General features: G+C 32.3%; 54 protein-coding genes, 6 tRNA genes, 3 riboswitches and 2 other annotated features (2 of these 65 only partly in view). Of the genes, 15 read left to right on the top strand and 45 right to left on the bottom strand.

Annotated elements, in window-relative coordinates; genetic code table 11:
- A protein-coding gene (locus CLMAG_RS22065) for a competence/damage-inducible protein A (RefSeq protein ID WP_066627624.1) crosses the window boundary here: on the top strand, positions 1 to 750 show its 3' portion. 486 nt of this gene lie to the left of the window's left edge; 750 of the gene's 1,236 nt are visible here — the last part of the coding sequence; the start codon falls outside the window, past its left edge; its stop codon occupies positions 748 to 750.
- A 436-nt stretch (positions 751 to 1,186) separates the two neighbouring features.
- Here the strand turns inward: CLMAG_RS22065 and nth are convergent, their stop codons facing one another.
- From nth to CLMAG_RS22010, 11 genes are all read right to left on the bottom strand, one after another.
- A complete protein-coding gene (gene nth / locus CLMAG_RS22060) occupies positions 1,187 to 1,828 on the bottom strand; it encodes an endonuclease III (RefSeq protein WP_066627622.1) in 642 nt (213 codons plus the stop codon).
- 113 nt (positions 1,829 to 1,941) lie between these two features.
- A complete protein-coding gene (gene queG / locus CLMAG_RS22055; protein ID WP_066627620.1) occupies positions 1,942 to 2,922 on the bottom strand; it encodes a tRNA epoxyqueuosine(34) reductase QueG in 981 nt (326 codons plus the stop codon).
- 64 nt (positions 2,923 to 2,986) lie between these two features.
- Entirely contained in the window at positions 2,987 to 3,586 is a 600-nt protein-coding gene (gene epsC / locus CLMAG_RS22050; protein ID WP_066627617.1) for a serine O-acetyltransferase EpsC, read from the bottom strand.
- 272 nt (positions 3,587 to 3,858) lie between these two features.
- Positions 3,859 to 4,770, bottom strand: a complete 912-nt coding sequence (gene cysK, locus CLMAG_RS22045; protein WP_066627614.1) for a cysteine synthase A — start codon at positions 4,768 to 4,770, stop codon at positions 3,859 to 3,861.
- Positions 4,771 to 4,845: 75 nt separating this feature from the next.
- Positions 4,846 to 5,092 (bottom strand) — a binding site (T-box leader).
- Positions 5,093 to 5,156: 64 nt separating this feature from the next.
- The gene (gene sleB / locus CLMAG_RS22040; RefSeq protein WP_066627611.1) at positions 5,157 to 5,906 is read right to left on the bottom strand and encodes a spore cortex-lytic enzyme; all 750 of its coding nucleotides are present in this window, start codon (positions 5,904 to 5,906) and stop codon (positions 5,157 to 5,159) included.
- 401 nt (positions 5,907 to 6,307) lie between these two features.
- A complete protein-coding gene (locus tag CLMAG_RS22035; RefSeq protein ID WP_066627608.1) occupies positions 6,308 to 7,531 on the bottom strand; it encodes an Nramp family divalent metal transporter in 1,224 nt (407 codons plus the stop codon).
- Between the two features lie 15 nt (positions 7,532 to 7,546).
- Complete coding sequence (locus tag CLMAG_RS22030) at positions 7,547 to 8,809, bottom strand: magnesium transporter (RefSeq protein ID WP_066627605.1); 1,263 nt, start codon at positions 8,807 to 8,809, stop codon at positions 7,547 to 7,549.
- A 235-nt stretch (positions 8,810 to 9,044) separates the two neighbouring features.
- Positions 9,045 to 9,214, bottom strand: a riboswitch (M-box (ykoK) riboswitch).
- Between the two features lie 164 nt (positions 9,215 to 9,378).
- A complete protein-coding gene (locus tag CLMAG_RS33935; RefSeq protein WP_242873108.1) occupies positions 9,379 to 9,765 on the bottom strand; it encodes a hypothetical protein in 387 nt (128 codons plus the stop codon).
- Positions 9,766 to 10,186: 421 nt separating this feature from the next.
- Positions 10,187 to 11,077 carry a YegS/Rv2252/BmrU family lipid kinase gene (locus tag CLMAG_RS22020; protein ID WP_066627599.1) on the bottom strand — a complete coding sequence of 297 codons (891 nt, stop codon included), beginning with the start codon at positions 11,075 to 11,077 and terminating at the stop codon, positions 10,187 to 10,189.
- 256 nt (positions 11,078 to 11,333) lie between these two features.
- On the bottom strand, positions 11,334 to 11,759 hold the full coding sequence (locus CLMAG_RS22015; protein ID WP_066627596.1) for a CBS domain-containing protein: 426 nt from the start codon (positions 11,757 to 11,759) through the stop codon (positions 11,334 to 11,336).
- Between the two features lie 67 nt (positions 11,760 to 11,826).
- Entirely contained in the window at positions 11,827 to 12,492 is a 666-nt protein-coding gene (locus CLMAG_RS22010) for a TVP38/TMEM64 family protein (RefSeq protein ID WP_066627589.1), read from the bottom strand.
- Between the two features lie 415 nt (positions 12,493 to 12,907).
- Here CLMAG_RS22010 and pssA point away from each other — a divergent pair, with 415 nt between their 5' ends.
- Positions 12,908 to 13,429: a CDP-diacylglycerol--serine O-phosphatidyltransferase gene (gene pssA / locus CLMAG_RS22005; protein ID WP_066627587.1), complete on the top strand. Its 522-nt coding sequence runs from the start codon at positions 12,908 to 12,910 to the stop codon at positions 13,427 to 13,429.
- A gap of 25 nt (positions 13,430 to 13,454) precedes the next feature.
- Here pssA and CLMAG_RS22000 read toward each other — a convergent pair whose 3' ends face one another.
- The 4 genes from CLMAG_RS22000 to CLMAG_RS21985 all read right to left on the bottom strand — a co-directional run bounded on the left by CLMAG_RS22000 (position 13,455) and on the right by CLMAG_RS21985 (position 17,393).
- Positions 13,455 to 13,799 carry a hypothetical protein gene (locus CLMAG_RS22000; protein ID WP_066627585.1) on the bottom strand — a complete coding sequence of 115 codons (345 nt, stop codon included), beginning with the start codon at positions 13,797 to 13,799 and terminating at the stop codon, positions 13,455 to 13,457.
- An 84-nt stretch (positions 13,800 to 13,883) separates the two neighbouring features.
- Complete coding sequence (sdaAA, locus tag CLMAG_RS21995; RefSeq protein WP_066627583.1) at positions 13,884 to 14,756, bottom strand: L-serine ammonia-lyase, iron-sulfur-dependent, subunit alpha; 873 nt, start codon at positions 14,754 to 14,756, stop codon at positions 13,884 to 13,886.
- A gap of 3 nt (positions 14,757 to 14,759) precedes the next feature.
- The gene (gene sdaAB / locus CLMAG_RS21990; RefSeq protein ID WP_066627580.1) at positions 14,760 to 15,443 is read right to left on the bottom strand and encodes an L-serine ammonia-lyase, iron-sulfur-dependent subunit beta; all 684 of its coding nucleotides are present in this window, start codon (positions 15,441 to 15,443) and stop codon (positions 14,760 to 14,762) included.
- A gap of 294 nt (positions 15,444 to 15,737) precedes the next feature.
- The gene (locus CLMAG_RS21985; RefSeq protein WP_066627577.1) at positions 15,738 to 17,393 is read right to left on the bottom strand and encodes a nucleoside kinase; all 1,656 of its coding nucleotides are present in this window, start codon (positions 17,391 to 17,393) and stop codon (positions 15,738 to 15,740) included.
- Between the two features lie 145 nt (positions 17,394 to 17,538).
- On the opposite strand from CLMAG_RS21985, the gene CLMAG_RS21980 reads away from it, so the two are divergent.
- From CLMAG_RS21980 to fba, 3 genes are all read left to right on the top strand, one after another.
- Positions 17,539 to 18,216, top strand: coding sequence for a DUF421 domain-containing protein (locus CLMAG_RS21980; protein ID WP_066627574.1), 678 nt, complete (start codon positions 17,539 to 17,541; stop codon positions 18,214 to 18,216).
- 13 nt (positions 18,217 to 18,229) lie between these two features.
- Positions 18,230 to 18,610: a DUF4363 family protein gene (locus CLMAG_RS21975; protein ID WP_066627571.1), complete on the top strand. Its 381-nt coding sequence runs from the start codon at positions 18,230 to 18,232 to the stop codon at positions 18,608 to 18,610.
- Between the two features lie 245 nt (positions 18,611 to 18,855).
- The gene (fba, locus tag CLMAG_RS21970; RefSeq protein WP_066627567.1) at positions 18,856 to 19,788 is read left to right on the top strand and encodes a class II fructose-1,6-bisphosphate aldolase; all 933 of its coding nucleotides are present in this window, start codon (positions 18,856 to 18,858) and stop codon (positions 19,786 to 19,788) included.
- Positions 19,789 to 20,422: 634 nt separating this feature from the next.
- Here the strand turns inward: fba and CLMAG_RS21965 are convergent.
- Both CLMAG_RS21965 and CLMAG_RS21960 read right to left on the bottom strand, forming a co-directional pair.
- On the bottom strand, positions 20,423 to 21,460 hold the full coding sequence (locus tag CLMAG_RS21965; RefSeq protein ID WP_066627564.1) for a nucleoid-associated protein: 1,038 nt from the start codon (positions 21,458 to 21,460) through the stop codon (positions 20,423 to 20,425).
- A 12-nt stretch (positions 21,461 to 21,472) separates the two neighbouring features.
- Positions 21,473 to 22,051 carry a Uma2 family endonuclease gene (locus CLMAG_RS21960; protein ID WP_066627561.1) on the bottom strand — a complete coding sequence of 193 codons (579 nt, stop codon included), beginning with the start codon at positions 22,049 to 22,051 and terminating at the stop codon, positions 21,473 to 21,475.
- Between the two features lie 277 nt (positions 22,052 to 22,328).
- On the opposite strand from CLMAG_RS21960, the gene CLMAG_RS21955 reads away from it, so the two are divergent.
- From CLMAG_RS21955 to leuS, 6 genes are all read left to right on the top strand, one after another.
- Positions 22,329 to 22,880 carry a class IV adenylate cyclase gene (locus CLMAG_RS21955; RefSeq protein WP_066627558.1) on the top strand — a complete coding sequence of 184 codons (552 nt, stop codon included), beginning with the start codon at positions 22,329 to 22,331 and terminating at the stop codon, positions 22,878 to 22,880.
- 75 nt (positions 22,881 to 22,955) lie between these two features.
- Entirely contained in the window at positions 22,956 to 23,834 is an 879-nt protein-coding gene (locus CLMAG_RS21950) for a DUF5685 family protein (RefSeq protein ID WP_066627555.1), read from the top strand.
- A complete protein-coding gene (locus CLMAG_RS21945) occupies positions 23,818 to 24,426 on the top strand; it encodes a J domain-containing protein (RefSeq protein WP_066627552.1) in 609 nt (202 codons plus the stop codon). Before CLMAG_RS21950 ends, CLMAG_RS21945 begins: the two co-directional genes overlap by 17 nt.
- 18 nt (positions 24,427 to 24,444) lie before the next feature.
- Positions 24,445 to 24,966: a hypothetical protein gene (locus CLMAG_RS21940; RefSeq protein WP_066627550.1), complete on the top strand. Its 522-nt coding sequence runs from the start codon at positions 24,445 to 24,447 to the stop codon at positions 24,964 to 24,966.
- Between the two features lie 117 nt (positions 24,967 to 25,083).
- Positions 25,084 to 25,158, top strand: a tRNA-Gln gene (locus tag CLMAG_RS21935).
- 151 nt (positions 25,159 to 25,309) lie between these two features.
- Positions 25,310 to 25,526 (top strand) — a binding site (T-box leader).
- A 72-nt stretch (positions 25,527 to 25,598) separates the two neighbouring features.
- Complete coding sequence (gene leuS, locus CLMAG_RS21930) at positions 25,599 to 28,037, top strand: leucine--tRNA ligase (protein ID WP_066627548.1); 2,439 nt, start codon at positions 25,599 to 25,601, stop codon at positions 28,035 to 28,037.
- A 32-nt stretch (positions 28,038 to 28,069) separates the two neighbouring features.
- Here the strand turns inward: leuS and yjbM are convergent, their stop codons facing one another.
- Positions 28,070 to 28,858: a GTP diphosphokinase gene (gene yjbM, locus CLMAG_RS21925; RefSeq protein WP_066627546.1), complete on the bottom strand. Its 789-nt coding sequence runs from the start codon at positions 28,856 to 28,858 to the stop codon at positions 28,070 to 28,072.
- A gap of 165 nt (positions 28,859 to 29,023) precedes the next feature.
- Between yjbM and CLMAG_RS21920 the strand changes: the two genes are divergently transcribed.
- Entirely contained in the window at positions 29,024 to 29,905 is an 882-nt protein-coding gene (locus tag CLMAG_RS21920) for a DUF2225 domain-containing protein (protein WP_066627544.1), read from the top strand.
- Positions 29,906 to 29,965: 60 nt separating this feature from the next.
- Here the strand turns inward: CLMAG_RS21920 and CLMAG_RS21915 are convergent, their stop codons facing one another.
- The 5 genes from CLMAG_RS21915 to CLMAG_RS21895 all read right to left on the bottom strand — a co-directional run bounded on the left by CLMAG_RS21915 (position 29,966) and on the right by CLMAG_RS21895 (position 36,079).
- Entirely contained in the window at positions 29,966 to 30,652 is a 687-nt protein-coding gene (locus CLMAG_RS21915) for a metallophosphoesterase (RefSeq protein ID WP_066627542.1), read from the bottom strand.
- Between the two features lie 11 nt (positions 30,653 to 30,663).
- Positions 30,664 to 30,927 (bottom strand): EscU/YscU/HrcU family type III secretion system export apparatus switch protein, encoded by a 264-nt coding sequence (locus CLMAG_RS21910; protein ID WP_066627539.1) that lies wholly within the window; start codon positions 30,925 to 30,927, stop codon positions 30,664 to 30,666.
- An 80-nt stretch (positions 30,928 to 31,007) separates the two neighbouring features.
- Positions 31,008 to 32,588, bottom strand: a complete 1,581-nt coding sequence (locus tag CLMAG_RS21905) for a hypothetical protein (RefSeq protein ID WP_066627537.1) — start codon at positions 32,586 to 32,588, stop codon at positions 31,008 to 31,010.
- A 337-nt stretch (positions 32,589 to 32,925) separates the two neighbouring features.
- Positions 32,926 to 33,552, bottom strand: coding sequence for an ECF transporter S component (locus CLMAG_RS21900; RefSeq protein WP_066627535.1), 627 nt, complete (start codon positions 33,550 to 33,552; stop codon positions 32,926 to 32,928).
- 158 nt (positions 33,553 to 33,710) lie between these two features.
- A riboswitch (FMN riboswitch) is annotated at positions 33,711 to 33,827 on the bottom strand.
- A 92-nt stretch (positions 33,828 to 33,919) separates the two neighbouring features.
- Positions 33,920 to 36,079, bottom strand: a complete 2,160-nt coding sequence (locus CLMAG_RS21895) for a Tex family protein (protein WP_066627527.1) — start codon at positions 36,077 to 36,079, stop codon at positions 33,920 to 33,922.
- Between the two features lie 117 nt (positions 36,080 to 36,196).
- Here CLMAG_RS21895 and CLMAG_RS21890 point away from each other — a divergent pair, with 117 nt between their 5' ends.
- Positions 36,197 to 37,543 carry a M28 family metallopeptidase gene (locus CLMAG_RS21890; protein ID WP_066627526.1) on the top strand — a complete coding sequence of 449 codons (1,347 nt, stop codon included), beginning with the start codon at positions 36,197 to 36,199 and terminating at the stop codon, positions 37,541 to 37,543.
- A 129-nt stretch (positions 37,544 to 37,672) separates the two neighbouring features.
- Here CLMAG_RS21890 and prfB read toward each other — a convergent pair.
- The 14 genes from prfB to CLMAG_RS21820 all read right to left on the bottom strand — a co-directional run bounded on the left by prfB (position 37,673) and on the right by CLMAG_RS21820 (position 49,657).
- Positions 37,673 to 38,783 (bottom strand): peptide chain release factor 2 gene (gene prfB, locus CLMAG_RS21885; RefSeq protein ID WP_139264111.1). Its coding sequence is split into 2 segments (ribosomal slippage): positions 37,673 to 38,704 and positions 38,706 to 38,783, totalling 1,110 coding nucleotides; the frame shifts between segments, so codons are not numbered across the junction.
- Positions 38,784 to 38,800: 17 nt separating this feature from the next.
- Positions 38,801 to 41,311 (bottom strand): preprotein translocase subunit SecA, encoded by a 2,511-nt coding sequence (gene secA / locus CLMAG_RS21880; protein WP_066627521.1) that lies wholly within the window; start codon positions 41,309 to 41,311, stop codon positions 38,801 to 38,803.
- Positions 41,312 to 41,646: 335 nt separating this feature from the next.
- Positions 41,647 to 42,183, bottom strand: a complete 537-nt coding sequence (gene hpf, locus CLMAG_RS21875) for a ribosome hibernation-promoting factor, HPF/YfiA family (protein ID WP_066627519.1) — start codon at positions 42,181 to 42,183, stop codon at positions 41,647 to 41,649.
- Between the two features lie 520 nt (positions 42,184 to 42,703).
- Complete coding sequence (locus CLMAG_RS21870; protein ID WP_066627516.1) at positions 42,704 to 43,384, bottom strand: ComF family protein; 681 nt, start codon at positions 43,382 to 43,384, stop codon at positions 42,704 to 42,706.
- Positions 43,357 to 44,382, bottom strand: a complete 1,026-nt coding sequence (locus CLMAG_RS21865; RefSeq protein WP_066627514.1) for a hypothetical protein — start codon at positions 44,380 to 44,382, stop codon at positions 43,357 to 43,359. Before CLMAG_RS21865 ends, CLMAG_RS21870 begins: the two co-directional genes overlap by 28 nt.
- Positions 44,351 to 46,603 (bottom strand): SF1B family DNA helicase RecD2, encoded by a 2,253-nt coding sequence (recD2, locus tag CLMAG_RS21860; protein WP_066627511.1) that lies wholly within the window; start codon positions 46,601 to 46,603, stop codon positions 44,351 to 44,353. The genes CLMAG_RS21865 and recD2 overlap by 32 nt, the downstream gene beginning before the upstream one ends.
- A gap of 134 nt (positions 46,604 to 46,737) precedes the next feature.
- Entirely contained in the window at positions 46,738 to 47,913 is a 1,176-nt protein-coding gene (gene metK / locus CLMAG_RS21855; protein WP_066627509.1) for a methionine adenosyltransferase, read from the bottom strand.
- A 68-nt stretch (positions 47,914 to 47,981) separates the two neighbouring features.
- A riboswitch (SAM riboswitch) is annotated at positions 47,982 to 48,082 on the bottom strand.
- Between the two features lie 59 nt (positions 48,083 to 48,141).
- Positions 48,142 to 48,226, bottom strand: a tRNA-Tyr gene (locus CLMAG_RS21850).
- Positions 48,227 to 48,237: 11 nt separating this feature from the next.
- A tRNA-Thr gene (locus CLMAG_RS21845) sits at positions 48,238 to 48,313 on the bottom strand.
- A 19-nt stretch (positions 48,314 to 48,332) separates the two neighbouring features.
- Positions 48,333 to 48,408, bottom strand: a tRNA-Val gene (locus tag CLMAG_RS21840).
- Positions 48,409 to 48,418: 10 nt separating this feature from the next.
- Positions 48,419 to 48,503: transfer RNA gene (locus CLMAG_RS21835), tRNA-Tyr, on the bottom strand.
- Positions 48,504 to 48,514: 11 nt separating this feature from the next.
- Positions 48,515 to 48,590: transfer RNA gene (locus tag CLMAG_RS21830), tRNA-Thr, on the bottom strand.
- A 37-nt stretch (positions 48,591 to 48,627) separates the two neighbouring features.
- Positions 48,628 to 48,819: a hypothetical protein gene (locus tag CLMAG_RS21825; RefSeq protein ID WP_066627507.1), complete on the bottom strand. Its 192-nt coding sequence runs from the start codon at positions 48,817 to 48,819 to the stop codon at positions 48,628 to 48,630.
- Between the two features lie 100 nt (positions 48,820 to 48,919).
- Positions 48,920 to 49,657, bottom strand: coding sequence for a hypothetical protein (locus tag CLMAG_RS21820; protein WP_066627501.1), 738 nt, complete (start codon positions 49,655 to 49,657; stop codon positions 48,920 to 48,922).
- Positions 49,658 to 49,760: 103 nt separating this feature from the next.
- Between CLMAG_RS21820 and yyaC the strand changes: the two genes are divergently transcribed.
- Complete coding sequence (yyaC, locus tag CLMAG_RS21815) at positions 49,761 to 50,297, top strand: spore protease YyaC (RefSeq protein WP_423231092.1); 537 nt, start codon at positions 49,761 to 49,763, stop codon at positions 50,295 to 50,297.
- 49 nt (positions 50,298 to 50,346) lie between these two features.
- Here yyaC and mreB read toward each other — a convergent pair whose 3' ends face one another.
- The 3 genes from mreB to CLMAG_RS21800 form a co-directional block, all read right to left on the bottom strand.
- Positions 50,347 to 51,378, bottom strand: coding sequence for a rod shape-determining protein (gene mreB, locus CLMAG_RS21810; protein ID WP_066627495.1), 1,032 nt, complete (start codon positions 51,376 to 51,378; stop codon positions 50,347 to 50,349).
- Positions 51,379 to 51,479: 101 nt separating this feature from the next.
- The gene (spoIIID, locus tag CLMAG_RS21805; protein ID WP_066627492.1) at positions 51,480 to 51,734 is read right to left on the bottom strand and encodes a sporulation transcriptional regulator SpoIIID; all 255 of its coding nucleotides are present in this window, start codon (positions 51,732 to 51,734) and stop codon (positions 51,480 to 51,482) included.
- 279 nt (positions 51,735 to 52,013) lie between these two features.
- Positions 52,014 to 52,736: a M23 family metallopeptidase gene (locus CLMAG_RS21800; protein ID WP_066627485.1), complete on the bottom strand. Its 723-nt coding sequence runs from the start codon at positions 52,734 to 52,736 to the stop codon at positions 52,014 to 52,016.
- 202 nt (positions 52,737 to 52,938) lie between these two features.
- Between CLMAG_RS21800 and CLMAG_RS32640 the strand changes: the two genes are divergently transcribed.
- Positions 52,939 to 53,109, top strand: a complete 171-nt coding sequence (locus tag CLMAG_RS32640; protein WP_161487019.1) for a hypothetical protein — start codon at positions 52,939 to 52,941, stop codon at positions 53,107 to 53,109.
- Between the two features lie 100 nt (positions 53,110 to 53,209).
- Here the strand turns inward: CLMAG_RS32640 and spoIID are convergent, their stop codons facing one another.
- The 5 genes from spoIID to atpD form a co-directional block, all read right to left on the bottom strand.
- Positions 53,210 to 54,256, bottom strand: a complete 1,047-nt coding sequence (spoIID, locus tag CLMAG_RS21795) for a stage II sporulation protein D (RefSeq protein ID WP_066627482.1) — start codon at positions 54,254 to 54,256, stop codon at positions 53,210 to 53,212.
- 149 nt (positions 54,257 to 54,405) lie between these two features.
- Positions 54,406 to 55,665 (bottom strand): UDP-N-acetylglucosamine 1-carboxyvinyltransferase, encoded by a 1,260-nt coding sequence (gene murA, locus CLMAG_RS21790; RefSeq protein WP_066627480.1) that lies wholly within the window; start codon positions 55,663 to 55,665, stop codon positions 54,406 to 54,408.
- 22 nt (positions 55,666 to 55,687) lie between these two features.
- Positions 55,688 to 56,380, bottom strand: coding sequence for a YwmB family TATA-box binding protein (locus CLMAG_RS21785; RefSeq protein ID WP_066627478.1), 693 nt, complete (start codon positions 56,378 to 56,380; stop codon positions 55,688 to 55,690).
- 502 nt (positions 56,381 to 56,882) lie between these two features.
- Positions 56,883 to 57,278 carry a F0F1 ATP synthase subunit epsilon gene (locus CLMAG_RS21780; protein WP_066627476.1) on the bottom strand — a complete coding sequence of 132 codons (396 nt, stop codon included), beginning with the start codon at positions 57,276 to 57,278 and terminating at the stop codon, positions 56,883 to 56,885.
- Positions 57,279 to 57,287: 9 nt separating this feature from the next.
- Positions 57,288 to 57,671, bottom strand: partial view of a F0F1 ATP synthase subunit beta gene (atpD, locus tag CLMAG_RS21775; RefSeq protein ID WP_066627473.1) — the 3' portion only. The gene runs 1,011 nt beyond the window's last position; the window shows 384 of its 1,395 coding nt (coding positions 1,012-1,395); its start codon lies beyond the right edge, outside the window; it ends in the stop codon at positions 57,288 to 57,290.

Genomic DNA, 57,671 nt, shown 5'->3' with positions numbered 1-57,671 from the left:
GATTCTGTAGTACCTTTTCTTAAAAAATATAGTAAGGGCATTTTGAAATCCAAAGTTTTAAGAATTTGCGGTATTGGCGAAGGCATCATGGCTGAGAAGATTTCTGATATTATAAATGATAGCATAAACCCTACTGTTGCTCCTTATGCTAAGGAGTGGGAGGTAACTCTCAGAATTACTTCTAAGGCAGATACAGAAGAAGAAGCGTCTAAGCTTATAGAACCTGTAGAAAAAGAAATTCGTAAGAGATTAGGTGAAAATATATACGGTGAAGATGAAACTTCTCTTGAAGAAGTAATAGCTGAAATACTTTTATCTAAAAATCTTACTATTTCTACTGCTGAGTCTTGCACTGGCGGTTTAATAGCATCCAGACTTGTAGATTATCCTGGTGTTTCTTCTGTTTTTCTTGAAGGTGCTGTTACATATAGCAATGAAGCAAAAATTAGTCGTCTGAAGGTAAAGAAAGAAACCCTGGAGAATTTCGGCGCTGTAAGCGAAGAAACTGCTAGAGAAATGGCAGAAGGTATTGCAAAAACTGCTGGAACAGACATAGGCTTATCAACAACTGGAATCGCTGGTCCTGGAGGCGGAACACCTGAGAAGCCTGTGGGGCTTGTATATGTAGGTCTTTCCATCAATGGCAATGCTCAAGTTAAAAAGCTGGAGCTTTCTGGCAATAGAGAAATGATAAGAAGAAGAACTGCTATAGCAGCACTAGACTGGCTACGAAGAGAGCTTATGAAGTGAAACTTGAATCATATGGGGTTTCAACCCCATATGATTCTTAGTTGAACGAATCCAGGGACGTATCCGCTCATGACGTACACTTTGAAGAAAATCAGCGAACCAAAATCTCTGATTTTGTGTGAGTCGCTTTCACAGAGTGCGTATGGGAGTATTAGAGCGGGTAGTCATCGGATAAAATAGCTCTAGCAATCGATACTTAACTTATCACCGGTAATTATATACTTATATCCTCTGTATTGTTAATTGTTTGTAATGATTCTAAGACTCCCTATATACCAAAAACTAAGAACTCTTGATAACTCACTGTCGCTCAGACAATCAAAAGTTCTAAGTTTTCGGTATATATCTCGCCAAGAATCATAAAAAAACAATTAAATATACTATTAGATATAAGTACATAATTACCTATAATAAGTTAAGCATCTAAATACATAGTTTACAATTCATTTTTCTCATTATTAAAGTATTCGCAGCAAGGTGCCAATGGGCATTGTTCACAGTTAGGTTTTCTTGCTTTACAGATCTGTCTTCCGTGAAATATTATATAGTGATGGGCATCACTCCACATTTCTCTTGGTACGTTTTCCATAAGACCTTTTTCTACTTGATCTGGTGTATCACCTTTAGAAATACCTAATCTATTAGATACTCTAAATACGTGTGTATCTACAGCAATTGCTGGAACACCAAAGGCGTTAGAGAGTACTACATTAGCTGTTTTTCTTCCCACACCGGGCAGCTTTATAAGTTCCTCCATGGTATTTGGCACTTCTCCACTGTATTCTTCAAGTATGGCTCTTGTAGCTCCTAATATATTCTTACTTTTATTTTTATAAAAACCACAACTTCTAATTTTCTCTCCTAATTCCTCTTCTGTAAGACTTATAATTCTTTCCGGTGTGTTGTATTCTTTATATAATTCTTCTGTGACTTGATTTACTCTTACATCCGTACATTGTGCTGATAATATAGTTGATATCAATAATTCATAAGGTGAGTTAAAATTAAGAGCACATTTTGCATCAGGATAGGTTTCGCTTAATATTTTTAATATCTTTTCCGTATTTTCTTTTTCCATCTATTTCACCTACACTATTAATCATAATTTGGCAAAGCTTATAAGTTATTGTATCACAAATCAAGTAAAAATAACCTATAATATCCCCATAATGAATTTAAGCAAAAGTCTCCCTATGTTTTCTTTTTATTAAGAGACTTTAAAAGTCTATCATAATAATCTTTTACATAAGGTGAGCTAATTTCACTAACTTTTATATCTTTATTTAAGGTTATAGCATTGATTAAAGCGTTTCTCTGAAGTACGTTTTTCCCTCTCCACCCACAGGATGTTTGACTGTATTTTTCCTTAAAGGTTTTTTTATCTATGTTAGCCAATTCTTCTAAATTCACTTTTTCCATAAAATCAAAAGGCTTAAATTCTTCTATTTTAGATAAGGATATTTCTTTATTGTGAGGACAAACTTTTTGGCAGGTATCGCAACCAAAAATTCTGCCTTTAAGCTTTAAAAACCATTCATCCTCAATGTCTTTTTTTTGAGTTATATAAGATAAACATTTATTAGGAATATTCTCTCCTTGAATAGCACCAGTGGGACAACTACTTTGGCAGATATTACAACTACCGCATTTATCTTCTTGTGGATTATCCTGTTCTACATAAAGATCAGTTAGTATCTCTCCTAAAAAAACATAAGAACCATATTGCTTTGTGATAACTGTATTATTCTTGCCCACAAAGCCTATTCCACACTGAACTGCGATATATCTTTCTGGAAGAGCATTACTATCCACAAAATAAATTGCTTTGCCACCTAATCCTTCTATAAACTCACAAACTTTTTTTAGATAGGCAGAAACAATTATATGATAATCTCTCCCTTTAGTATATTTAGAAAAGTCTATATGCTCTTTAGAATCAGAATCAAATAAATAGGGAAAAGCAATAGATATTATTGTTTTCCCGTCTTCCATATACAAAAAAGGATTTATTCTTTTTTCTATCTCTTTTTCCTCAAATTCATTTTCTAAATTTCTAAGCTTTCTGTCTTCATAATAAGTCTTTAGTTCGCTAAATATTCTACATTTAGTAAAACCAACAGTATACAGGCCTAAGCTTTTACAATACTCTAGTATACTATTTTTGTAATCCAAATTTTCCACCTACTTTACCGGATAATAGTCCGATCTAATACTCCCACCTAGTTCAAGTTTCACATTATATAACCATTTCATTATATATCTGCTTTACTCTTCCCTTATAATCCTTTATTTGAATCACTGGTGTGGGCTTTGATTTCTTATATACAATTTTAGCAGGTATTCCAACTGCAGTACAGTTTGCTGGCACATCCTTTAAAACTACTGAATTAGCTCCAACTTTAACTCCATCACCAATCATTATAGGTCCCAAAATTTTTGCTCCGCTTCCTATTGTAACATTGTTTCCTACAGTAGGGTGTCTTTTTCCTGTATCCTTACCAGTTCCACCGAGAGTCACTCCATGATACAAGGTTACATTGTCGCCTATCTCAGCAGTTTCTCCAATAACCACTCCCATACCATGATCTATAAATAATCCTTTTCCTATTGTTGCCCCTGGATGTATTTCTATACCTGTAAAGAATCTAGAAACCTGAGATATTAATCTAGCTAAGAAAAAATATTTTCTTTTATACAAAGCGTGTGAAATTCTATGATGAATAAGTGCATGTATGCAAGGATATAAGAGAAATACTTCTATTGGGCTTCTAGCCGCAGGATCATTTTTCATAGCACTTTTTAAATCATAGGATAAAGACCTAAATGGATTTTTCATTAAAATACAACCCCTTTTTATTAATTCTTACTAATTCACTCTGATTTATATCTATAGCCCAATTAGAAAAGTTTGTTGTAAGGTATTCCTATGGCATCTGAAAGAAAATCACAAGTCAAAGATGGGACGGATATTTTGTGTCAGACAAGGAGACAGGTTCCGCAGATAGCCAACCCTATCTAAGGGTCCTGCCGACGCAGTATGACACAAAATAGACTAGCAGATTGACTAGTTATTTTTTTGAAGATGCCTAAAAATACCTTACTGAAAGATTAGTCATATAAGCCCATAGATAAGTATTTTTCTCCCCCATCTGGTGCTACAGTAACAACTACTTTACCTTTTCCAAGTTGTTTAGCTAGTTTTATCGCTCCAGCTATATTTGCACCTGAGGATATTCCTACTAGTATACCTTCTTCTTTACCCATACGTCTAGCATATTCAAAAGCATCTTCATCTGACATAGTAATAACTTCATCTATTATTTCTTTTTTATAAATATCTGGAATAAATCCAGCTCCTATTCCTTGTATTTTATGAGGTCCTGGCTGACCACCTGATATAACTGGTGATTTTGATGGCTCTAGCGCTACAACTTTTATGCTGCTATCATATTCCTTTAATCTTGCACCTACACCTGCTGCTGTTCCACCTGTACCAACTCCAGCAACGAAAGCATCTACTTGCTTTAAGTCCTTCATTATTTCATCTGCAGTAGTATCATAGTGTTTTAACGGATTTGCTTCATTTATAAATTGTTGAGGTATAAAATATCCTTGTTTCCCATTTGCTATTTCTTCTGCTTTTTCTATAGCACCTTTCATACCTTTAGAACCATCAGTAAGCACAAGCTCTGCACCATATGCCTTCATCATGTTTCTTCTTTCAATACTCATAGTCTCTGGCATAACAATTATTACTTTGTATCCTTTTAATTTTCCTATCATAGCAAGAGCTATTCCAGTATTACCGCTAGTAGGTTCAACTATAGTATCTCCTGGTTTTATAGTTCCTTCTTTTTCAGCTTTTTCTATCATACCAAGAGCAGCTCTATCTTTTATACTTCCACCTGGATTAAACTTTTCAAGCTTTACATATACATCAGCCATATCTTCATCTACCATATTATTAAGTTTAAACAAAGGTGTGCTTCCTATCATGTCTATCGCATTATTAAATATCATTTTTTATTCCTCCATTTTATTATATATTTTCACATAATTATATTTTTTACGTCAAAAAACCCTCATCTCTAAATTTCTAGAGACGGGGTTGAATCCGCGGTTCCACTCTAATTAGGTCCTCCAATAATAAAGACCTCAGCTTTCCATTCGAACACATTTCTATGCTCTATCACTGTAACGGGTGAACCCGATGTAGCCTACTTAATTTCGGTACACTACTCCAAAGGGCACTTCACATAAACTTTGTTTAGAAATCTCCCAGCAAATAATTTCCTCTCTGCAAAACTCTATTTAAGTTACTTTCCTTTTTCAACGCATTTCCGACTGTTTCACTATGATTACTATATTAATATTATATGACCTTTTTTTAAATTCGTCAACACTTTTTATCTACAAAATCTGTGTTTTCCAATAATCTTAATTAAAGGCCTTGACCATATCCATCCATTTGTTGATGTTGCTGGATTAAAATAATACACTGCGCCCCCAGAAGGATCCCATCCGTTTAATGCGTCTCTTGCTGCATTTATAGAACTTTGCTTCATTTCAGCATGTATCTGCCCATCTACTATAGCTGTAAAAGCGCCTGGTTGGTAAATAACACCTGCTACTGTTGATGGAAACCTAGAATCTCTTGTTCTATTTAAAACTACTGCACCTACTGCAACTTGCCCCTCATAAGGTTCACCTCTAGCTTCCCCATTTATAAGTCTTGCTAAAAGTAATACATCTTGATTTTGTGTTGTTTTTTTAGCAGCAGTGGTAGTAGTAGTAGTAGTAGTAGTAGTAGTAGTACCTCCCCTACCAGCATACTGTCCTGCATTAATACCTAGGGATGTAAGTGTTCGATCTCCTGCTACACCATCAGCTTTTAAACCATTTGCAGCTTGGTATCTCTTAACTGCTACATAAGTTCTATAGCCATAGGAGGAATCCAAACCTCCTTCATAATATCCCCAAGCCTTAAGTCTCCTTTGTATTTCTAAAACAATATTTCCTGAAGAACCATAGGAATATGATATAGCTCTTGCTGCATTATTATAAGGCGCTACGGCTACAGAGGTAGTGATGTATGTAAACATAATAGCAATCACAAGTACTATTTCTTTCTTAAATTTATAACTTTTTTTGACCATATAATCACTCCTTAATTGTTTTAGTAGACTATGAAGTTAAGACTTGAATCAAGTGGGGTTTGTCTGCGACCCCGGGGCTTTGCCCATTAAATGACATTTAGGAATTTAACCCCCATCTGATTCTTAGTCGTACGAATCCAAGGACGTATCCGCTCGCAACGTACTCTTGGAGAAAAGCAGAGAGCCCAAATCTCTGATTTGGTGCGAACCGCTTTCACACCGTGCGTAGGGAGTATTAGATCGGATAGTCATCAGATAAACTTTTCTCTACAAATTTTAGTGTGCACACAAAATTATAAAAAATACGTTGAATATAAATCTAAGAAAATTAACTTTAGAGCAAAAAAATAAAATCAGATTTTATGTATTATAATATTCTAATACATAAAATCTGATTTCATTTAAATAAAGTTTGCTCCTATAGCCAGTGCTGTTAACACAATTATTAAAATAACAGTAGACTTTGCTATAAAATTCTGCATTGAGCTATTAACGTATTTACCCATAACTTCATCATCATTTATCAATATTATCATAAATATTAATACTACAGGGGATAAGACACCTGCTAATTGTTGAGTAACTAAAATTATGTTAATTAATGATATATTAGGAATAAGTACTATAACCGCACTTATAACTATCATAAATAGGGATAATCCAAAGAATACTGGTGCCTCTTTTATCTTATTGTCTAATCCACTTTGAAATCCAAAAGCTTCACATATAGCATAGGCAGTAGATAATGGTATAACACAACAGGCTAGAAATGATGCGCCAAAAAGTCCAACAGCAAATAATAATAATGAATAATTTCCGGCTAGTGGTCCAAGGGCAGAAGCTGCATCTTGAGCTGAATCTATATTTATACCAGCCTTAAATAAGGTCTCCGCTGTACATATAGTTATAAATATCGCTGTCAATATGGCCCATATTGTTCCTATATAAACATAAGCTTTCTCGTATTTATACTCTTTAATAGATATTCCCTTATCTACAATGGATGATTGAAGATAAAACTGCATATATGGTGTTATAGTAGTACCTGCCATTCCTATAAACATTAAAAAGTATCCTTTATCAAATTTAGCTTGCGGCCTTACAATACTGGTAATTACGTGTCCCCAGTCAGGCTTTGCTAGAAAAGCAGTTACAACATATCCCAAAAACGTAACAGTAAGGAATAAAAATATTTTTTCTGATTTTGAATAATCTCCCTTAGTTAATATAAACCATATAAGTCCGGTTAATATAGGAATTGATATATACTTACTTATATGAAATAGCTCTAAGCTAGCTGCTATACCTGCAAAGTTACCTATGCATACACCAAGGTTTGCTATCAAAAGCACAAACATAGCAAAAAAAGCCCATTTAACGCCAAATCTTTCTCTTATTAAATCTGAGAGTCCCTTTCCAGTTACTACTGCCATTCTTGCGTTCATCTCTTGAATAATTGCAAGTCCTATAGCTATCACCAAGATCCCCCATAGCATTGAATATCCATAACGAGCTCCAACTACAGAGTAGGTGGTAATCCCACCTGCATCATTTCCGGCATTTGCTGTAATGAGTCCAGATCCAATTATACTTAATATAATAAAAAATTTATTTTTATTCTTCATGTATCTTCCTTCTTTCTATCCTACCTTTTTAAATCTTTTCCTCCATGTCGGTATTAGTATTTCCTCAACTATATCATTCATTATAACTATACCGCATAATTTTTCTTCGTCATCTACTACTGGCAGGGAAAGAAGGTCATATTTAACACATACTTCTATAGCCTCATCTATATTTTCATTATCATTTATCATGGTTATATTACTATTCATAATTTCTCTTAACTTACTCTGATGATTAGATAAAAGTAAATCCTTAAGAGATACTACTCCTTGCAGTCTTTCTTGTTTATCTGTAATGTATATATAGTGTGAAACCTCATCTTCAGGTTTTGTTTCTCTTAATAATTCTATAGTTTCTCCTACTGTTATACTTATGTTAAAAGCAATAAAATCTTTATTCATTATACTTCCAACAGTTTCTTCTTCATATTTCATAAGTGATCTAACTTCATCTGCATCTTCTTTTTCCATATTAAGAAGTATTTTTTCAGCAGTCTCCTCATCAACTTCATCTAATATGTCTGCAATCTCATCATTTGGCATGTTATCCAAAAGTTCATCTCTCTTTGCTTGACTTAGATTTTCTAAAATATCTGCTTGAATATCTGGTTCAATTTCCTCCAATATATCGGCAGCAAGATTTTGATCAATACTTTCAAGTACCTTTTTTCTATAATTTATATCCATGTCTTCAAGTATATCTGCTAAATCTGCTGGATGTAATTTGGAAAGTTTTTTATAAGGTATAGATAACTTTAGATTATCATTTAACATCTCTAATGATTCTACATTATCCCATACTATAAGACTATCTGCTGGTTTTTTATTAAACAATTTATACAAATTTTTCACTAAGTACTCTGCACCAAGCCTTCTGCCCAACGCAAGAACGCCTGTATCTACCGCTACTACCCTAAATTCACCTGCTATTTCAGCAATTCTCAGGTCATTAACTCTTACAAGCTTTTTACCATTTATATCTACTATCTGTCTATCTAATAAGTGCTTAGATAAAAGATATGAATATTTTTGAAGAATGATTTCTCTTACGCCTTCTCCTTTTATGATTATCTTTTCATCATCTTCGTAGAAAGAAATATGCTTAAACTCACAATTTATTAGCTCTCCATCCTTTTTCACCTGATATCCTATAGCTCTTGGCATTCCACCTTCAGTAGTTACATATATATCACAAAGCTTACCTATTGATTCATTAAATTCATCATAGATTTTTCTATGGAGAACTTTACTTAAGAAGAAACCGGACAACTTTTTCATAAATATTCCTCCCTTAAATACAGAGGAATATTTACATCAAAGATAAGAAATTATAGAAATGCAAATATTCAACGCGGGTCATTTTTTATCTATTTGGTGTAAATGTCCCTCTGTATAGTTCCAATATTAAATTTTTGTTTTAACTTTAACCAGCCACTACTAGGGCCAATCTCCATTTAACCACACCACCTATATAAAAAAAATAAAGAGAACCTAAAAGGCTCTCCTTGCAAACTAAAACTTTTTAAGTCCGAGTTTTAGCACTATATAGCTTTAGACTTTTAAAAGTCCAGCTACGTTAAGTAAAACCTTGATTCGGTAGTACCTGTTGACCCATTGGCATCTCTCGATGTTTCCGGGCAGTAGCGTATATCTATATAGGAGCCTCACCTAACATAAATAAATATATTACAATTTTAAAACTTTCTTTTACACTATTATTATAGTATAAATTTATCAAAATGCAACTATAAATAGTGAATTTATTTAAATTTCTTTAAATACGCGCTTTTATCCCTATTTATTTCAACATTACTGTTATTTATACCTATTTTTCACCATTTTCTAATTTAAATATTTCGTTTCTTCACTTTATTTAATGCATAAACTAATGTTGAAATCCAAAGGACATCCCCCAATATAATCTCTTGCAGCAGCATTATTCCCATCGTCCACAGTATTAACTCCAATATAGTTCCAAGAGCAGATAAAGCTACAAAATACATACCAATTTTAATTATACTTTTCTTACTAATTAAACCTATTGCTGTGAACAAAATTATTGTGTTTACTACTATATATATCCAATATATATACATATGCTCTAGAAAAAGTATGGTGTATCCATGGTTTTCAGTACTTTGTAAGAAGCCTGGACACTTGTACATTGCTACAGCATATATACCTAATATTATTGACGCTATTATAAAAATATAAGAAAATTTAATGTTATCCATTCTTACAAAAACATATAGCACTGTTAACGCTAATAAAGGTACGCTAACTAAATTTAAAAAGAAAAAAACTTTAAGTAAATATAGGTACTTTATATTACTAGATAAGAATAATATTAAAGATGAAAAATATCTAACAAACATTGCTAAAATTATAAATATAGTAATAGTCTTAATTTTTTTAGGGGCAAATCTAGTTAGATAGGTGGCTGTAAACAGTAGAAGAAATACAATTATTAATAAAAAAATATAAATATAGAAGTTTATCATAGTTCCCTCACTTTACAATGTTACTAATTTATATTTATTACAACAATTTATTTTATATTACTATTTTTCTTTGTGAGAAAGAAACTTAAATTGGATGGGAGTATTAGAGCGGGTAGTCATCGGATAAAAAAAAGATGCAAAAATTCATGCACCTTTACTCTTGAATATTTACACCCAAGACCTCAATTCCTTGTTTTATACATTCTATAACAAGCGGAAAATCTGGACCTCTCTCTCCATCTATGTCTGTCACTATATCTTCATGACACTCTACTTCTATTCTATCTGTTTTAAAATATATCAGTCCTGGTGATCCTTCTAAATGATCGCCTCTTAACATCTTAATAAACAGTGTTATCATGTCTTTTATTGGTCCTGATTTTATTATGATTACGTCAAGTAAACCATCACTGACCTCTGCCTTATAAGCAAACTTAAGATTTCCTGCTGTTTGCCCATTGAAAATTAACATTAAGTACATATGTCCATCAAAAACAGCATTTTCTGAACTTACTTTTATCTTCAGTTTTCTAAAGTTAGGAAGTTGCTCTATTCCCTTTACATAGTAAGCTAACTTACCCATTGTATTTTTTAAGTTTACATCTGTTTTCTGCGATACATCAGTGAACAAACCAGTGCTTGCCACATTTACGAAATATTTATCATTTATTTTTCCTATATCTAACTTTCTAGGCTTACTACTTAATATCTGTTCACAAGCAGCTTCAATTTCCTCTGGTATACCTATAAACTTAGCAAAATCATTTGCCGTTCCAACTGGAAGTATTGCTATAGGAAGATCAATCCCCAGATTTTTCATATGATTAACAGCTGTATCTACTGTTCCATCTCCCCCCGCAACCAATACATATTTATAAGTCTCATCCATATTCTCGAAAGCCCTACTCATATCAAAATCAAAACTGATTCTATAAGGTACAACTTCATAGCCATATTTTTGATGTACCATTATAACCTTATCAATATCAGTTATTATAGTATTTTCTCCTGAATATGGATTATAAATAAATCTTACCTTATACATATAAAACTCCCCTACTTTAATAATGTTTTACCTGACTAACTTGGCGTAAGTCTCCCACCTGTTCCAAGTGGGAGTCTAACGCCAAGTTAGTCATGCATTCGCAGCTCTAAAATTCAGAGGGGATAAGAATCCCGTCTGAATTAAGATCTTGCTTCAACTCATTTTGTAAATTTAACTATTACATTATAACACTTTATATAACAAATCCACAAGATTCCTACGGTCTCTTGTGGATTTATTCACCTTATAAATATTTTTACCTAGGAGTACTTGGTTCTGATATGCTGCTCAACGCCTGTTCTGCTTGATTATTTAGCTTTGGATCAACAGCTATATCTCCTAAGGATACTACTCCAACTAAACTATTATTTTCTACTATAGGAAGTCTTCTTATTTGTCTTTCACTCATTATTCTAGAAGCATCCTGTACATCCATATCAGGTGTGCCTATTGCCGGATTGGAAGACATAATATCTCTTACCGATTGATTTTTACAGTCTTTTCCTTCTGCTACACATCTTAAAGCTATATCTCTGTCTGTAATAATTCCTATAACATTACTAGATTCACATACTGGAACTGATCCTATATTATGTTCACTCATAATACTAGCTGCTTTTTGTACAGTATCATTAGAGTCTAAACTGATTACTGATTTTGTCATTATATCCTTTACTTTCATCTGTAAAAACACCTCTCCTTTTATAATGTAATAACATTATTGTTTCCTATAAAGAAGACTATCTTACTTATGAATTATTCCCATTACTGGATTTTTTGTACATATAGGATGCAACAACAGCTAAAGCAATAACTATTACTATAGGTATTATAAACTTATGTGAAAAAGGATGATGTATATTTTTACCCATAAGGGCATAGGTAACCATCTCCGGGAAAACCCCTATCAATGTTCCAAGAATAAAATCTCTATATTTCATTTTGGTAAGCCCTGCTGCATAACTTAGAGGGTCATATGGAAACACCACAGCTAATCTCATTAGAAGCATAATTTTAAATCCATGTTTTTCTATATTTGAATCCAATGTCATAGCTTTACCCTTAAGAATCTTGTCTACAAATGTTCTGCCTAAAAGCCTTGATAAAAAAAAGGCTACTGTGGCTGAACCAAAACAACCTATCATACTCATTAGAACAGCTGTGTGGAACTGAAAAATATTTCCCGCAAGAATAGATAGCAATGAAGTAGGAATTACCAATAGTATAGGTTTCAATGAATAAATTAATATAAAAATTATTGAAGAAAACTCACCGTAGCTAAGAATATATCTTCTCATATCTCTTAAGTTTACATGGATGAAATGTCTTCTAAACTTAAATACTAAAAATACAATAACTACAAGAATCACTGCTAGAGCTAAATACTTCAATAAATTCTTCTTATTATTCTTCATATATCACTCAACTCTCTATATTTTATCCGATGATTACCCGCTCTAATACTCCCATACGCACTCTGTGAAAGCGATTCACACAAAATCATAGATTTTGGTTCTCTGCTTTTCTTCAAAGTGGGAGTAAAGACCGGCTACATCCCTGGATTCGTTCAACTAAGAATCAAGTGGAGGTTAAATGCCTAAATGGCATTTAACGGGCAAAGCCCCGTGGTCGTAGACAAACTCCCCCTGATTCAAGTTTCACTTCATAAACCTACTCTATTTTAACAAAAAATTTATAATTTTTCCATAAAAAAAGTATATTGCTACTTAAATAATTTAGTGAAATGAGTTATAATATACTTAGTACTATTATATACTTTTTTGTGTTTGTATAATACAGAACAGTAATTATTGTTTAGGAGTGATTATAATGGCTAAAATAGCTAAAAGCGCTGTACCTAATGCCTTCACTTTTGCCAACTTAGGATGCGGCATAATGTCTTTAATGATGACATTTCAAGAAAATTACAAATGGGCAGGTATTTTCATATTGCTAGCATGTCTAGCTGATAGATATGACGGAAGAGTTGCTAGATACTTAAATGTATCAAATGAATTAGGTAAAGAACTTGATTCCCTTGCAGACGTAGTTTCTTTCGGTGTTGCTCCTTCTATCCTTGCATTTAATATTTACGGATTTTCAAATTTAGGACTTTTAGGATATTCATTACTTTTATTATTCCCAATATGCGGAGCTTATAGATTAGCTAGATTTAACGTTACTGCATTTGATGGAGAATTCTATGGAATTCCAATAACTTTTGCAGGTATGTTCATGGCTTTATATTGCCTAGTTACAATGAACTATTTAGCGCCTACAGGTGTTACAGTAATATTGTTAGCTGCTTTATCTTATCTTATGGTTTGCAAGCACAGATTTAAAAAATTCTAAAATAGGTGTGGATATACATCCACACCTATTTTTTATTATTATCATTCTCAAACTCTAATTCTTGATCTATTTCTGATTCTATATATTGTACTTGAATTTTACTCTCTAATATTTGAGCTTTTAATTTACAATAGTCCATATAACTAAAACTTGAACAATCTAAAACTTTTATGACATTATCAATTATATCTCCTAGCTCATTTACTCTTTTTAAAGCATCCTTTACATCCCTTTTATGGGCTAATGCTATAGTATTTAATTCTCCTGCTCCACCTATTAAAAGCCTATATGAGTTAACAAGCTTGCTTAATAAATCTGTTAAATTATTTATATCAACATAATACTGTTCAACAATTTTTCTATGGGGCATGTTCATCACCTACTATTTAATACTATAAATTATTTATATTATATTTCTAATAGATTCATGCCACAAATAATCCATCTCCTTTTCTTACTTTCCAAATATCTCTCGCTGAAGTTTAAGTCCTGTTTCCGTAATCGCAAGTCCTCCTAGAGCTGTTTCTCTAAATTCAAAAGACATCTTCTTTCCTATCTTATACATTGCTTCAACGGTATCATCAAAAGGTATTTTGCTCATTACACCAGCCATAACCATATCTGCTGTTGTTAAAGCACTTACCGCTCCTGCTGCATTTCTTTTAGCACAAGGAACCTCTACAAGCCCCGCTATCGGATCACATACTAATCCCAGTATATTTTTAAATACTATAGCTGCTGCATTTAAGGCCTGTTCTGGTGTTCCGCCCATCATTTCTACTACACCAGCTGAAGCCATAGCTGCTGCTGAACCACATTCAGCTTGACATCCGCCTTCAGCACCTGACATTGTGGCATTCTTAGCAATAATTATGCCTATACCAGTGGCTGTAAATAAACCCTTTACCATCTCATCTTCTGTTGAGCCTAGTCTTTCTCCTGCACTTATTATTACTGCTGGCATTATGCCACAAGAGCCTGCCGTAGGTGCTGCTACTATTTTCCCCATAGAAGCATTTACTTCTGATGAAGAAAGAGCTCTTGCCATAGCGGTAACCATAAAGCTCCCTGTTAGTGTTTTCCCACCTTTAGCATACTGATTTAACTTATATGCATCTCCACCTATAAGACCACTTATTGATGAAATTTTATTATTTAATCCACGCTCTGCAGCTACCTGCATTACCTGTAAGTTTTTTTGCATTTTTTTAAAGACTTGTTCAGAAGTAAGCCCAGTTGCCTTTGCCTCTTCTTCTAATGTATATTCCCATATACTTATGTTTCTTTCTTTACAAACTTCTAATAGTTCATGCCCATAGTTAACCATAGATTATTCTTCCTCTCTTATAGGGTTTATAGCTCTAGCTTTCTTCACATTAGGTATGCTATTTATTACATTTATTACATGTTCACCTATAATATCATCTACTTCAAATACCATAGCTGCAGCAGAACCCTTGCCGCTTGTTCTATAAACCTTCATAAATGCAATATTTATTTTATGATCAAATAACACAGAAGTTACTTTTGCAACCATTCCTGGTACATCAATATGATTTATTAATATTGTAGGATATACTCCTGTAAATTCTAATTTGTCTCCATCTACTTCTGTAACTACTATATTTCCTCCACCTATGGATGAACCAACCACCTGTACAGTCTTCCCATCTTCTTTAGTTATTAAAACCTTAACTGTATTAGGATGAACATCGCCAAGATCAGTTGGAATAAATTCTATTTCAATATTACTTTTTGCCGCTAATTCCATGGAATTTCTTAAGTTTTCATCCCAAGGATTCATTCCTAATATTCCTGCTACTAAAGCCTTATCAGTACCGTGTCCCTTATATGTTGTTGCAAAGGATCCATGAAGAAGAAAATGTACTGCTTTTATTCCGTCACCAGCTATTGTTCTTGCAATTTTACCAAGTCTAGCTGCACCTGCAGTATGTGAACTTGATGGCCCTATCATTATAGGTCCAAGGATATCAAAAGCACTGTATTCTCTCATATTATTACACCAGCCTTCCAATTTCATTCAATATTAAGTCATATATTACAAAGCTTATTATACAATAAACTGAAACATTGCCACATCTTTTTTTATCCGATGACTACCCGCTCTAATACTCCCATCTTCTTCAAAGTGTACGTTGCGAGCGGCTACGTTCCTGGATTCGTTCAACTAAGAATCAGGTGGAGTTTGAAACTCCATCTGATTCAAGTTTCCACTTCACAGAAATTTAGATATATTACTTGCATACTAAATAAAAAAAAGCAGCATTTATGCCGCTTTTTCAATTACCTAGTATTTATAAAAACAACTGCCACCTATAAACTCTCTTAATATAGAATTATCTGCAACAATTTCTTTGTCTACATCTTTAAAGAAATGTAAAAAACTCCTTAACCTTAATGCTTCGTAGTATACAGGACTAGAAATTTCTATCTTTTCTAATTCTTTTAATGCATATTGTTTTAATACACATAGTTCATAAACTAAAGTGGAATTAAACATAACATCCGCATTCTCTTGAAATACGAATATATTTCTTTCTTCCCCTCTTTTTATAGAAGGCCACATTTTTAAGGTATCTTCACTACCATACCCTCTAGATAGAGAATCTCTAACTATCCTTCTTATTATTCTTACATCTGTAGTTGCTATTCTATTGTGATTATCTACATTTAGCTGAGTAAGTGCGCTTATATATATCTTAAATTTATTGTCCATTGGTATAGAAGATGTAAGCATCTCGTTTAATCCGTGGATTCCTTCTATTATTAATATTCCATTCTCAGGCAGTTTAATTTTTTGACCTAACCACTCTCTAATACCATTTTTAAAATTGAAGGTTGGGATTTCTACATCCTCCCCTTTCAGTAAACCTTCTAAGTTTTTATTAAATAGTTCTAAATCTAGAGCATATATGGATTCAAAATCGTAATTACCATACTCGTCCTTCGGTGTATGATCTCTATCTACAAAATAATCATCTAAAGAAATTGGAATTGGTATAAGTCCATTTACCCTAAGCTGTATTCCAAGCCTTCTAGCAAAGGTTGTTTTTCCTGATGAACTAGGACCTGCTATTAATACAATTTTTACATTTTGTCTCTCACTAATCATATCTGCTATATATGCAATTTTCTTTTCATGTAGTGCCTCCGCTACTCTTATTATGTCTACAATCTCTCCATTTTCCACCTTATCATTTAAAGAGCCTACATCTCCAACCCCCAATATGTTTCCCCATTGTTCTGTTTCATGGAATATCTTTCTAAGTTTTTTATGTTCCACAAGTTTAGGAATATTAAAAGGGTCTGCTTCTGTAGGGTATCTAAGCAGGAAACCTGGTTCATAATATATTAAATCAAAAGATTTAAATGTCCCTGTAGAATATGCCATAGAACCGTAAAAATAATCATAACGACCATCTAAATTATATAGTTTCACAGTATCTGTATTTACATATTTAAGCAATCTCACCTTATCATCCATTTTGTAGCCAGTGAAAATTTTTATTGCCTCTTCTTTTTTTACTGATACCTTTTCTATTGGCAAATCTTTATTTATTAATTCCTGCATTCTAACTTTAATTTTCTTTATATCTTCCTCACATAGAGCAGCGCTTTTATGAATTTCTCCAAACAAACCTTTACTCATAGAATGCTCTATTGTTATTTTAGCTTCTGGAAATACATCCAATACTGATTTTATAAGTATAAACTGCAGGGTTCTGGCATAAGTTTTTAGTCCTAAATTATTAGTGATATCTATAGGTTCAAAATCTCCATCTTCTTTTAAAGAATGTGTAAGTTCATAATAGTTGCCGTTAAGTCTAGCAAGCACAACCGGTATGTCTTTCTCAAGGCAGTTATCTTTAATAATTTTGTGTAGAATTGTCCCTTTTTCTACTAATATCTCTTTGTTATTTACTTTTAGTCTCTGTTCTGCCATTTCATCCTCTCCCTAATTTTTTTGTGTACTATTATTATACGTTAATATTAGTAAAAATGTTCACAATTTACTTATATTTTTTTGTATTAATGTAAAAATATAATGTAGAAAAATCTTTAGGATTATTGCAGGAGGATCTTTATTTATGTTTATTGTACTTATTAGAACTATTGTGCTATATATTTTAGTAATTACTTCCATGCGCCTTATGGGAAAAAAACAGATAGGCGAATTAGAACCTTTTGAACTTGCTATTGCAATAATGGTTTCAGAGCTAGCCTCACTGCCTATGCAGGATACTAGAATTCCAATAATGCACGGCATCATTCCTATAATAACTTTACTGACACTCCAAGCGCTAGCATCAATATTAGAACTGAAGAGTGAAAAACTAAGAATTTTTTTTAGCGGAAAACCAAGTGTAATAATCAATGAAGGGAAGTTAAATATTAAAGAATTAGAGAAGGAAAGATTTAATTTAAATGATTTAATGGAAGAGCTAAGACTTCAAGGTTACTATAACTTAGAAGATATTCAGTATGCTATATTAGAAACTAGCGGTCAGCTGTCCATTATACCTAAAACTGAACTCTCTCCGGCTACAAAGGCTGATTTAAACTTAAAACCCGATCAGGATATTTTACCAGTAACATTAATTTTAGACGGAAGAATAAATTGCAATAATTTAAAAATAATAAATAAAGATAAACATTGGCTTAAGCAGCAGCTAAAGAAAAATAATATTTTGTCCCATGAACATGTTTTTATAGCAATGCTTGATTCTAAAGGTAAATTCTATTATCAACCCAAGGAACAAAAATAAGGGGTGTATATAAATGAAAGGTCTAATAACTTCTCTAAGTATTTTCTTTATTATGCTTATAGGGATATTTTTCTCTATAAATTACTTAAACAAGATATGCACAAAACTTGAAGTTTCAGCAGTACAAATAGAAAAAGATATAACCTCACATTCATGGGATAAAGCATATGATAATTCTCTAGACCTTTTAAACCAATGGGATAAATACTCAGATAAGGTTTCCATGTTTTCAAACCATGCAGAGATAGATAATGTTAACAATGAAATTTGGAAACTTACTCAGTATACTAAGTGTGAAGATGAAGAAGAAGCTTTGGCATCTACTCATGTTATAAAATTTCTATTAAAGCATATAATTGATATGGAAAGAGTAAATCCTCAGAATATATTGTAATAAAGATTGAATGTTTATGTTAATTAAGACCTTGCTTCAAAAGATTTGTAAAATAATATATAATTAAACTATGGAAAATATGAGTTTAATAGATTATAATATATAGAGAGCATTTTACGTCCCACCGGGACAATACTGTGCCCTTAAATATAATAAGAAAACTTATATGCAATTAAGCTAGAAATTTCATGTACTTATTACTTGAGATTAAAAGCTAATATAATTATTGGAAGGTGGAATACACAATGGCATTAGTTACTACTAAGGAAATGTTCAAAAAAGCTTATGAAGGCAAATATGCTATAGGTGCTTTTAACATCAATAACTTGGAAATAATTCAAGGTGTTATCAGAGGAGCAAAAGCTAAGAATTCAGCAGTTATTCTTCAATGTTCAACAGGAGCATTAAAATATGCTGGTGCATCATACTTAAAAGCTATGGTTGATGCTGCTATCGCAGAAACTGGAGTAGACGTTGCTCTTCACTTAGACCACGGTCCAAGTTTCGAAGCTGTTAAAGAAGTTATCGATGCTGGATTTACTTCAGTTATGTTTGACGGTTCACACTTTGAATACGAAGAAAACGTAGCTAAAACAAAAGAAGTTGTTGAGTATGCACATGCTCGTGGAGTTGTTGTTGAAGCTGAGCTAGGAGTTTTAGCTGGAGTTGAAGACGACGTTGTTGCTGCTGAACATATATACACTGACCCAGCTCAAGCAGTAGATTTTGTTAATAGAACAGGTGTTGATTCATTAGCTATAGCTATCGGAACTTCACACGGAGCATTCAAGTTCCCATTAGATTTCAAACCTCAATTAAGATTCGATATATTAGAAGAAATCCAAGCAAAATTACCTGGTTTCCCAATAGTTCTTCATGGAGCTTCAGCTGTTGATCCAGAAGCTATTGCAACTTGTAATGAATATGGCGGAAATATAGCTGGTGCTAAAGGTATTCCAGTAGAAATGTTAAGAAAAGCTTCTGGAATGGCTGTATGTAAAATCAACATGGATACAGATATAAGATTAGCTATGACTGCTGCTATAAGAAAAACTTTTGGAACTAATCCAAAGGAATTTGACCCAAGAAAATACTGTGGAGCAGGAAGAGATGCTGTACAAAAAGTTGTTGAAGGCAAAATCGATAATGTTTTAGGATCAGCTGATTCTATGAAATAGAAAAAATGTGGCGAAATTCGCCACATTTTTTATTTGCATGGAGATAAACAGCTGAAAGTTGACTTATTCTGCGAGATATAATACCACTCTTCAATACGTTAAATATTTTTAAGTAGTCTAAAACTCAGGATTTCTGAAAAACTAAGAACCTTAGCGCAGTAGCTAGCAGCCCATCAAACTATTGGTTTTAAATAAATAGTTTGATGGCTGCTAAGCACTGCATTTGAATTGCTTAGCAATTCTGCATAACTCGCTATGCTCAGACAATCTAAGGTTCTAAGTTTTCCTCAAATCTTTCGTTAAGACTACTAAAAAAAACATTTAAATCTATTTTCACATTGGTATTATACCCCTCTGAACAAGTCAACTTTCTGTTTTGGTTATCTATATACGTAATTGAAGCAAGCTCTAAAATTCAGATGGGGATTCTTTTCCCCAATCTGAATTTTAGAGCTGCGAATGCATGGCTTACTTGGCGTTGAACTCCCACTTAAGCAGAGAATCAAAATCTATGATTTTGTGTGAATCACTTACTCCTCTGACGTTAGGAAGAGAAGCTTCATATAAAGTGGGAGACTTACGCCAAGTTAGTCAGGTTAAATTACATATTCATCTACAGCATAACATTATGTTGCTATTTCTCTATATAGTTTTTAACATGTTTTATTACTATGTTAATACTTCCATCACCAATTCTTTGTATTTCAAACTTACTATTATCATGGTACACATCCTCGTTTATATAAAGATCTATTTCCTTATCTATCTTAAGTCTAATTCTTTTAAGCTTTTTTTCTACCCATTGTTTATCTACATTGACATTAGGGCTTACCCCTTTTGAGGATATATATTCTTTAAAACTCTCTTGGATTTCTTCTTGATCAGCAAATATGTCTGCTGATAGTGAATGTACATCTATATTTTCTTCTTCTTTTAATTTTCTCTTTATTGACGTTCTGACCATTTCTGCGGCATCTGCATTTTCTTGCAAACTGGCTCTGGTCCATTCTTCTGCTGCTTTGATAAAGTTTTTTGTCATGTCTCTTTCGTTATCTATTATGGTACATCCAAGGTATTTATTTATAAAATAGTTTGATCCGTATTCTCCGCTTTCCTTGCTCTTGCTTTGCTTATCTATAACCATAAGGTTAAATGCCTGGTCTTCTCTTATAGGCTTTATAAATGCGCACTTTTGTATTTTTTGAGAACTCACTGGAAGACCTGTTAGTTCTGGTATTATATTTATCCCAATCTTTTCATCTACAAAGTCTATAGTATGGGTGTAATTTTTTATATAATCCATTTTTAGTATACCAAGCATAGGCCCATATTCTGTGGAGATTGATATTACGACCAAATCACAGGAATGTATGTTTCTATCACCCTTCATTAAAACAAACATCTGTCTTGATAATTCTTTTGATACTTCAATAATATTGTTCTGGCCATTTAAATACTCTTGTGATACCTCTTTTACTATATTCCTTTCTTCATTAAATACTGCATATCTAAGTTCTTCATCCCTTAAACATCTTTCTATATGCTTTAATAGGAAGTTATATACTTCTTCATTAAGTTCTAAGGTGTATTCATTTAATACAGGTTCTTCTGCATTGTTATCTAATATATGAACTACAGCTTCATTTATACTTATCTCTTTTATATACTCCAAGTTATACGCTCCCTATTCATTCATAAAGATTTTAAAAACATCACTAACAACAAAACTTATTTGTGGATACAGTAATAAGGCACATAGCTCCTTATCTATATATTTTTTATTTAACTTATATGAATTGTCATTTAAATAATACTGTTCTATTGTTTTATTTTTATAATCAACTAATAAATACTCCTCTATACCATTATTGGCATATAATTTCATTTTATATTCTCTGTCACTTTTTTCTGTAGATTCACTTAATACTTCAAATATTAATTTAGGTATTTCTAAATGTAGTGTATCATTTTCGTATATTTCTTTTATATCCATCCCACAAAATACTGATATATCTGGTATCCTGTATTCACTTTCTGAAAATTTAACATGAAGTTCACTGATTGCTATACAATTGTTAGGCAACTTGTTTCTTAGTATGCCTATTATATTATTAATACTTACACTATGCTTTGCAGTAGGACTAAAATATAAAATTTCTCCATTTGAATACTCTGTTATGTGACCTGTATTATCTTTAATACTTTCAGCTATCTTAACAAATTGTTCAAATGTCAAAAAGTCAATAGGATTAACTAAACTCATTACAACACCTCCTGTATAATATCATAAACTTCTTTACAAAATCCTTTTATCCGATGACTCCCCACTCTAATACTCTCATGTTCATAGGAAACTCCATTTGATCCAAGTTTTCACTTCTTCTTTACTATACTATATTTTTACATACTGCTCAAATATAATTAAGGATATACATATAAATTTTACTAATCATATTTTATACACACATCCTTTACACATATAACCAAAATTTATGATATAATTCAATATAGCAACAATTAAGTATTAGAGGTGTTATAATTTGAATGAATTTGAGACAAGAATTATTAATATAGATGTAGACAAAATAAGAAGAAGGCTTATAGAAATAAATGCTACTAAAGTAAAAGAAGAAAATCAGATTAACGATATATATGATTTCAGTGACAGAAGATTAATAAAAGCTAAGGGATATGCAAGAATACGAATAGTAGAAGATCTCCTCAATAACTCTACCCATTACTACATGACTACGAAGAAAATGTTAAGCCAGGAAATTTATAAAGTAATGGAAGAGAATGAGACCGAGATATTAGATGCCAAGGCTGGAGAGAATATATTTAAATCTTTAGGTCTGGAGCTTGTTCAATCAATAAAAAAATATAGGGAGAGCTACAAATATAAGAATACATTAATAGAGATTGATATAAATGATAAATCCTTCTGTCCTTTTCCTTATATAGAGATAGAAACTAATAACGATAAGGAACTAGAAGAAGTAGTTTCCCTACTTGGTTATACTCTTAAAGATACAACTTCCAAAACTATATATGAAATACTTAAAGACTTTAACGGCTTCAAGCCCGAAAGTTAACTTACACTACGAGATATAATATTAATCTTCAGATAGTTAAAGACTTAAATTAAAGAATATAACAGGAGAATTTTTATGTTTGGTTACGTTACTCCTTGCAAAATGGAGCTTAAAATAAAGGATTATGAAAAATTTAGAGGTTATTATTGTGGTTTATGCAAGTCTATAAAGAACAACATAGGTAATATTCCTAGAATGTCTCTTAATTATGACATGACTTTTTTAGCTATACTTTTAGATTCATTGAGTGATGATAGGATAACCTATATTAAACAACGGTGTTCTATACATGGTTTAAAAAAGAAAATTATTGTTACAAATAATCCTTACTTAGAATATGCGGCATTTTGCAATACCGCTTTAAGTTATTATAAATTCGTTGATAATATAAATGATGACAATTCTATTAAAGGCAGGATATTTTCTTTACTTTTTAAAGGCTATCTAAAGAAAACTCCGTCTAAATTAAAAGGACATTTAGCATACATGGAAAACACATTAAATCAACTATATAAACTTGAAACTAACCCAGAAAATAATTCTATTGATTACATATCCCATCCTTTCGCTGAACTTACAGGATTTATTCTATCCTCCTACGAAAACAATAAAAATAAGAATAACTTGTATTGGCTTGGATACAATCTCGGAAAGTGGATTTATATAATTGATGCTTGGGATGACTTGGAAAAGGATATGACAAATAAAAAGTTTAATGTTATAAATAGTTGTTTCAATGATGATAATTTATCTTATAGTGAATTTTCAAAGCAAATTGAAGCCAAAGTAGATTTTATATTAGGTACCTGTGCAGCTCAATGTATGCATTTCTTTGAGAACTTATCTTTAAAGAAGAATGAGGACTTACTATATAATATCTTACAATATGGTCTTTTGGAAAAAATGGATAAAGTGTTTAAAAGGGGTGTTTGTAAAAATGAAAAATCCATATGAAGTTTTAGGCATAAGTAAGGATGCCTCAAAGGATGAAATTAAAAAAGCCTATAGAGAACTTGCAAAAAAATATCATCCTGATCAGTATGGTAATAATCCATTAAAGGATTTAGCTGAAGTTAAAATGAGAGATATCAACGAAGCCTATCAGTATTTGATGAGCAATACACCAGAATCTTCTTATCAGCGCAGCGGCAATAGTTATGGCAACTCTACTAACAGTACTAGTTCAGATATGTACAGATCTATAGAAATGGATCTAATGAATGGAAATTTCAGCTATGCAGAAGAAAAACTTAACAGAATCACTGTAAGAGATGCTGAATGGAACTACTTAATGGGATTATTAAATATGAGAAAAGGCTGGTATAATGAAGCATATAATAATTTAAATATGGCCTGCAGATTAGATCCACAAAACATGAAATATAGAAATGAATTTAGTAGATTAAATAATATGAACAATTCATATAGAGAACCTTATCGTAACAGCAAGAGGAAGGATTTCAGCATGTGTGATATATGTACCACTTTATATTGTCTTGACTGCTGCTGTGAATGTGGCGGTGGAGACTTTATAGACTGCTGTTAGAAAGGTGGCATTTATAATATGGATATAAGAAATAAAAAAACTTCATACATAGCTAAAGGTGGTTTCTTTACTGCTATAGGGTTTATTTTTATATATCTAAGCACCATAGTGCCAGTAAATAGAGCTTATTTACTGGCTATGGCATCTTGCATTATACCCTTATCCGTTATTACAACTAATGTAAAAAATGCTATAGTTGTTTATATGTCAACTTCTCTTCTTGCACTACTTATTTGTGGTGCTAAAATTACTGTTGTACTTTATATTATATTCTTTGGCATATATGGTTTAGTTAAGTATTACATTGAACTATTAAGAAAGCTTTACCTTGAATTAATATTAAAGCTTCTATTTCTAAACATAGACTTAGCTATATTACTTTTTATTTATAAGTTATTTTTCCCTGGCCTACTAAAGATAGCTATGCCAGTATATATTATAGTAGCAGCGGCTCAAGTAGCATTTTTAGTATTTGACTATATCCTAACTATGTTTATTACTTATTCCAATAAACATTTCATTAAAAAATTAAATTTATGAAGCGGAAACTTGCATCAGGTTCACCTATAATTTTCAAACAAAAATCTATTGACATGTTCATTTAATATGGTATAATATTTTTTGTCGGTTAAGTATTATTCCAGTACATTATAATATTGCCCATTCGCCAAGCGGTAAGGCACCTGACTCTGACTCAGGTATTCGGAGGTTCAAATCCTTCATGGGCAGCCATTAAAGAACTCTTGATTTCAAGAGTTCTTTTTTTAAGTAACTTTCAACAAATTGAATATTAATAATAGTTAAGATGCAAAATTCAGCTTATTTTCTACAACTAATTCTTGACAAAAACTTACTATTGCTATAAAATCTTTAATAAAGTTAATACTGTGCTTTGACAAGGAGTAGTAGTATTTTTATCTATCGAAGAGAGCTGTTGGTTGGTGTAAAACAGCACTGATAAAGTATGAACTCGCCTTTGAGCTTATCTGAAGAAAATCAGATACGGTTAAAACCGTTATATTTTTGAGTGAAAGCAAGTATAAAATTATATTTGTTTTAATAAGAGTGGTACCGCGGAATTCAGGCTTTTCGTCTCTTGCATAGAGACAAAAGCCTTTTTTGTTGTTAAAATAATATTTATATAAATAAACTACGCTAAAGGAGCGATTTTAATGGGTAACTATGGTACTAGTATTGATGAAAAATGGCAAAAAAAATGGGAAGAAACAAATCTTTATAAATTTGATGAAAATAATTTAGGTAAGAAGCTTTATACACTTGAGATGTTCTCTTACCCTTCAGGAAGTAAGCTTCATGCTGGTCACTGGTTCAACTATGGTCCAGTAGATTCATGGGCTAGAATGAAAAAGATGCAGGGATATAACGTATTCCAACCTATGGGCTTTGATGCTTTCGGTCTTCCTGCAGAAAATTATGCTATAAAAACCGGAATTCACCCTAAAGATTCTACAATGCAAAACATTGAAACTATGGAAAATCAATTAAAAGCTATGGGAGCTATGTTTAACTGGGATAATGAAGTTATAACTTGTAACCCTGACTACTATAAATGGACTCAATGGTTATTTTTAAAACTTTTTGAAAAAGGATTAGCTTATAGAAAAAATGCTCCAGTAAATTGGTGCCCTAGCTGTAATACAGTACTTGCAAACGAACAGGTTCTAGATGGCGCTTGTGAGAGATGCAGCACTGAGGTAACTAAAAAGGACTTAACTCAATGGTTCCTAAAAATTACAGACTATGCTGATGAATTATTACAGGATTTAGATAAACTTGATTGGCCTGAAAAAACTAAAGCTATGCAAAGACACTGGATTGGCAAGTCTATAGGTGCTGAAGTAACATTCAAAGTTGATAACTCCGATTTACAGTTTGATGTATTTACTACAAGAGTTGATACGCTATTTGGGGTTACTTACGTAGTTGTAGCGCCAGAAAATAACCTAGTAGATAAGTTAACCATCGCTGAATATAGAGATCAGGTTGAAGCTTACAAAGATCAGGCTAAAAAACAATCTGACATAGAAAGACAGTCAATCACTAGAGAAAAAACAGGAGTATTCACTGGTTCCTATGCTATAAATCCTATAAACGGAAGAAAAGTTCCTATTTGGGTTGGTGACTACGTACTAAACACTTATGGTACAGGAGCAGTTATGGCAGTTCCTGCTCATGATGAAAGAGACTTTGCTTTTGCAACAAAGTATAATCTTCCAATAGAAAGAGTTATAGAAGGCGGAGATTCTCTTCCTTATGTTGACTACGGAAAAATGGTTAACAGTGGAGAATTTGACGGACTTTCAGGTAAAGAAGGTATAACTGCTGTTATTAAAAAGCTTGAAAGTATTGAATTAGGTTCTGGAAAAGTAAACTTCAGACTAAGAGACTGGCTAGTTTCAAGACAAAGATACTGGGGTGCACCTATTCCTATAGTACATTGTGAAAAATGTGGCACAGTAGCTGTTCCTGAGGAACAACTTCCTGTTGAACTTCCTTATGATGTAGAGTTTTCTCCAGATGGAAAATCTCCGTTATCAAAATGTAAAGAATTTATTAATACTACATGTCCTAATTGTGGTGGTCCTGCTAAAAGAGAAGCGGATACATTAGATACTTTTGTGTGTTCTTCTTGGTATTATTTAAGATACCCAGATAATAAAAACAGCGAAATAGCTTTTGATACTGAAAAGATAAATAAGATGCTTCCAGTAGATATGTATGTTGGAGGTCCTGAGCACGCTTGCATGCATCTTTTATATGCTAGATTTATAACTAAAGCCTTAAGAGACATGGGTTATTTAAACTTCGATGAACCATTTTTATCCCTAAGACATCAAGGATTAATTCTTGGACCAGATGGATTAAAAATGAGTAAGTCTAAAGGAAACACTATATCTCCTGATGACTATATTAAGGAATTTGGATCAGACGTATTCAGAATGTATCTAATGTTTGGTTTTGATTATACTGAAGGTGGCGCATGGAGTGACGATGGAATAAAATCTATAGGAAGATTCATAGATAGAGTTGAACGTATTCTTGAATCTGCAAGAGAAGAAATAGGTAAAGCTTCTAATAATAAAACTACTCTAGATAAAGCAGAAAAAGAGTTGAATTACGTTAGACACTTTACTATAAAATCTGTATCTGACGATGCTGCAAGATTCCAATTTAATACTTCTATTGCTAGACTTATGGAATATACTAATGCTTTTTCAAAATACTTATCAGAGAATGTTAAAAATACTACTTTCTTAAAAGATGCAGTAGTTGATTTTATAAAGCTTATTGCGCCTTTTGCTCCTCATTTTGCTGAAGAACAATGGGAATTTATCGGAATGAATTACTCTGTGTTTAACGAAAAATGGCCTGCTTTCGATCCTAGTGCTCTAATAAAGGACGAAATCGAAATTGCTATTCAGGTAAACGGAAAAATAAAAGCTAAAATGAACATTGCCAGCGGATTATCTGAAGATGAAATAAAAGAAGCTGCCATTAACAATGCTGAGGTTAAAACTTTCTTAGCTGAAAAGGAAGTAAAGAAAGTTATCGTCGTCAAGGGAAGACTTGTAAATATAGTAGTTAAATAATGAAATAAAAAAACAGGGGGGGCTCGGTCCCCCTATCTATACATATCTAATACTTTTTCTGTAGATTTTAATAAACTAGCCAGTTCATACACTTCTCCACCTTCAATTAATTTATTTAATTGACTTTGAAATCTTGTAGATTCAACAAGTTTACCCATTGATGACAAAGTAAGCACATTATTCATTATATCTGACACAAGACTTGATTTTACTTCAAATAGCTTTTGTGCATCCTTAATTTCATCTTTAATCTCAAGCATTTGTTCATCTAATTTAAAAGCGGCATCAGCTGCACTTTTAAGTTTATTTCTTATATCCTCAGGAATTTTATGCTTGTATTTATAGTTCAATGAATGTTCTATGGTAGCCCAAAAATTCATTGCTAAAGTTCTAATTTGAAACTCCGCTAATATTTCCTTTTGTCCATCTGCCATATTTACAGGATATTTTATAATCACGTGATAGCTTCTATATCCGCTTTCTTTTACATTTGTTACATAGTCTTTTTCATATATTAACTGCATATCTTTTCTTGCTCTAATTATCTCTACAACTTTTTCGACATCATCAACAAACTGGCACATAATCCTTATGCCAGCAATGTCCTCCATCTCGTAACCTATTCTATCTAAGGGTATATTAAACTTATTCGCTTTTTCTAATATACTAGATATTTCTTTTACTCTTCCTGTAATAAACTCAATAGGCGAATACTCATTCTTTCTTCTATATTCTTTTCGTATACTCCTAAACTTAACCTTTAACTCCTCAACTGCCTGTTCGTAAGGTATTAGGAAGGTCTTCCACTCTCCTATAGCCATATCCGTTCACCTCTGCATAGTATGATTCAAGTTTCTACTTAATCATTATATATTATACTACTATATTATAGTACATTATCTATAAATAAATAATATAATTTCTTCATATTCTTTGATATAATAATATCATATAACAAATTATTGATATTGAAGGTGATTATATATATGTCCAAAAATATATTTTCCGGCCTTGAAGATCTTGGCTTTGACAATGTAAGCGATGTAGATCTATACAAAAAAAAAGTTAACAAAGAAGTAGAACAACAAGTAGAGCAAAGTGAGGATGAAAAGTTAAAATCTCATTTATATGACAGACAGGTTACATGTCCTGTTTGTGAAAATATTTTTAAGGCTAGAGCTGTTAAAACTTCCTCCTATAGAGTTATAAAACAAGATTCAGACTTGTTTATTAATTATGCTCTTGTAAATCCTTATTTTTATGATGTTTGGATCTGCAACAGCTGCGGATACTCTGCTATGAAAAATGACTTTAATAAAATTAGAAGTTTTCAAATAGATTCTATAAAACAAAAAATTACATCTAAATGGAACGGTAAAAGTTATCCTGATGTATATGATATAAATATAGCAATAGAAAGATATAAGCTATCTCTATTAAATTATTTTGTAATGGAGGCTAAAGCAAGTAAAAAAGCTATGAATTGTTTAAAGCTTGCCTGGATGTATAGGATACTGGGTGACAGCACTAATGAAATGACTTTTTTAAAGCAAGCATTAGCAGGTTTCAACGACGGTTATTTCAACGAAGATTTTCCTATTTACGGAATGGATAAGTTTACATGTATGTATCTTATAGGTGAACTGAACAGACGAGTTGGAAACAACAGCGAAGCCATGAGTTGGTTTAGCCAAGTAATAGTTACTCAAGGAGTTCCTCAGAAACTTAAGGATCGTGCTAGAGATCAAAAGGACATAATAGTAGAAACCGAGAAAGAAAATGCTAATATGGATGAGTCTAATTTTTCTGGTGAAAAAGATAAGAATAATGAACCTAAAAAGGGATTCTTCTCAAGATTTTTTAAATAAAATGAATTTTTGTACTTATACTCTAAGATATATAGTTCGAATAAATTATCCCATAAAAACCTATAAAATTTTTATGGGATTAAAATCCAAATAATCACCTGAGGTAATTATATATTCTATATTATCTAGTACACCGTTTAATGCTTTTGCAAGAGATGGACCATGTAGATGTCCATATACAACCTTTTCTACATTATATTCTTTAAATATCTGCACAAAACCAGATTCCAATAATTTCTCATTCATAGGAGGGTAGTGAAGCATAACTATAAATTTTTTAAATCCATTCTTTGCTGCAGCATCTAATGAAAGTCTCAATCTGTTAAGTTCTCTTGTATATATCTTTTCATCCTTCTGTGTAAAATTTTCTCCTCCAGGGCAGGTCCATCCTCTAGTACCGCAAATAGCATAATCTTCATAGATAAAGAAGTTATTTTGAATAAATTTCATATCTTCATGTAAATTATTTAACTTACTAATACTAGACCACCAAAAATCGTGATTCCCTTTAGTCATAATTTTTGTACCTGGTAGATTATGAACCCATTCTAGGTCCTTAATCCCACTTTCTATTTTCATGGACCATGATATATCTCCTGCTATGAGCACTGTATCTTTATCAGTAATCTTATTTAACCAATTGTTTTTTATTTTTTCATCATGCTTAAACCATTTATCACCAAATATATCCATTGGCTTATCACCATTTAAATCTAGGTGCAAATCTGATATGGCATATAATGACACGTAACCACCTTCTATTTCTTCATATTTTTATCTATGTCCATTACATAAGCTATTACCTTAGCTACTGCATCATACAATTCGAAAGGAATAGCCTCTCCAACATCTACGTTAGTTAAAAGATTAGATAATTGTTCATCATATACTATTGGAACATTATTTTCTTCAGCATTCTGTAATATTTTATCTGCAACATGACCCATACCAGCTGCCGTTACCATAGGTGACTGATACCCTTGTTCATACCTTAATGCTGCTGCCCTTTTTCTTTTATTCATTATTAAATACCCCACAACTTTGAAGCATAATTTATCTAACTCTTAATAATATTATAATCTGCTAAGAGTTTATTGTAAATTTATACTTTTACATTTATCACACCTAAATTGTTATCTCCAAAAAAATCCCTACAGTTTGTAATGTTCATTTCTTTTTCTCTTTCCGCCACATTAACATAAACATTATAACCCATACTGGATATGTCCCCCAATATTTTATCTTTTCCTATATCTAATAGCTTCATCCAGGTTCCGTCGCACTTTATATCTATATTCATATTATTTTTATTAACTCTTATATAAGCGTCCACTACTCCCATGTGTATAGTATTTACAGAGGCTGCTATTTTTACATCAGTGGAATCTATTTTTTTACCTTTCTTTCTTTCATCTTTTATCATTAGTTTACATTCATATTCATGGTTATCTAAGTTTATAGGTAAATCAAGATAATAGTACTGATTGGACATAGAATTAAACACCTTAAAATCATTTATACTTTTATCTAAAGTCTGAATTATATTACTATATGACTCTGGCTTAGCTTCGCTTGTTTGTTCTAATACTGTCTTTATTATATTTTTCATTTCTTCAGTTTTAGTACTTATCTGATCTTTTATATTTTTTGCAATATCATCTATTGTTAATGGCTTTTTTGTTATTTTTTCTAGATTAGCTTCACTATTGTCACCAATACTTACTTTAACTTCATTTAAATCCTTATGGACTTTAAAATCATTGTCCTTTAAGTCACCAGTACTACCTTCTATATCTTTCATATCTATTTGGTTCTCAGCACTACCAGACATCATTATATTTGGGTTGTTACCCATTATACTTTTGCTATCTGGCTGCTTTTTTTCTTTTGAAACTACTATATTACTAGATGCAGCTTCACTATTTGTTTTATTGATCTCTTCACTAGCTAACCCACTGGTGTTTTGTTCATGATTAATTAGATTAGCCAACTTATTTTTTATATCATTATATATGGCAGATGAGCCCTTAAATATATTATTAAAGCTTTTTATATTATCTTCTGTCAAATCTATATTATTTTCAAACAGAGTAACTATATCATCTTCAGATATATTTTTCAACTGATTGAAAAATGCTTTTAAGGTTTCTTTAACTTTAATACCTTCAGTACTATCAGCACTTATACCTTTACTATCCATATACTTTGCTATAAATGCATTTTCTTCCTCCGGATTTGAAGATATTTTATCCCTAAAGTCTACCAAAGTTTTTATATTAGAAATATTCTCTTTAGTCAAAGGTATTTCATGCTTTACCATTTTATCTAATAATGCATAGTCATCTTTACTTACATTTATACCCTTTCCCTCTAACTGAGAATCAATAGTATTCTTCTGTAAATCGTCCTGTTTTTTATTATTTAATACTTTTATTTGGAGCTTTCCATCTTCAAAACCATCTACTTCAAATCTTAAAAGTCCTTCTTGCAAGTGATCTAAAGGCTTTTGTAGCTTTGCGGAAAATTGCCATCCATCTAAAAGCTTTAGCAGTACTTCTCCCGTTACCTTATCTAAATTTACTACTCTAGCTAAGAAATTCTCTCCAACTGTAAAGGATAGCTTGCTAAGAATTTTTCTAGCCTCTACATTGTTAACACTATTTACATTCCATATTCCAGCCACATGACACCCTCCTCTTCATTTTGCAATTAAGGTATTTAATTGAAGCTTTACTTATCCGATGACTACCCACTCTAATACTCCCATGCTTTATATGAAACTCCTCTTCCTACGTCAGAGGAGTAAGCGATTCGCACCAAATCATAGATTTGGGCTCTCTGCTTAACTGTACGTTGCGAGCGGCTACGTCCCTGGATTCGTTCACCTAAGAATCAGGTGGGGTTTGAAACCCCATCTGATTCAAGTTTACACTTCATATTATCGTATATAAATACTCTTTTATGAAGTTATTTTTGAAAGTAATAAAAAACCGGAGGTTGTCCCCCGGATTTTCCTGCTTTTAATTATTTTTAACTAAATCTCTATTGCTATTTACGTCCTCATGAAGTATTGATGATACACTCTTATATGCCGCCATAGTTAAAGCAGAAACAACTGCTCCTTTAATTAAGTTAAAAGGTGCTATAGACCATACTATTAATGAGTTTATATCTGTAATATGACTATTTACTTTACTTCCCATAGCTACTATTGCATTTATAGGGAAATGAAGTACTTTTTCGTATAATGGTAAAAGTACAAAATAATTAAATACACTAGCCACTACCGTCATAGCTATAGTTCCAACTACCAAACCCAAAACTGCTGAATTCCTACTTTTATTCTTGTTATATACATATCCTGCCGAAAATACTAAAACTGAGCCTACTACAAAGTTAGCTAATTCACCAATAAAGGCTGTTTCTGCTCCCTTAAATATACCATGAAGTATATTCTTTAATAGTTCTATACCTATTCCTGCTGCAGGTCCCAATGCAAAAGCTCCAATCAAGGCAGGTAGGTCACTAATATCAATTTTCAAGAAGCTTGGGAAAATAGGAATTGGCACCTCAATAAACATAAGTAAGAATCCAATTACCCCTAGTAGAGACATCTTAACTAATCTGTTTAGTTTTCCATTCTTCATTTTTACACCCTCCATATTCTTTACAAGTCCTAAAGAATTACTAATCCTTCAGTCTCTCATAATTAAAATTTAAAGACCATTTAAAGTTCTTACTCCTGGGAAGGTGACCAGTATAACAAAAATCCCTGGCAAAAATGCCAGGGCTAATAAACATCATACTTTACCTTCTCTCATCCAGACTTTACTGTCGGCTTCGGAATTACACCGAATCATACCACTTAAGGCTCGCGGGCTATACCGCCGGTGGGGACTCTCACCCCGCCCTGAAGATTTATTAATCTATATTTTGATTATAGTACAAGTTGTTTTGAAATTCAATATATATATTTACTTTATTTTCAAATTATAACCTTAAATATGAAAGATTCTACTGCTTTTTCATAGTTAGAGCTATTCTTTTTCTTTTTTGCTCTACCTCAAGCACTGTAACTTCTACAATATCACCAACCTTAACCACATCTAAAGGATGCTTTACAAACTTATCTGAAAGCTGGCTTATATGAACTAATCCATCTTGATGAACTCCTATGTCAACAAAAGCTCCAAAATCCGCTACATTTCTTACAGTTCCCATAAGTACCATTCCCGGCTTTAAATGAGACATCTCAATTATTCCTGTTTTTAAAATTGGCTTTGGAAGTTCTTCTCTTGGGTCTCTACCAGGTTTTTTAATTTCCTTTATTATATCCTTTAAAGTAGGTACCCCTATACCTAACTCTTCAGCTAAGGATTCTATGCCTATTTTGTCAGCCCTTTGATCAATATCTATAAGCTTGTTATTTTTTAAATCTTCCATAGTATATCCTAATTTATCTAATAAATCTTTAGCTGCCTTATAGGATTCAGGATGGACAGCTGTATTATCTAGAGGCTCTTCACTTTCCATAACCCTTAAAAAACCTGCACACTGTTCAAAAGCTTTAGCCCCTAATCTTTTAACCTTCAATAATTCTTTTCTACTCTTAAACTTACCATTCTCTTCTCTATAGGCTACAATGTTTTGAGATATAGTTGAATTTATACCTGATATATAAGATAAAAGTGCTGGTGTAGCTATATTTAAATCTACCCCTACATTATTAACACAATCTTCTACTATACCACTTAGAGATTCATCTAACTTTTTAGGAGCAACATCATGCTGGTATTGTCCTACTCCTATAGACTTAGGATCAATTTTTACAAGCTCTGCTAATGGATCCTGAAGTCTTCTACCTATCGATATAGCACCTCTTAAAGAAACGTTTATATCTGGATATTCTTTTGCTGCAAGTTCTGATGCAGAGTAAACAGATGCTCCAGCTTCTGAAACTACTACATAAAAAATATCTTTATTTTTTTCCTCTTTAATCTCTTTTATAAGCCTCACAATGACCTCTTCCGACTCTCTACTAGCTGTTCCATTGCCTAAAGATATTACGTCTATATCGTGCTTATAAACTAAATCCTTAAGTGTCTTTATAGAACCCTCTATATCATTTTGTGGAGCTGTAGCATACACTGTAGAAGTATCTAGAAGCTTTCCTGTATCATCAAGTACAGCTATCTTACATCCCGTTCTAAAACCAGGGTCATAACCTAAAACAACCATTCCTTTGATTGGCGCTTGCATTAAAAGAGCTTTTAGATTAGCTTTAAATATCTTTATAGCTCCTTCTTCTCCTTTATCAGTAAGCTCTGATCTTATTTCTCTTTCAATAGAAGGATATATAAGTCTTTTTAAAGAATCCTTTACACTTTCTTCTATAAACTTATCTGTAACTTCATTTCCTTTTAAGCATCTTGCTTTCAAGTATTCTGCTATTTTTTCCGTATCAGCAGTTATTTTAACAGAAAGAATTTTTTCCTTTTCACCTCTATTAATGGCTAGTATTCTGTGTGCTGGGATACTTTTTACTGCCTCATTATAGTTATAGTACATTTCAAAAGGTGTAGACTCTTTACTTTCACCGCTGGTTTGGATTAATCCTTCTTTATTTACGAATTCTCTAATCCATTTTCTATATTCAGCTTCATCAGAAATAATTTCACTTATAATATCCATTGCGCCTTGCAGGGCTTCTTCTGCTGATTTTACTTCTTTTTCACCACTTATGAATTCTGCTGCATAGTCCTTTATATTCCCTTTAAACTGTCCATCCCATATAACTTCTGCTAATGGCTTTAATCCCTTCTCTTCTGCAATTATTGCTCTTGTTCTTTTCTTAGGCTTATATGGTCTATATATATCTTCTACTTCTGTTAGAGTTTCACACTTTACTATAGATTGTTTAAGCTCCTCTGTAAGCTTACCTTGTTCTTCTATAATTCTTATGACATCATCTTTTCTTGATTGAAGGTTTCTTAAATATGTAAGTCTCTCTGATAGATTTCTAAGAGTTACGTCACTCATATCCCCAGTCATTTCTTTTCTATATCTTGCTATAAAGGGTACAGTGTTTCCTCCATCCAAAAGCTCTATTACGCTTTCCACATGCTTTTTATTTAACTGTAATTCTTTTACTAATCTTTCAACTATGTTATTCATTTTCCCAATTTCCTTCCATTTTTAATTATGCAACTAAAAATATATTACAACAGTTATATACTATTTTGCAAATTAATATATATTTAGAGATATCTTTATATTTAAGGAGCTAATTAAATGATAAAAAAACTACTTTCCTTTTTCCTAGTTATATTTTGTACCTTACTGTCCCTTAGTTTTCAATTTTATTTTTCTATACATTCTTTTAATGATAGTTCAGCAAAAGAATACATAGATTATTTATCTTCTGATAGCCTTAAAGGTAGGCTAGCAGGTACTCTAGAAAATGATACTGCGGCTATATATGTAAAAAATCAGTTTGAACGTAATGGTCTAAAACCATACGAAGGGAGTTACTTCCAACAGTTTGATACGGTGTCTCCCCATAAAATCGATGGTAAGCCTTATTTAAACGTAACTGATGAAAAAGGGTTCTTAATTAAAGAATATAAATATGGGGTTGATTATAAAGAAGACTTATTAAATTTTAAAAAAAATAATATATCTTTTAATAATAAGGATAATGTAAATTTTAGCGGTGAACACCTTCAGGTTGAAAAAGAAAATAATTATTTCCTATTTTATATACCTGAAAACAATAAGCTGAACTTTAGAAGTTCCTTTATACATACATCTCCCTACAGTATGTATATTATGGCTACAAAAGCTACTGCAAAAGAACTACAAGGCTATTTAAAAGATAATTATACTATTAATTGCTTTATACCCTTTGATACAAAACAGGCCTCTATAAACAACGTTACAGCTTATATAGAGGGTAAAGATCTATCTGCCCCTCCACTGGTGTTATCAGCACATTTTGATCACATAGGTACAGATTTATCCGGTAATGTATATAATGGCGCTTTAGATAATGCATCTGGTACCGCTTTTATATTAGAAATGAGTAAATATATAAAATCCTTAGGCAAACCTGAAAGAAGCATAATATTTGTTGCCTTTAATGCGGAAGAATTTGGCTGCCTTGGTTCCAAAGCTTTTGTAGATAAATATATAAATAAACTAAATGGAAGTGAAGTAATAAATTTTGATATGGTAGGAACTAATAATGCTGTACCGCTTTATATAATGGGTGGAAGAAAAGATACTGAAAATTCCCCTCTTATTAAAGAAACTTCAACCATTTGTTTACAGAATAAGATTGATTTTAACTATTTATTTGAGGATGCTAGCGATCACGAGTACTTTAGAAAACAAAATATAGATGCTGTAACACTTAGCGACTCGGATACTACTAGAATTCATACTCCAAATGATAAAGCTTCATCTATAAGTTCAAAAAATATAGATAGATGCTTCAAGGTAGCTTCTACTGAGGTTATAAAGTATGGATTTGGGTACAACCTTATACTTCTTTATTATAAAGAGATATTCTTTACATCATTAATAGGGGTACTATTTATTCTATATATGAAGTGGAAACTTGAATCAGATGGGGTTTGAAACCCCACCTGATTCTTAGTTGAACGAATCCAGAGACGTAGCCGCTCGTAACGTACACTTTGAAGAAGATGGGAGTATTAGAGCGGGTAGTCATCGGATAAATCACAAAAGGGTTAGAAAATAATCTTTCTAACCCCTACTATTTTGCTTAAGATATTCGCTTATAAAATTGTCTATTTCTCCATCCATAACTGCACCTATATTTCCAGACTCTTCTCCAGTTCTATGATCTTTTACAAGGGTATAAGGCTGGAACACATAAGATCTTATTTGGCTTCCCCAACCAATTTCTTTAAGCTCCCCTGTCAAATCTTCTATCTTCTCTTTATGAGCTCTTTCTTTTAATTCCACTAGTTTGGATTTTAACATTTTTATAGCTTCATCTTTATTATGATGTTGGCTTCTTTGACTTTGACATTGAACAATTATTCCTGTAGGTATATGTGTTATTCTAATTGCTGACTCTGTCTTGTTTACATGCTGCCCACCTGCTCCACTAGCCCTATATGTGTCAATTTTCATGTCCTCTGACCTTATTTCTATGTCTTGACTGCTAGTAAGCTCAGGTAAAACTTCAACAGATGCAAAGGAAGTCTGCCTTTTTCCATTAGAATTAAAAGGTGATATTCTAACTAATCGATGAATTCCCTTTTCCGCTTTTAAATATCCATATGCAAATTCACCAATTATTTTTAAGGTGGCACTTTTAATTCCTGCATCCTCAGCTGTTAACAAGTCTATAGTCTCTATCTTAAATCCATTTTTCTCTGCCCATCTTGTATACATTCTTAAAAGCATTTCTGTCCAATCCTGAGCATCAGTGCCTCCAACACCTACATGAAGATCTAGTATTGCATTGTTCTTATCATATTCTCCTGAAAGAAGTACCTCTATTCTAAATCTTTCAGTATTCTTTTTTATATCTTCTACTTCCTTTATGATTTCTATAGAAGAAGATGCATCATCTTCTTCTATAGAAAGTTTAGCCAAAAATTGAACATCCTCTATTCTTTCTTTAAGTTCAATATATTTATCTAATCTTCCCTTAAGAAATTTTTCTTCTCCCGTTGTATCTTGAGCTTTATTTACATCATTCCAGAAATCTGGCTGTTGCATTATATTCTGAAGCTCTTCGATTTTATTTTTAATACTTTCTACGTCAAAGAGAATCCCCAATTTCTTTTATAGTTTCAGTTAGCTTATTCAATTCATTTAGCATTTCTTCTAATTGAATTAGCATTTAATCACTCCCCTGTATTATTCAAATCTTCCACAACAGTTTTTATATTTCTTACCACTGCCGCATGGACATAGATCATTTCTACCTGTAGTTTTTTCTTTTTTAACAGGCTGCTTCTTTATTGAATCATCATCTTCTTGGTTTGTATGGATTTCCTTTACAACTCTTTCTCTTTCAGGAGCTTTTTGTATCTGAACATGGAATAAGTACTTTATAGTATCTACTTTAATATTGTAAATCATCTGGCTGAACATATCGCTTCCTTCAAGCTGATAAGCTTGCGCTGGATCCTGCTGTCTATAAGCTCTAAGACCAATTCCTCTCTTAAGATGTTCCATGTCATCTAAATGATCCATCCATTTCGTATCAACAACTCTTAAAAGAATAACTCTTTCTAATTCTCTCATCTGCTCTGGAGTAAACTCTTCTTCCTTTTGAGCATAGATATTCTTGCCTATTTCTACAAGCTTTTCTTTAATTTCATCATTTGTTAGATTAGCTAGTTCTTCTACTTTAAGAGAACCACTTGGCACATATAGTTCTTCCATGTATTCAATAAGTTTAGCTAGCTCATTTTCAAATTCATCTTCTAAGCCTGAAATATGAGAATCAACTATAGAGGATATTAAATCAACTAACATATCTTCTACATCTTGTTTTAAGTCCTCACCTTCAAGAACTTGAGATCTTTGTTTGTATATAATCTCTCTTTGTTTGTTTATTACATCATCGTATTGTAATAAAGTCTTTCTTATATCAAAGTTATTACCTTCAACCTTCTTTTGAGCATTTTCAATAGCACCGGAAACCATTTTGCTTTCTATAGCTTCATCATCACCAAGGCCTAGTTTCTCAACTAAACCTTTTAATTTATCTGAGCCGAATATTCTCATCAAATCATCTTCAAGTGAAACATAAAATCTTGATGCTCCTGGGTCACCTTGACGACCTGCACGACCTCTTAACTGATTATCAATTCTTCTAGACTCATGTCTTTCTGTACCAATAATCTTTAATCCACCAGCTTCTACAACACCTTCACCAAGCTTAATATCAGTACCACGACCAGCCATATTAGTAGCTATGGTAACCATTGCTTTTTCTCCAGCATGGCTTATTATCTCTGCTTCCTGCTCATGATATTTAGCATTAAGTACTTGATGAGGTATTCCCTTTCTCTTTAACATATCAGAAAGCAACTCTGATTTTTCAATACTTACTGTACCAACAAGGGACGGCTGACCTTTTTTATAAGTTTCAGCTATATCTTCTGCTACAGCCTTAAATTTTCCTTTAGCAGTCTTATAAACTACATCTGGTAAATCTATTCTTGCTATTGGTTTGTTAGTAGGAATAACCACTACGTCAAGACCGTATATTTCTCTAAATTCATTTTCCTCAGTTAATGCTGTACCAGTCATACCTGATAACTTATTGAAAATTCTAAAATAATTCTGGTATGTAATAGTAGCAAGGGTTTTTGACTCTCTCTCTACTTTAACCCCTTCTTTTGCTTCAATAGCTTGGTGTAATCCATCACTATATCTTCTACCTTCCATTACTCTTCCAGTAAACTCATCAACTATTAAGACTTCTCCGTCTCTAACCATGTAGTCTTTATCTCTTTTCATTATATAATTACCCTTTAATGCCTGAACTACATGATGTTGTATTTCCATATTTTGAGGATCAGCATAGTTTTCTAGTGAAAAGAATTTTTCAGCCTTTTCCACACCTTCATCTGTAAGTATTACGGAATTAGCTTTTTCATCTACTGTAAAATCTTTTTCTTTTACTAGAGTTTTTACAAAATGATCTGCTATTCTATACATATCAGTAGATTTTTCGCCTTCACCAGAAATTATAAGTGGTGTTCTAGCTTCGTCTATTAAAATCGAGTCAACTTCATCCACTATTGCGAAATTTAGCCCTCTTTGAACTCTTTCTTCTTTGTAAACAACCATGTTATCTCTTAGATAATCAAATCCATATTCACTATTTGTTCCATAAGTTATATCGCAATTATAAGCCTCTTGTCTCTGAGCTTGATTTAGATCATGAAGTATTACCCCTACTTTAAGTCCTAGAAATTCATATACAGGAGCCATAGTATCTCTATCTCTTTTTGCAAGATAGTCATTTACTGTGACTATATGAACGCCCTTTCCTGCTAGGGCATTAAGATATGCTGGTGCAGTTGCAACAAGAGTTTTACCTTCACCTGTTCTCATTTCAGCTATTCTACCCTGGTGAAGAACTATTCCACCTATAAGCTGTACTCTATAGTGCTTTAGCCCTATAGTTCTCCATGCTGCTTCTCTAACTACTGCAAAGGCCTCTGGCAGAATAGCATTTAAAGTTTCTCCTTTAGAGACTCTCTCTTTAAACTCATCAGTTTTAGCCCTAAGTTCTTCATCAGTTAAGCTTTGCATCTTAGCGTCTAATGCATCTATTCTGTCTACAATAGGGTTTATTCTCTTTAACTCTCTATCACTATATGATCCAAATATTTTTTGAAAGATTTTCATTTTTTTCATCCTCACTATATTAAATTTATCCAATTAACAATGACGAATATATCTATTAGTCAAATATAAACTTTATCCAATTGAAATTACGCTTACATATACCTTATAGATTATATCACCTAATTACCAGCTATTCAACTTTTATAATGACCAGTCTAATACAGTTTAAAAATTTGTTACATTTTAAACATTATCTGATAACTATATGCTCTAATGCTATCTATACATTAAACTCTCACTTCACATACATTAATATTATCCCATATATCTCTTGATATATTATAGTTATTTTCACTAATATAATCTAAAAGAGGAAGCTTATCGCTTCCTCCTCTTTAAAATTCTGGTTCTATCAAACCATAATTACCATCTTTTCTTTTATATACTACATTTACATCTGAACTATCTGCATCTTGATATACAAAAAAGTTATGTCCAACTAGCTCCATCTGAAGAACTGCTTCTTCTGCTGACATAGGTTTCATTGCAAATCTTTTAGTCTTTACTACTTTAGGCTCATCTCCATCATCGTCAATATCCTTAACCGGATCAGGTATAACCTGAAATCTTAGTGAATCATCACGATATTTCTTCTGGAGCTTTGTCTTTTGCTTTCTTATTTGTCCTTCTAACTTATCTACAGCTGAATCAATTGCTGCATACATATCATCATGTACTTCTTCAGCTCTTAATATTACTCCCCCAAAGTGAATAGTAATTTCGATAATCTGTCTGTTTCTTTCTACACTCAATGTAGCATGTGCTTCTATATGAGGTTCGAAATATTTCTCCAGTTTTGACACTTTTTTGTCAACAATGTTTTTCAATGCATCAGTTATCTCAATGTTCTTTCCACTTACTGTTATATACATACTTCCAGCCCCTTCCGCGTAACAGTGAGAATTCTCACCTTATTATGATGAAATTTGAACCATAAAGTTTATTTTATGGTTGTACATTTAATTTTTGTTAACTCTATTTTAATACTGTTTACGATAAATTACAAGAGGATAATGTGAGAATTAACAAAATATTGCGTAAATTTATAAAATACTATTTTTTTAAATACTCTATATAACTTTTTTTATTTTATATCTACATTAGTATTATGTTCAAAACTCAAAAAAAAATTAAAGTTATTAATTTTTTTAATTAATAACTTTAATTTTAAATATTAAGCTAGTTGACCTGGTCTTTGACCCCACACTCGCCTGCTGGAGCTTTTGCTACCCGGAATTAACCTCTCACTACTAACACTCTCGCCTTGTAAAACGGCAGGACTTACCTCTAAACCGCACCATGCTCATTAAACATTTTATCTAACTTACGTGGATCGTTTCGCCTGCGACTGGCATCGATTTTCAACCACAAACCTAACTCAATATAATAAAATTATACTCTACTTTTCGCTCCAGTCAATATGGTAATTTCTCCAGCATTACATTTTAATAACTCATATGCACAGCTAAATGCAGTAGCACCAGTGGTTAAAACATCATCTACCAATAAAATTTTTTTATTTATAATAATATTTTTATCAATAATTTTAAAACTATTAAGGACATTATTCCATCTTTCAATTCCATTTAATCCAATTTGATCCTTTGTTTGTTTTATTTTGTCTAAACAATGAATTACTGGTCTATTGATTTCATTGCTAATAACTGTAGCTAAATATTCACTTTGGTTATAACCTCTTTTTCTCATAGATGTCTTTGTCATAGGAATATATGATATAAAATCAAACTGAATATCATTAGACTTTATTACATCTATCATATACTTAGCTATAACCTCTCCAGCCCTAAAATCACTTTTATATTTTAGCCTCAATATGAGTTCCATCATGTTACCAGAATAGTATGATATACTATAATATCTAAACCTAGTATTATTTTGTTCTATAGTAAAAATATCTTCACAAAACTTTATACTTCTTTCACATTCAGTGCAAATAAGATTATCTTCGTTTGTATCCTCTGCACATAAGATACATTTTTCATCAGTGGGGTATATTACCTGTAAAATACAATCCCATATAAATTTTAGATTTTTAACAATCCCATTTCCCATGCCTCTTTATTAAAATTTCTAGTTATACTTTTTGCTTTTTCCATGTCTTCTGTCTCCTCATTAGCTAAAAATATAACCTCTCCTTTCCAATACCTTTCACTTCTCCCCACACTTCCACAAAAATAGGTAAGCTTTTTATAATTAAATCGTAAATCGTCAGCAAAATAAACCATGACATCTACATTTGCAGAATTAGGAAAAACATTTTCAAAGTCATTAGTAATAACAATAACTTTTTTCATTTTTTGAAAATTGGCAATCAGCTTTTTATCAGCTTTGCCTTTTCTAAAACAAATTATGTTTTTACTGATATTACGACAATAATTATTAATATAAAAATAAACATTTTCTAGCTTTTTCTCATCTGGAACACATATTATGACTTTTCTATCAGAGTCTATAGACCATCTTAAATAATCATATATAACAAAGGGTATATCTCTATTGATATCTATTCTTGTTAATATAGTCCTTGGCTCAATTATAGGAATTCTATTATCCTTAATTGGCAATACCAATTCTCTATTGTTTTTTAATACAGGTTCTATAGAATAGACTATTAATCTTGAATCTTCATTAGATATTTTATATATCAAATCTAATATTTCATATTTATCATGACTTGGAAAGCTCCTTATGTCATCATATATAACCAAATCAAATTTCTCCTTTAACTGAAGGGCATTTGTAAAGTTACATATTTTCAAGCTAGAATTAATACTTGTTTTTAAGCTTTTTATATAGGTGTAATCTCTAAAATCTGTATACTTTTTTATTACATTAAGTATATTAACATCATCATAACTTTCATTAGTGATATATATGATCTTTTTGTTTCTTTCCACATAATACAACATTACCTTTAAAAATATTTCTGCAGAATTACATGGGGTAGATATTACATTAAGAAAACGTTCATTTCCAGCACTCCAGTTTAGTATGTCGTTTCCTACCTTTTCTTTTTCATTACTTAGATTCTTCTTCTTGAATAAGAACATCCTCTTCACTCTCCATTATGTCCATTATTCTATATTTTAATAGCGAATACCTTTCAAAGCTTTTATTGTTGTTTATCATAAATTGAACGGCTTTCAAATCTCCTACTAAAACCACTAGTTGTTTTGCCCTAGTTATTGCAGTATACAGCAGATTTCTATTCATTAGTAATGGCGGCCCCATAAACATAGGTATAATAACAACAGGAAATTCACTTCCTTGACTTTTGTGGATAGTTATAGCATAAGCTAAATCAATTTCATCTAAATATACATTTTCATATATAACTTTTCTTTCCTCATCAAATACTACCGTCAGTGTCTGTTTTTCTTCATCTATACTGTCTATATACCCGACATCTCCATTAAAGATACCTACGCCTTCCTTTTCACCTTCACCAGCTATTCTTTCCCATTTTAGCATATAGTTATTTTTAGTTTGCATTATTTTGTCACCGACTCTAAATATCATATCTTTAAATTCTTTTTCTTTCTTCCCTTCATTTTTAGGGTTTAGAATATCTTGAAGGCTTTTATTTAGGTTAGAAATACCTAGCATTCCTTTTCGCATAGGTGAGAGTATTTGTATATGATGCATTTTATTCCAACTGGCATTAAATTTAGGAAGTCTTTTATCTATGAGAGATATTACAGTATCCAAAATTTTATTAGGCTCTTCACATTGTATAAAGAAAAAATCCTTATCTTTTTTATTTAATATAGGCATTTCTCCTTCATTAATTTTATGGGCGTTTACAACAATCATACTTTCTTGGGATTGTCTAAAAATCTCTTTCAATCTTACTACTTTTATACACTTACTTTCAATTAAGTCCCTAAGTACATTACCTGGTCCCACTGATGGTAACTGATCTACATCTCCTACAATTATAATTCTTGTTCCTAGCGATACTGCTTTAAGAAGATTATTCATAAGTATTATGTCTATCATAGAAGCTTCATCTATTATAATTACATCACACTCTAAAGGTGCTTCCTCACCTCTTGAAAACATCAAATTTTCATTTTCATCACTTATCCCCATTTCCAAAAGCCTATGTATAGTTTTCGACTCTCTTCCTGTGGCTTCTGTCATCCTCTTAGCTGCCCTTCCTGTAGGTGCACTCATATAAACCTTCAAACTAGCTTTTTCAAATATTTCGGTTATACAATTAATTATTGTAGTTTTACCTGTACCAGGTCCCCCTGTTATTATTTCAACTCCATTTTCTATTGCTCCCCGTATTGCCTCTTTTTGAGAAGGAGCAAATTCTATACAATTATTTACCTCAAAAGCCTTTATTTCTTCATCTACATTTATTCCCATATCATCATACTTACTCAAAGCTAAGGAAAGCACTTTTTTTGTAACTCCAAGTTCACAATAGTAATAAGAAATAGAAAAGACACAAACTTTATCATCAACTTTTTCTAATTTTAACTTACCATTTACAGAACTATCATATATATTTTCCTCAATCTCCTCTTTTGATACTCCAAGTATATCAACACAATCTTTTATGAGTATTTCTAGAGGTACATATGTGTTTCCAAAGCCACAAAATTGATTTATTAAGTATTTTATACCACTTTGTATCCTAAAAGATGAATTGGATTCAATCCCTAAGCTTCTGGCAATTTTATCTGCAGTTTTAAAGCCTATTCCTGCTATCTCATCCGTTAGTACATAAGGATTTTCTTTCACAGTTTTTATGGAATTCTCCCCAAACCTTTTATGAATTTTTACACATTGGTTTGGTGTTACTCCATATGTTTGTAAAAAAATCATTATATTTCTTACTTCATTCTGCTTTGCATATGACTCGCATATTAGAGCTATTTTTTTCGCTCCTATACCTTCTATTTCTTTTAATCGTTCTATATTCGTATCTAATATATTTAAAGTCTCTTCCCCAAACTTTTCCACAATCTTTTTTGCAGTAACAGGACCTATTCCAGATATTATTCCTGAAGATAAATACCTTTCTATACCTACAATTGAGCTAGGTACTATTTCTTCACAACCATTTACTTTAAATTGCTGTCCAAATTGAGGATGCAGAACCCACTCACCAAATAGTTTCAGGTTTTGACCTTCTAATATATATGGTATACATCCTACTATTGTTATACTTTCTTTTTTTTCCTTAATTCTGGCTACTACATAACCATTCTCTTCATTCTGAAATACTATATCCTCCACAATGCCCTGTATTTCCTGCATAAGACCTCTCCCATTTCATCTTGTATTTCTCTTAATTATCTCTTCATATTATAACATATCCATAACATGTAAATGTTAAACTTTTCATCTGTTTAATTAAAAAGTTCCTATGCATTAAGCATAGGAACTTTCTTCTATAGGAATTTTTTTATTTCTTCAACTTTATTTAATTTTTCCCATGGAACATCGATATCAGTTCTTCCAAAGTGTCCATAAGCTGCTACCTGTCTATAGATTGGTCTCTTTAAATCTAGGTCTCTTATTATAGCTGCTGGTCTTAAATCAAATACTTTATTTACTATATCAATAATCTTGTCAGCTTCTATTTTACCTGTGCCAAAAGTATCTACTGTAATTGATACAGGTTTAGCAACACCTATTGCATAAGCAAGCTGAATTTCTAACTTATCTGCAACTCCTGCAGCAACAAGGTTTTTAGCAACCCATCTTGCAGCGTATGCAGCTGATCTATCAACCTTAGTTGGATCTTTTCCAGAGAACGCTCCACCACCATGTCTTCCTGATCCGCCATATGTATCAACTATAATCTTTCTTCCTGTTAATCCTGAGTCTCCCTGAGGACCTCCAACAACAAATCTTCCTGTTGGATTTATGAAATATCTAGTTTTGTCATCTAAAAGTTCTGCTGATATAACAGGCTTTATTACATGCTCTAGCATATCTTTTTCTATTTGTTCACGAGTTACATCTGGATCATGTTGAGTTGATATTACAATAGTATCCACTCTAACAGGTCTATCATTTTCATATTCTATAGTAACCTGTGTCTTTCCATCTGGTCTTAAGTATTTTAGTGTTTCATTCTTTCTTACTTCTGATAGTCTTCTTGAAAGCTTGTGTGCCATATTTATTGGCATAGGCATATATTCTGCTGTTTCGTTTGTAGCAAAACCAAACATCATTCCTTGGTCTCCTGCACCTATTGCTTCCATTTTATCCATTTCACCCATCTTAGATTCAAGGGCTTCATCTACTCCCATTGCTATATCTGCTGACTGTTCATCTATAGTTGTCATAACCGCACATGTATCACAGTCAAAACCAAACTTAGCTCTTGTGTATCCTATTTCTGCTACAGTCTTTCTAACTACTTTAGGAATATCAACATAACATTTAGTTGATATTTCCCCCATAACCATAACCATACCTGTAGTAACTGTTGTTTCACAAGCTACTCTTCCATTTGGATCCTGTTCTAATATAGAATCAAGAATAGCGTCTGAAATTTGATCACAGATTTTATCTGGATGCCCTTCAGTAACCGATTCAGATGTAAACAATCTTCTCATAATTTATACCTCCATTTTACAAAAATAAAACCTCTTCAATAAGAAGAGGTTAAATAATCTTAACGACTCTCTTATCTTGCAGGATTTTGCTGCAGGAATTGGCACCTTAGCCTAAATGCTGGTTGCCGGGTTTCATAGGGCCCTTTCCCTCCACCTCTCTTGATAAGAGCTTTATTCACTTTTTCTTTTGTTCTAAAAAAATAAAACACTTAAAAAGTGCTTTATCTATGGTGGAGGAAGATGGATTCGAACCATCGAAATCAACGATAACAGATTTACAGTCTGCCCCCTTTGGCCACTCGGGAATTCCTCCATATTTTTTTGTGGTGCTGGCAGCAAGAATCGAACTCGCGACCTACTGATTACAAGTCAGTTGCTCTACCTGCTGAGCTATGCCAGCTTAATAATATTTGTTTGTATGGTGGGCACAACAGGGCTCGAACCTGTGACCCTCTGCTTGTAAGGCAGATGCTCTCCCAGCTGAGCTATGCGCCCATACATATAATGGTGGAGGAAGATGGATTCGAACCATCGAAATCAACGATAACAGATTTACAGTCTGCCCCCTTTGGCCACTCGGGAATTCCTCCGTATTTTTTTTTGGTGCTGGCAGCAAGAATCGAACTCGCGACCTACTGATTACAAGTCAGTTGCTCTACCTGCTGAGCTATGCCAGCTCATTACATTTTGTTGTTTTGTGGCTTCCTAATCGCTTCAACATGGATTAGTATACACTGTTACAAGACTATTTTCAAACGCCATTTTAAGCCATTTAACGCCATCTGTCAATTTTACACCACTATAACTTCCTATATATCCATTTTGCTTCAGAAATCTAATTAATTGAAATTTGTGATGAACAAAAATAACTTCACCAATATAACTTGATGAAGCTACTTTTCTCATGTTAACTTACAGCTATCTAGGATTGATCCTTATATCCGGTGACTACCTGTTCTAATACTCCCACCTGATTCAAGTCTCCCTTTCATACTAAAGTTTTGTTTCATTGCTCTACTACATCCATATTTATAATTTTTTGTGCAACTTCTTTCGCCTTATCATAATCCTTTTCAGATAGCCTTTCCTTAAGTAATTTAACAGTATTCTTTATATCTTGATCACTGCCGCTTTGCAGATATTTTCTCACCTTCTCATAATCAATAGCTGATAGCTTGCTAGCTATTGACAAAAGCTTTGTTTTATCAGAAAGGGTTAAACTATCATTAATTTGAGATCTAGAAACTTTAAATACTGACACATCTTCTTTGGATCCACCGGTTTTATCATTAACAGCTTTATTATCTGGTTTAGCTGAATCTTCACCCTTAGTTTGCTTCACTGAACTTTTTTTACGATCTGATGAGTTAACCTGTTTGTCTGCATTCTCTTTTACATTACCTTCGCTAAAAAAATCTTCCTTATCCTGTGCTAATTCTTCATTCATTTTCTCCATTTTAAACTTTTTATATTGTTCTGATGTAACAGCTGAGGCTGTGATATTACTTGTAGTAGTATCTTTATGTACTTCAATTTTTTTATTTGCATTATCCTCATTGTTTGTATCTTTATTTTTTAACTGGTTATCACTTTGTTTTTCTAAATTAATGTATTTTTTATTTATCACTAAAATTTTACTCTTGATGAAATTTGTTTCGTCATTTATTTTATCTGAGAATATCATTATTAAAATACTAATTACTGTAAATAAAATCACAATACATGATTGAATTTTTTTATTCATAAACACACCCTCCTTGCACCTATGTTATTATCTCTTAAAATTAAATTTTTATTCTTATTAGCTTAATATTTCATAAATTTAGTTCATATAAATTATCAAGGAGGTGTATCTATTGAATAGAATAAGGGCTGATTTTAAGAATCCATTATCGTATTATGAACTTGCATACTTTTTAAAGGATTATATTAACAAGGATACAATTATAGTATGTATCGGGACTGATAGATGCATAGGGGATTGCCTTGGCCCCTTAGTAGGAACACTACTAAAATCTAAAAATTTCCCCCTACCTGTATATGGCACAGTTTCAGACCCTATACACGCTTTAAATATTGATAAAAAGTTAAATGAAATCAAGCTATTGCACACTGGCAGTAATATCATAGGTATAGATGCATGTCTTGGCGATTCAGACAGTATAGGCGAGATTCAAGCTAGGGACTATCCAGTTCATCCAGGAAAAGGGGTAGGAAAGTCTTTACCCAACGTTGGCGATACTTCTATAATAGGCATAGTAGATTCTAATGATAATGACGAGATATTTAATAGTAATAATATACGATTAAACTTAGTGCTAAGTATGGCTAAAGTTATAACTCATGCTTTAATCCATTCCTATTATCTTACTGAAATAACTTAAATAGAAAAGCAAAATCCAAATAATAATTTAGGATTTTGCTTTTCTATCATTAATCTATTAAAGTTATATCATCACCAATAAATGTAACTTCCATTTTATCTAAGTATTCCAAAACTTTACCTGTTCCCATTGCCACACAGGACACTGCATCATCAGCTACATATACCGGTACTTTTGTTACTTCTTGTATCAAATTACTAAGTCCGTTTAATAAGGCTCCCCCACCAGTCATCATTATACCTTTATCAGCTATATCTGCTGCCAATTCCGGTGGTGTTTTTTCTAGTACTGCATGAGTTATTTCTGCTATTGCATTTACAGTTTCTCTTAATGCTTCCCTCATCTCATCTGAGGATACTGTTATATTCTTGGGAAGACCTGAAATCAGGTCCCTTCCTCTTATTTCCATAATCACTTTTTCTTCTCTCTCAAATGCAGATCCAATATTTATTTTTAAGTCTTCTGCAGTTCTTTCTCCAATCATCAACTTATGTTCTTTCCTTATATATCGCATGATTGCCTCATCGAACTTGTCTCCCGCAACCTTGATAGATGATCTTACAACTATTCCCCCTAAAGAAATAACCGCAATATCAGTAGTACCTCCACCAATGTCAATAACCATGTTTCCACTTGCTTTTGTGATATCAATACCTGCTCCAATAGCAGCTGCTAAAGGCTCTTCTATTAAAAAAACTTTTTTCGCCCCAGCATTCTTAGCTGCATCAATTACAGCTCTCTTTTCCACTTCTGTAGCTTCACAAGGTACACATACTACAACCCTAGGGGCCGACATTCTTCTTTTGCCACAAGCTTTTGATATAAAATACTTTAACATTTTTTCTGTTATATCATAATCAGATATAACCCCATCCCTTAATGGACGAATCGCCACAATATTACCAGGCGTCCTACCAATCATTTGCCATGCTTCTTCTCCTACAGCTAGTACCTTATTTTTATTTTTATCTATAGCAACAACTGAAGGTTCTTTTAATATTACGCCCTTGCCTTTAATATAAACAAGAACTGTGGCTGTACCCAAATCAATTCCCATATCGGTTCCTATACTAAAAAACATTCCTTTTTCACTCCTACTCTTCCCCACATTTTTTATAATAAAAACATGAAATATGTCTATTTTTATTATATATTCACATTTCAATTATAATAGGAATGTTTTTAACCTTCAATAGCTTTATATTTCATTTTAGTTGCTTTACCGCCTCTTATATGTCTTTCTGCTTTATTATAATCCAAAATAATTTTAGCTTCTTCGGCAATTTGAGGATTTATTTTAGGTAACCTTTCTGTCATATCTTTGTGTATGGTACTTTTGCTTACTCCAAAAACTTTCGCTGTTTTTCTTATTGTAGCTTTTGATCCTATAATATATTTTGCTACTTCTAAAACTCTTTCTTCAATGTAATCTTTCAACGTGGTACCTCCTTAATCCTTCTATATTTATAAATATGCTGTTTCGCATTTTTAAATTCATTTTATGGGCCATTTTCCGATGAAGTTAAGACTTGAATCAGGTGGGGTCTGTCTTCGACTCCGGGGCATTGCCCGTTAAATGCCATTTAGGCATCTAACCCCCATCTGATTCTTAGTCGAACGAATCCAGGGACGTAGCCGCTCTTTACTCCCTCTTAGAGAAGAGGGAGTATTAGAGCGGGTAGTCATCGGATAAACTTCTCGGAAAATGGCTAATTATTAATACTTTAAATATTTTGCGGGATCAACAAAGTCTTTTCCCTTTAAAATTGCAAAGTGCAAATGGTCACCATACTTTTCATAAGCTGATCTTAATGTTGTTTTACCAACTGAGCCTATAACTGTTCCTTTAGTTACTGATTGACCTTTTGTAACTTTTACTTTGGAATCTAAGTTAGAATAAACTGTTTTTAATCCATTTTGATGATTTATAACAATTTCTACTCCATCTTGTGTAGCACTATTAACTGACTCTACCTTTCCATCCATTGTAGCAACTACAGGTTTTCCTAAATCGGACTTTATATCATAGCCTAAATTAGGTCTATAACTAGCTGTTGATTCCCAGTAAACAGGATCTTCGGAATAAGCTCTTGCTATACTTCCTTCTACAGGTTTTTGAAAACTAGTATTTACTGAATTAGAAACTCCTTGTGAACTTTCTCCAGTCTTAGGAGCAACAGTTTCAGAATTACTACCTTTCTTTACTTGAAGAGCATTATCATAATTTAAAGAAGGCTCATTACCAGACTTAGCAACTTCTTTACTTGAATTCTGTTGTACTGCATTACTTTGCTTAACTGCTGTATTATCTATATGTTTATTGTTTTTTGCAGTTAAAACAGCTACGGTAGCTACTACACATAAGCAGACAAATAATACTACATAAAATCCCTCCCTTTTAAAGAAATTTAATGTTTTGTTGAAAAATTTTTTGTCCATACGAACACCTCCTTTTTGTAGTTTGTCCAGAGCACAGTAAAAAATACATATTTTATGAAATTTTTTTTCTATTATTTTCATGTTTTTTTGACAAATAAAAGATAGGATTAGAAACCTCGCAAAAGTTTCCAATTCTATCTTTTATCTTATAACTATACGCTCTAATACTCCCTATTATGAAAGAATTCATCCAAGCAGTTATATGCCGGAGTATAAGTTAAGAATTAAGAACGAAGAGTTAAGAGTGAAGGATAATTTTTCTCCACTTTGTTTCGAAAAATTTTTAATTCAAGTTTCCATTTCATTGAAGCAAAGCTCCGATGGTATTAAATTTAGATTTTCTGTAGATTTAGCGAAAGAAAATCATCCATAACTCTTAATTCTCAATTCTTAACTCTTAACTAAATTTTATCAATTAGGAATAAAATATCCCTGGTATAAGTCAAGTTTCAGCTGTGGGCATATATACTTTATTAATTTCTAAAACTATTAATACTAGTAATCTTTGTCCCTTTATAATAATGTTCTAATATATCTTTGTAGCTTTTTCCTGATTTAGCCATAGCATTAGCTCCCCACTGACTCATACCGACACCATGACCATAACCAATGCAACTTATTTCTATATTACTGGAATTGAATTTTATGTTAAAATTAGCCGAGTTCAGTCCCATGATACTTCTAAATTTAACTCCAGATAAAGTTATCCTGCCTACTTTAATTTCTTTTACTGATCCACCCTCGTTTCTGCTTTTTATCTCTACACTATTTTTTAATGTTGCTGTTGTTAGTCCTGAATTGGAGTACTCAGCATTAATTTTGCTTATAAAATTCCCATATGAAACTTTCACTGTACTTCTATATTTTGGTGCTAGTTCTTCGCCTGGACTACTTACACTCTTTAAATAAGAAGCATCCTCTGAAAAAATATCAGAGCTGTTTTCTGTTTTTCCACTACTAACGGCAAAAAATAAAGGTTCCATTACTAGCTTTCCATCATCAGTTAAAACTTCGCCTGCTGTTTCCTTTACAGCATCACTTACCTTATTCCAATACTCATCTTTTTTACTTTGAGGCCAAGACTTTAATCTATCCTCTTTATGAATAAACACTTGACACTTTACAGTATCATCCACATTTGCTCCTGTATTACTTTTATATTTTTCTCCTCCAAATTCCTCCATATGTGCTAAGGCAAAGGTTCTTGCAGCTACCGCCTGAGATTTTAATGCCTCTGGCGCAAACTCAACAGGCATTTCTGCTGAAACAACTCCTCTAACATATTCTTCAAGGAACATTTCTTCTATTTTATTTTCCTTTGTTATAAATACTTTTATTTTTGGTATTCCATTGGCTTCGTTAAATACTATATCATCTGATTTCATAAGAAATTCAGGAATAATAGCTTTATTTTGACCAAAACCCACAATAAATACTGAGAGTGATACTATAAAAAATATACTCATTAAAACTACCCAAAGAAATCTTTTTAAGTGTATTGAGATAATAATTCTTCTCATTCCGTAACCTCCTAAAACTCCTTTGTGAAATACAGTATAAGTTTATTTTTAATGTATCAAGAATATTACTAATTTTTCAGCCCATGAAAAAAGGAGAAGATTTTTGTTCTAATCTTCTCCCTTAATAAATATATTAATAGAGGGGAGTTCTATACATTTACTCTTTCTATATCAGCATCTAACCCCTGAAATTTTTTCTCTATGTCAACATAGCCTCTATCTACATGGTATATATCAGTAACTTGAGTTTCTCCCTCAGCAGCTAAGCCACATAATATAAGAGCTGCCCCAGCTCTTAAATCAGTTGCTCTAACTTCTGCACCTGTAAGCTTATTAACACCTTCTATAACAGCGCTTCTTCCATCTATTTTTATATTAGCTCCCATTCTTTTCATTTCAGCAGCATGCATAAAGCGATTTTCAAAAATTGTTTCTGTTATTATACTAGTTCCATGTACCGTAGATAATAATCCTGCAATTTGCGACTGCATATCAGTGGGAAAGCCTGGGTAAGGCATGGTTTTAATATCAATAGGCTTTAGGTCTCCTGTTCCATCTACAACCATAGTATCTCCTTCTATCTTTATAAAAACACCAGCTTCAGTTAGCTTTGCTATTACAGGCTTTAGATGTTCTTCATTAACTCCATTAATTTTAATTCTGCTTCTTGTTATAGCCGCAGCTATCATAAAGGTACCAGCTTCAATTCTGTCATATATTGGTCTATGTGTTGTTCCCCTTAAGCTCTTAACTCCAATAATACGAATTGTTCCTGATCCTGCTCCAATAATATTAGCTCCCATACTATTCAAAAACTTTGCTAAATCTTCAATCTCTGGTTCTGCTGCTGCATTCTCTATAATGGTTTCACCTTCAGCCATAACTGCAGCCATCATTATGTTTTCAGTAGCTCCTACAGAAGGAAAATCTAGATAGATTTTACTCCCTATAAGCTTTTTAGCATATGCTTCTACATATCCATGACCTACATTTACTTCTGCTCCAAGAGCGCTGAATCCCTTTAAGTGTAAATCTATTGGTCTTGTTCCTATATTGCAGCCCCCTGGTAAAGATAACTTGAATCTTCCAAATCTAGATATCATAGGTCCCATGAGTAGAAACGATCCTCTCATTTTTCTTACTAGCTCACCGGCAGGTTCGCAATCTTTTATAGCAGTACTATCAATTATAATTCTACTATCCTTTCTATTTACATCTATTTCAGCACAAACACTTCTAAGCACGTCACTTATAACAAAAACATCTTCTAACATAGGTGCCTGATCAATTATACACTTATCATCACTTAATATACATCCAGCGATAATAGGCAATACTGAGTTTTTTGCAGCACTTATATTTACCTCACCTTTTAATATATTTCCTCCCCTAACTATTATTTTACTCATATTTATCCTCCATTCACAATTGCTAGTATGTTATAATTAGTTCAGGCGTTCCAATAATAATATAGCTACCTGAGGAGTATTTACACACAGCATAGTTAAAATCTATTTTTTCACCATTACTTTCAGTTGAATCATATCTTTTTGTATAGGCTGTAGTGCTATATCCATTTTGTAGAGATATAGTATTAATATTAGTTGCTCCATGTTCCCTTAAGATTTTTAATATATCTTTATTTGTTAAATTAATATCATCATTTAGCACTTTGGCTTTCAGATACGTAAAGTACTTAACATTTACTTTTCTATCCCCTAAACATTGTTGTAACTTACTTTTTAGTTCTTCTAATGAATTCTTGTTATCTTTCTTTACAATACTTATAGTTACAATACTATGATTTTCATAATGCATAGTTTCTATGTAACCATTTACATTATTTTTCCTAAATTCTACACAATAAGCTTGTGGATTATTCAATGTATTTGTACTCCATCCATCATGAAAGTCTAATCCTTTTAATATATCATTACATATATCTTCTCTATTTTCATCCGTTGTAAACTCTGCTGTTATACCATACTCTACTGTATCACTATGTGTTCTTTTTAAAATATCATCAAATATGTCTGAGTTTCCTTTAGTTAAGGAAAAACCTGTCATCAACAATATGATTGTAAGTATTAACAATCCCTTTAGTATATTAGATCTTCTTTTCATTCTATCTACTCTGTACTTAATTTATACCCTACAGAGTTCTCCACCCCCTTCGTTCCCATTAAAATTATGGACAACTATTTCCTGATATATTCAATTTATCAGAGAATAATTTATTACTGATTTGTAAATTAATTACCATAGGGGAGTGAAGGATATTTAAGAAATGTGAAATAACTCCTAAAAAATACTATTAAGTAGATTTTATAGGTTATAAACTATTCTTATTTTCAATTATCTATTACGGGGTTGTCTTGGTTTTTGTATACTACCAATATATAAGTATGTATGGCAAAATGTGCAACTTTTTAAAAAAGAGATGAAATAAAAAAACAACAGAAAGTCTATTAAACTCCCTGTTGTTTGAAAAAATGAACTTACCCGATCACTACCCGCTCTAATATTCCATCGTATATGAAAGAGGGAATAAAGAGCGGGTACGTCCCTGGATTCGTTCAACTAAAAATCAGATGAGGGTAGCCCTCATCTGATTCAAGTTTCCACTTCATTTTAATTTTGTTCTAGCAAGTGCTCTAGCTAACGCCAATTCTGCTCTTTTTACATCAATACCGTCTTTGTTTACTAATCTATCTTCTGCTCTTTGTTTAGCCTCTTCAGCTCTTTTAAAATCAACTTCTTCTGGCCACTCACAAGCATCACATAGAATTCTAACATTGTTATCTTTTACTTCCAGTATTCCTGTAGATGTAAATGCCTTAAGCTTTTTGCCACCTTTTTCAGTGATTTCAGTAACACATGGTTTTAAGGTTGTTACTAAAGGCATATGATCAAGCATTATTCCTATGCCACCTTGAGTGCTGTTAGTTATTATTTCTGTGATCTCACCGCTATAAAATTCCCTTTCAGGAGTAAGGATAGTTAATTTTAAAGCTTCTGCCATATTAACCACCTAGCTTTCCATCATTACTTTTGCTTTTGCAATTACATCATCAATAGTTCCTGCAAATAAGAATGCTGCTTCTGGTAAACTATCATGTTTACCCTCAAGTATTTCTTTAAAACCTCTTATAGTTTCCTTTATAGGAACATATGCACCCTTCATTCCAGTAAACTGTTCAGCAACAGAGAAGGGTTGGGATAAGAATCTTTGAATTCTTCTAGCTCTTACAACTACTAGTCTATCTGCTTCTGAAAGCTCATCTACACCAAGTATCGCTATTATATCTTGTAGTTCTCTATATCTTTGAAGTATATGCTTAACGTCTGAAGCTACTTCATACTGCTCTTCTCCTACTATTCTTGGGTCAAGAATTCTTGAACTTGACTCTAGTGG

Origin of the sequence: Clostridium magnum DSM 2767, assembly GCF_001623875.1 — a bacterium.
Lineage (GTDB): Bacteria > Bacillota > Clostridia > Clostridiales > Clostridiaceae > Clostridium_AM > Clostridium_AM magnum.
Note: the sequence above shows the minus strand (reverse complement) of the source record. Positions and strands in the feature narration are given on the sequence as shown.

Excerpts from the sequence above, each read along its gene's own strand:
- nth (WP_066627622.1), bottom strand. The coding sequence starts at position 1,828 with ATGGAAAAAGAAAATACGGAAAAGATATTAAAAATATTAAGCGAAACC.
- epsC (WP_066627617.1), bottom strand. The coding sequence starts at position 3,586 with ATGAAAAATCCATTTAGGTCTTTATCCTATGATTTAAAAAGTGCTATG.
- cysK (WP_066627614.1), bottom strand. The coding sequence starts at position 4,770 with ATGATATTTAATAATGCGATAGACATGATAGGAAGCACACCTTTGTTT.
- sleB (WP_066627611.1), bottom strand. The coding sequence starts at position 5,906 with ATGGTCAAAAAAAGTTATAAATTTAAGAAAGAAATAGTACTTGTGATT.
- CLMAG_RS22035 (WP_066627608.1), bottom strand. The coding sequence starts at position 7,531 with ATGAAGAATAAAAATAAATTTTTTATTATATTAAGTATAATTGGATCT.
- CLMAG_RS22030 (WP_066627605.1), bottom strand. The coding sequence starts at position 8,809 with ATGAAAAAGTTGTCCGGTTTCTTCTTAAGTAAAGTTCTCCATAGAAAA.
- CLMAG_RS33935 (WP_242873108.1), bottom strand. The coding sequence starts at position 9,765 with ATGGATAACATTAAATTTTCTTATATTTTTATAATAGCGTCAATAATA.
- CLMAG_RS22020 (WP_066627599.1), bottom strand. The coding sequence starts at position 11,077 with ATGTATAAGGTAAGATTTATTTATAATCCATATTCAGGAGAAAATACT.
- CLMAG_RS22015 (WP_066627596.1), bottom strand. The coding sequence starts at position 11,759 with ATGAAAGTAAAGGATATAATGACAAAATCAGTAATCAGTTTAGACTCT.
- CLMAG_RS22010 (WP_066627589.1), bottom strand. The coding sequence starts at position 12,492 with ATGAAGAATAATAAGAAGAATTTATTGAAGTATTTAGCTCTAGCAGTG.
- pssA (WP_066627587.1), top strand. The coding sequence starts at position 12,908 with ATGGCTAAAATAGCTAAAAGCGCTGTACCTAATGCCTTCACTTTTGCC.
- CLMAG_RS22000 (WP_066627585.1), bottom strand. The coding sequence starts at position 13,799 with ATGCCCCATAGAAAAATTGTTGAACAGTATTATGTTGATATAAATAAT.
- sdaAA (WP_066627583.1), bottom strand. The coding sequence starts at position 14,756 with ATGGTTAACTATGGGCATGAACTATTAGAAGTTTGTAAAGAAAGAAAC.
- sdaAB (WP_066627580.1), bottom strand. The coding sequence starts at position 15,443 with ATGAGAGAATACAGTGCTTTTGATATCCTTGGACCTATAATGATAGGG.
- CLMAG_RS21985 (WP_066627577.1), bottom strand. The coding sequence starts at position 17,393 with ATGGCAGAACAGAGACTAAAAGTAAATAACAAAGAGATATTAGTAGAA.
- CLMAG_RS21980 (WP_066627574.1), top strand. The coding sequence starts at position 17,539 with ATGTTTATTGTACTTATTAGAACTATTGTGCTATATATTTTAGTAATT.
- CLMAG_RS21975 (WP_066627571.1), top strand. The coding sequence starts at position 18,230 with ATGAAAGGTCTAATAACTTCTCTAAGTATTTTCTTTATTATGCTTATA.
- fba (WP_066627567.1), top strand. The coding sequence starts at position 18,856 with ATGGCATTAGTTACTACTAAGGAAATGTTCAAAAAAGCTTATGAAGGC.
- CLMAG_RS21960 (WP_066627561.1), bottom strand. The coding sequence starts at position 22,051 with ATGAGTTTAGTTAATCCTATTGACTTTTTGACATTTGAACAATTTGTT.
- CLMAG_RS21950 (WP_066627555.1), top strand. The coding sequence starts at position 22,956 with ATGTTTGGTTACGTTACTCCTTGCAAAATGGAGCTTAAAATAAAGGAT.
- CLMAG_RS21945 (WP_066627552.1), top strand. The coding sequence starts at position 23,818 with ATGAAAAATCCATATGAAGTTTTAGGCATAAGTAAGGATGCCTCAAAG.
- CLMAG_RS21940 (WP_066627550.1), top strand. The coding sequence starts at position 24,445 with ATGGATATAAGAAATAAAAAAACTTCATACATAGCTAAAGGTGGTTTC.
- leuS (WP_066627548.1), top strand. The coding sequence starts at position 25,599 with ATGGGTAACTATGGTACTAGTATTGATGAAAAATGGCAAAAAAAATGG.
- yjbM (WP_066627546.1), bottom strand. The coding sequence starts at position 28,858 with ATGGCTATAGGAGAGTGGAAGACCTTCCTAATACCTTACGAACAGGCA.
- CLMAG_RS21920 (WP_066627544.1), top strand. The coding sequence starts at position 29,024 with ATGTCCAAAAATATATTTTCCGGCCTTGAAGATCTTGGCTTTGACAAT.
- CLMAG_RS21910 (WP_066627539.1), bottom strand. The coding sequence starts at position 30,927 with ATGAATAAAAGAAAAAGGGCAGCAGCATTAAGGTATGAACAAGGGTAT.
- CLMAG_RS21900 (WP_066627535.1), bottom strand. The coding sequence starts at position 33,552 with ATGAAGAATGGAAAACTAAACAGATTAGTTAAGATGTCTCTACTAGGG.
- CLMAG_RS21895 (WP_066627527.1), bottom strand. The coding sequence starts at position 36,079 with ATGAATAACATAGTTGAAAGATTAGTAAAAGAATTACAGTTAAATAAA.
- CLMAG_RS21890 (WP_066627526.1), top strand. The coding sequence starts at position 36,197 with ATGATAAAAAAACTACTTTCCTTTTTCCTAGTTATATTTTGTACCTTA.
- secA (WP_066627521.1), bottom strand. The coding sequence starts at position 41,311 with ATGAAAATCTTTCAAAAAATATTTGGATCATATAGTGATAGAGAGTTA.
- hpf (WP_066627519.1), bottom strand. The coding sequence starts at position 42,183 with ATGTATATAACAGTAAGTGGAAAGAACATTGAGATAACTGATGCATTG.
- CLMAG_RS21870 (WP_066627516.1), bottom strand. The coding sequence starts at position 43,384 with ATGGGAAATGGGATTGTTAAAAATCTAAAATTTATATGGGATTGTATT.
- CLMAG_RS21865 (WP_066627514.1), bottom strand. The coding sequence starts at position 44,382 with ATGTTCTTATTCAAGAAGAAGAATCTAAGTAATGAAAAAGAAAAGGTA.
- recD2 (WP_066627511.1), bottom strand. The coding sequence starts at position 46,603 with ATGCAGGAAATACAGGGCATTGTGGAGGATATAGTATTTCAGAATGAA.
- metK (WP_066627509.1), bottom strand. The coding sequence starts at position 47,913 with ATGAGAAGATTGTTTACATCTGAATCGGTTACTGAAGGGCATCCAGAT.
- CLMAG_RS21825 (WP_066627507.1), bottom strand. The coding sequence starts at position 48,819 with ATGAGAAAAGTAGCTTCATCAAGTTATATTGGTGAAGTTATTTTTGTT.
- CLMAG_RS21820 (WP_066627501.1), bottom strand. The coding sequence starts at position 49,657 with ATGAATAAAAAAATTCAATCATGTATTGTGATTTTATTTACAGTAATT.
- mreB (WP_066627495.1), bottom strand. The coding sequence starts at position 51,378 with ATGTTTTTTAGTATAGGAACCGATATGGGAATTGATTTGGGTACAGCC.
- CLMAG_RS21800 (WP_066627485.1), bottom strand. The coding sequence starts at position 52,736 with ATGGACAAAAAATTTTTCAACAAAACATTAAATTTCTTTAAAAGGGAG.
- CLMAG_RS32640 (WP_161487019.1), top strand. The coding sequence starts at position 52,939 with ATGCCGGAGTATAAGTTAAGAATTAAGAACGAAGAGTTAAGAGTGAAG.
- spoIID (WP_066627482.1), bottom strand. The coding sequence starts at position 54,256 with ATGAGAAGAATTATTATCTCAATACACTTAAAAAGATTTCTTTGGGTA.
- murA (WP_066627480.1), bottom strand. The coding sequence starts at position 55,665 with ATGAGTAAAATAATAGTTAGGGGAGGAAATATATTAAAAGGTGAGGTA.
- CLMAG_RS21785 (WP_066627478.1), bottom strand. The coding sequence starts at position 56,380 with ATGAAAAGAAGATCTAATATACTAAAGGGATTGTTAATACTTACAATC.
- CLMAG_RS21780 (WP_066627476.1), bottom strand. The coding sequence starts at position 57,278 with ATGGCAGAAGCTTTAAAATTAACTATCCTTACTCCTGAAAGGGAATTT.